The sequence below is a fragment of the Sphaerotilus montanus genome (genome assembly GCF_013410775.1).
Taxonomy (GTDB): domain Bacteria; phylum Pseudomonadota; class Gammaproteobacteria; order Burkholderiales; family Burkholderiaceae_C; genus Sphaerotilus; species Sphaerotilus montanus.
In genome coordinates this window covers 114,156-170,974 of record NZ_JACCFH010000001.1, presented here as the reverse complement: position 1 = coordinate 170,974, position 56,819 = coordinate 114,156, and the positions used below count along the sequence as shown (strand labels likewise).

Below are 56,819 nucleotides of genomic sequence, written 5' to 3'. Positions count from 1 at the left end.
ATACCACCTCGGCGGCGACTTGATCAAGACATGAAAAAAGGCCTGATCGGTGAAGATTCAGGCCTTTTGCTGGATGTCTTGGCTCCCCGACCTGGACTCGAACCAGGGACCTGCGGATTAACAGTCCGTCGCTCTACCAACTGAGCTATCAGGGAATCGTTCTGCGTTTTGTCTTCAACTGACAAGACGTATATTGTAGGACAAGAATTAGTGCGAGCGCAATGGTTTCAGCCAACTTTATTGACGGAGACTGCGCTGGGCGTTCGATCGATGGCGGGCAGGACCACGTGACAGACGCTGCCGCCGTTCGGATGGTTCTTGCAATGCACGTCTCCATCCAGTCCGCGCAGGATCTGCCGGCAGATCGCCAGTTCCAGGCCACTGCTGTCGCTGGGGGCGTCGGTGGCCCGGCGCGGCTGGAAGAAGGCAGAGAACATCGTCTCGCACTCGGTTTCTGGCAGGCCCTGGCCGGCGTCATGGATCCACCAGTGCAGCACGCCCTCGCTGTCGCGCGAGGCGTGCACCTCGATGTGGCTGCCCGGTGGAGACACGTGCACTGCTCGCTCGATCAGGGTGCGTGCCGCCTGCTGGAACCGCAGGGCATCGACACAGGCCGTTCCGTCCGCGCAAGGCTTCACGGTGATGTCGATCTGTCGCGTCCTGGCGTCGATGCGTGCATGCCGGATCACTTCTCCGATCAGATCGCAGGTGTCGACACGCACCCGGTGCAGCGTCCCGGAGGTGCTGTTCACCCTTGACAGGTCCAGCAGGTCGTTGACCACCAGCAGCATGCGCTGGCCGCCACTCTGGATGTGGGTGAACAGTTCATGTTGCGCGCTGTCGTGGCGACTGCGCATGACGCCCAGTTCCGAGAAACCGATGATCGACTGCAGCGGCGTGCGCAGCGCATGGCTGAGATTGCCGATGAACTCGGACTCGGCGCGGTGGGCCGCCTCCGAGGCGCTCACCGCGTCCGCTGCCCGCTGCTCGGCTTCCCGGAAGCTGGTCACATCGGTGATGCTGCCGATCACGCCACCGGGGCGGCCGTCCGGGCGTGTCAGCGCCACCTTGGCGACCAGCGCCTGTCGCCTGGCGCCATTGCGCAGGATGATGTTCTCCATGTAGCTGCTCTGGCCGGCGCCAGCCCAGAGTGCCACATCGCGTACCGGGTGGTAGGCGAGATGGCTCAGGGTCGGATCGGTGTCGGCGCGTTGCCCGATCAGGTCCTCGCGGCGCACGCCCAGGAAGTCCTCGAAGGCCTGGTTCACCAGCACGTAGCGCCCCAGTGGATCCAGCACGAACATCGGTGCCGGCGCCGCCTCGATCACGGCCCGCAGATGGCGTTCGCTTTCCTCCAGCCGGTGGCGTGTGCGGTCCAGTACCGCGGCCATGCGCTCGTGCGCGCGCAGGCTGCGCCAGCTGGCGACGGTTCCGGCCACGATCACCAGCATGCCGACGACATCCGCGACCAGCAGCCAGCCCAGTTTGCTGCGCCAGGTCGAACGCACCTCGGCCATGGGCTCCTCGACCACGACCAGCAGCGGATGCTTGCGGCTGGCCCGGAACGAGGTGACGACCACGGTCGCATCCAGCCCTGTGCCTTCGTAGCTGCCGTGTTCCTGATCCGGCAGGAATTCCTGCAGCGCGCGGTGGCCTGGCACGCTGGTGCCGGGCAGTCGCTGCACACCCTCGGTGCCCGCCAGCAGGCGTCCCTGGTAGTCCAGCAGCGCCGCGTTCAGCGTGTGCTCGCCGAGGATCTGCTGGAAATGGTTGGACAGGTAGTCCGGGTTCAGCGCAGCCACTGCCAGATAAGTGACGCCATCGGGCGTCCGGCTCTGGCGCACCAGGGTGATCAACCCGACCCCCGGCAGCGGTGGTGGTGTGCCGGCCGGGCGCCTGGTCACGTCCTGACGGGCGGCATCGATCAGATCGCGGCCCGGCAGCCAGGGACCCAGCCAGGCCTCGTCGGTGCTGACCGGTTGCCCGAGCAACTGCACATCGAAGGTGGCACCGATTGCGGTGGGGTTGGAACTCGTCAGGACCTTGCCGCTGGTGTCCAGCACCGAGAGGCTGCGCATGTACGGCAGGCCGCGCACGGCCTCGACCAGCCGCTCGGACAGGTTGCTGGCGGCTGGTTCGCCACTGTGCAGGCGCTCGCTGACCATGGCCAGCGCGAGTGCGGTTGCATCCAGCGTGCGGGTGGTCTCGTCTTCCAGCAGCCGGACCAGCAACTGGGTCCGCCGGGTTTCCTGCGCCAGCGTGTCCTGGTGCTGGTAGACCGCGAATGCGCCGGACAGCAGGACGAGCAGCAGCAGCAGACCCGATCCGACCCAGACCAGCTGCGTGCTGCTCAGCCAGGTCGTGCGCATGGAGGCCTCGCGGGAATTCATGGGTGGGTGGTGGTCACGGTCTGGTGGTTGGCCGGATCACGATTTCGGACAGCCGGTACCGGCGTGCCGCGCTTTCGAGGCGGCCGTCCTGGCGCATGTCGGTGACGAACCGGTTGACGCGCGCGAACCACTCGTCGTCACCCGGGCGGAGGGCATAGGCATAGGGCAGGACATGGAAGGGTTGCGGGGGACTGATCAGCCGGGCCCATTCTGCGTTGTCGAGCAGGCGCCGGCTGTAGGGGTAGTCCGTCATGAAGACATCGACCCGGCCCGCTTCCAGTTCCTGCTCCCGCGTGGCCGGTGGCCGGATCACCACGAGACTGGCCCGGTGCAGCGCAGCGCGCATCACCGGCTCCATGAAGGTACCGGCCTGCACGGCGACCTGCACACCGGGCTGGTCGATGTCTTCCCAGCGGCGCACTGCACGGCTGCTGCGGGTCGCGACGGCGTAGATGTCGCTTTGCAGATACGGCAGGCTGAAGCGAAGCACCTTCTCGCGCTGTGGCAGCACGCCCACGGCAAACATCGCGATGTCGCACCGGTCCTTCAGAAGATCGTCGACCAGCGAGGTGAAGGACGAATCGACGTGGTGGAGCCGTGCACCCAGTTCCCGGGCGAACTCGGCCGACAGGTCGATGTCGAGTCCGGTGAACTGGCGCGTCTTGGGGTTGCGGTAGCTGATGCCGTAGTAGTCCGGCCAGACACAGACCCGCAGTTCGCCGCTGCGGTGGATCCGGTCGAGCACCTCGCCGGCGCTGGCAGAGCAGGCCATCAGGCTGGCGAGCAGCGTCGAGCTCAGCCATGGCAGGCAGGCGTGCATCCGAGTTCTTCCAGGTTGGCCAGCGGCACGGTTCATGAGGCAGCTCGCAGAAATACGAATCTTGACATCCGGAAGTGTGATGCCGCCTAGGGAGATCTCTCGGTGTCCGGTGTGCTGGGGGCCGATTCGCGCTGACGCGTGTGCGGGAATGCGCACGGACGTTGTCGGGCCATGCCGACAGGTGTGCACCGGGCTCAGCCGGCGAGCCCGAGGCGGCGGTGCAGGAGCGGGCTGCTGGTCGTGTACAGGAGCGGTCCGCGCTCCTGTGGCCGCAGGCGGTCGTGTGCGGCATGGGCGGCGAGCGTCGCTTCGTGGAACCCGCAGACGATCAGCTTCTTCTTGCCGGGGTAGGTGTTGATGTCGCCGACGGCGTACACGCCCGGCTGTGCGGTCTCGAAGGTGGCGACATCGACCGGCAGCAGCTTGCGCTCCAGCGCGAGCCCCCAGTCGGCCAGCGGGCCAAGCCGCGGGCTGAGTCCCTGGCAGACGATCAGGACGTCGAGCGCTTGCTGCGTCTCCACGCCTTCGGCGTCCAGCACCGTCACGGAGGCCAGCCGATCCCCCTGGGTCTGCGCGGCGGTGATCTGGCCGATGCACACGCGCAGCCGCCCATCGGCACGCAGCGCGGCCACACGCGCCAGCAGCCCCGCCTCGGCGCTGAACTGGTCGCGCCGGTGCAGCAGGGTCACCTCGGTGGTCTGCGGCAGTTCGGCGAGCGTGGCGGCGCGCAGCAGGGCGGCCTCGTCGCCGCCGACCACGAGGACCCGCTGGCCGGCGAAGGGCGCCAGATCGTCCGGGTGGTGAAAGACCTGCCGTTGCTCGTGCGCTTCCAGGCCGGCCACCTTGATGCGGCGGGGCGTGAAGGCGCCCACGCCTGCCGCGATGAAGACGCTGCGTGCCAGAAACTGCGGTCCCGCACCAGTGCCGACCGCGAAGCGGCCGTCGTCCAGCGGGCGCAGCGTCTGCACCTCGTGGCCGACATGCAGGCCGTGCCGGAACGGGGCGATCTGCTGGAGCAGGCGCTCGGCCAGTTCCCGGCCGGTGCACACGGGCACACCGGGGATGTCGTAGATGGGCTTGTCGGCGTAGAGCGCGACACATTGGCCGCCGGCCTGCGGCAGCACGTCCACCACCTGCGCCGACAGCCCGAGCAGGCCGAGCTGGAAGGCCTGGAACAGACCGACCGGACCGGCGCCGATCACCAGGGCGTCGGTGTCGATCGGGGTGGCGGGCAGCACGGGCGTGGACACGTCCGGCCGCAGATCAGCGTTGCAGGAACTGGAGCTTGTCCTTGACGTCCTTCCACTGCTCGGCGTCGGGCAGCGGGGCCTTGCGCTTGGTGATGCTGGGCCACTTGGGCGTCAGATCGGCGTTGATCTTGATGAAGGCGAGCTGGTCGGCGGGCACGTCTTCCTCGGGGAGGATGGCGTTGACCGGGCACTCGGGGATGCAGACCGCGCAGTCGATGCACTCGTCCGGGTCGATGACCAGGAAATTGGGGCCTTCGCGGAAGCAGTCGACGGGACAGACGTCCACACAATCGGTGTACTTGCAGCGGATGCAGGCTTCGGTGACGACGTGGGTCATGACGCGGTTTTCACTCGGTAGTTGGTAGGAGACACGGCAAAGGCAAAACTGATCGATTTTAAGGGGTCGGCCCGATTCCCGTGGCTTGACCTTGCTCAAGCACAGGTCTGGCCCCGGCGCCGACCGTGACCAGCGTGGGTCGACCGCCGTGGCGCTCGCCCGCGTCCGCCAGGGTGGCGACGACGTGCTGGCTGATGTGCTGGTCCGGCCAGCCGGCGCGCGAGACCACCAGCACGGGGGTTTCTGGTGCCCAGCCGACCTCGCGCAGCCGCTCGGCCAGCGAGGCGAGCTGGCGGCCCGCCATGTAGAACACCTCGGTGTCGGCGCTGCGACGGGCCTGCAATTCGCCCGTCTGGGTCATGGCGGTGCTGAACGCGACGCTGCGCCCCACGCCACGCCGCGTGAGCGGACGCTGCGTTGCCGCGGCGGCCGCCAGCGCGGACGTGATGCCGGGCACCACCTCGCAGCCGATGCCCGCGGCGCGCAGCGCTTCGAGTTCTTCTTCGAGCCGGCCGAACACGCTCGGATCACCGCCCTTGAGCCGCACCACGCGCGACGAGCGCTGCGCGTGTTCGACCAGCAGGGCGTTGATGCGGGCCTGTCCCGTGCTGCTGGTGCTGAAGCCGCGCTTGCCGACATCGACCCAGTCGGCCGAGGGCGCCTCGTCGCGCAGGGCCGGATCGGTCAGCGCATCGAACAGCACGACCTCCGCCTCGCGCAGCCGGCGCAGACCCCGCAGCGTGATCAGATCCGCCGCACCCGGTCCGGCGCCGATGAACACGACGCGGACCTGCTCGTTCGGCTGGTGATCGAACAGAGGAGCCTGGGGCTGCAAGGTGCGCGACCTCAGGCCTGGACCAGCAGCGCGCCGCTGGTGCGGTTGGTGGTCGGATCGACCACGATCAGCGCACCACCGACGCGGTTGTCGGCATAGGCCTCGACCGGCAGCGCCTGCTGGGTCTGGAGTTGCACGCGGCCGATCTCGTTGACGCCCAGTTCGTGGGCATCGACTTCTTCGAGCGTGTTGATGTCCAGCCGGTGGTCGATCGCGGTGATGCGGGCCTGCACCCAGCGGTTGCCGTGGCGCACCCAGTACTTGCGGCCGAGGACTGCCGGCTCGGTGTCCAGCCAGGCCAGCGTGCCGCTGAAGGTCTGCTGCGTCGGGGCGCTGCCGGGCGTGAAGACCCAGTCGCCGCGCGAGACATCGACCTGGCGGTCCAGCACGATGCCGGCGGACTGCCCGGCGGTGCAGGCGTCCACGACGCTGCCGGCGTGGCGCACCGAGGCGACGATGGCGGTCTCGCCGCTCGGGAAGATCTGCACGGTGTCGCCGGCCTTCACCGAGCCGTGGGCGATGCGGCCCCACATGACGCGGTGCTGGTGGCCGGTGCCGTGGCCTTCGTCGCGGGCGACGTACTGGATGGGCACGAGCAGGTTGCCGTCGTGCGCCTCGTCCGCAACGGGCAGCGTCTCCAGCAGCTGCAGCAGCGTCGGGCCGGTGTACCAGTCCCAGTTCGCCGACGGCGTGGCCACGTTGTCGCCGCGCAGCGCGGAGACCGGCACGATGCCGCGCACGGTGATACCGGCTTCTTCGGCGAACTTCGTCAGCGCCTTCGACACGGCGTCGAAGGCGGCTTGCGTGCCGACCTCGATCGCGTCGAGCTTGTTGATCGCGAACACGATGCTCGGCACGCGCAGCAGGCGGGCCAGCAGGCTGTGGCGGCGCGTCTGCGGCAGCAGCACGACGTCGTCCACCGACGTGTCCAGCTTGGTGATGTCCACCAGCACGACGGCCGCGTCGGAGCCGGCAGCCGCCGTCACCATGTTGCGGGTGTACTGCTCATGGCCGGGGGCGTCGGCGATGATGAACTTGCGCGTCTTGGTCGCGAAGTACTGGTAGGCCACGTCGATCGTGATGCCTTGCTCGCGTTCGGCTTCGAGGCCATCGGTCAGCAGCGACAGGTCGATCGGCGCGCCCGCCGCACGCTTTTCCAGCGCGTCGAGCTTGTCGGCCAGGATGCCGCGGCTGTCGAACAGCAGGCGGCCGATCAGCGTGCTCTTGCCGTCGTCCACGCTGCCGGCGGTCAGGAAACGCAGCGCCTTGTGGGCCAGTTCTTCCCCGGCGTCGATGTGTTCCACGTTGTTCACGTCAGTCACGGTGCTCATCAGAAATACCCTTCCTTCTTGCGGCGCTCCATCGAGGCCTCGGAGGTGCGGTCGTCCATGCGGGTCGCGCCACGCTCGGAGACGGTCACCTGCAGCGTCTCGGCGACGATGTCGGCGGTGGTCGCGGCGTCAGACTCGACCGGGCAGGTGCAGGTCATGTCACCCACGGTGCGGAAGCGCACGTCCACCGTTTCCACCGTGTCGCTCGCGTCCGGCGGCGTCACGTCCGTCACCGGCACCAGCAGGCCCTTGCGGCGGTAGATCTCGCGCTTGTGCGTGTAGTAGATGTTCGGCAGCGGGATGTTCTCGCGGGCGATGTAGAGCCACACGTCGAGTTCGGTCCAGTTGCTGATCGGGAAGGCGCGGAAATGCTCGCCCGGCTTGATGCGGGTGTTGAACAGGTTCCAGAGTTCCGGGCGCTGCTCCTTGGGCTGCCACTGACCGAAGCTGTCGCGGTGCGAGAAGATGCGCTCCTTGGCGCGGGCCTTCTCCTCGTCGCGGCGGGCGCCACCGATCATGCAGTCGAAGCGGTGCTCCTCGATCGTTTCCAGCAGCGTCACCGTCTGGTGGCCGTTGCGCGACTCCAGCGGGTGCGCCAGGCGGATCGTGCCCTTCTTCATCGAGTCTTCGAGGTGTCCGACGATCAGCCGCTCGCCCATCTCGGCAACGCGCGCGTCACGGAACTCGATGACCTCGGGGAAGTTGTGGCCGGTGTCCACGTGGACCAGCGGGAAGGGCAGCTTGCCGGCGAACACCGGGCGCTCGCCGGGCTTCGACAGCTTCTGCTTGAAGGCTTTTTCCGCGAGGTGCAGCACCACGCAGGAGTCCTTGCCGCTGGAGAACAGCAGGCCGGGGCGCTCGAAGGCGCCGGCGACTTCGCGCAGGATGAAGATGGCTTCTTCTTCCAGCGCGTCGAGGTGGCGGTGGTCCACGTCGGGGAGCAGGTGGGTCATGGTCGTCGGGGCGTTCATGGGTCTTGTCGGTCGTGTCGCTTCAGGCGGCGGGCTGCTTGACGTGCAGGCCACATTCCTTGGCCGACTCGTCTTCCCACCACCAGCGGCCGGCGCGGAACTCCTGTCCGACCGCGATGGCGCGGGTGCAGGGGGCGCAGCCGATGCTGGGCATGAACTGGTCGTGCAGCGGGTTGTACGGCACCTCGTTGGTCGCGATGTAGTGCCACACGTCGTTCCAGCTCCAGTCCACCAGAGGGCTGATTTTCGCACGACCGGCATCGTCGCTCTCCACGGCCTGTGCTTCGCCGCGGGCGGTGGACTGGTCGCGGCGCAGGCCGGTCACCCAGGCGGTGCGTCCGGTGAGCATCCGGCCGAGCGGCTCCATCTTGCGGATGCCGCAGCACGCCTTGCGCAGCGCCAGGCTCTCGTACATGGCTTTCTCGCCGTTCGTGCGCACGAACTGGACCACCGACTCTTCCACCGGCCGGTAGACCTCGACGGCCAGCCCGTAGCGCTCGGTGATGCGCGGGATCAGCGCGACGGTCTCGGGGTGCAGCGCGCCGGTTTCCAGCGTCGCCAGCGTGATCGGCAGGCCCAGCTTGGCGATCAGGTCGGTGACGACCATGTCCTCGGCGCCGAGGCTGGTGGACTGCAGGATCGTGCCGGGATGGGCCGCGGCGGCGTCCTTCAGGATCTGGACCGTGGCGGCCAGGCGTTCGTCGAAGCCGGCGGTCTTGCGGCCGTACAGGGCGATGGCGCTCATATCGCGGCTCCTGCGTTCAGGTACTCGGGCGTGCCCGTGGTGGCCGGGCGGGCGAAGACGGGACGCGGCTCCTGCACATCGCCCTGGTAGTGGCCGGGGAAGAAGGTCAGCGCCCGGTCGGCAGCTTCCAGCGACTGGTCGCGGCGCAGCACGGCGGCGTTGAAGCCGGTGCGCTGCAGCAGCAGCACCATGTCGACCAGCACATCGCCGGTGGCGCGGATCTCGCCCGCGAAGCGGTAACGCGAACGCAGCAGGCGGGCTTGCGTGTAGGCGCGGCCGTCGACCCACTTGGGGAACTGCAGCACGACCAGCGACAGGCGCGGCAGGTCGGCTTCCAGCGTCTCGATGTCCACGTTGTTGGGCACGATCACGCCGGTCAGCAGGCCAGCCGGCCAGGTCTCGCGCACGGCGTGCCACTGCGCCAGGGTCAGCAGCTGGTGGTCGCGGGCGACGGGGTGGGGGGACGGGCCGTCTTCGCCGCCGACGGTGTGCCAGGCGTCGTGGGGGGTGTCGATGAACTTCATGGTGGGCTCTCTCGCGTCTCGGGCTCAGGCGGCGGCGGTGTGGTCGCGGGCGGTGGCGATGCGCTGGGCGTTGGCAGCGACCTTGAATGGCTCCAGCCCCAGGCGGTGCAGCGTGTCGATGAACTTCTCGCCGGCCGCGCGCTCGCTGCGGTAGGTCTCCAGGATGGCTTCCACCGCATCGGTGATCTCGCTGGCCGCGAACGACGGGCCGATCACCTTGCCGGGCACGGCGGTGGGCGCGTGCGCCGAGCCGTCCGAGCCGCCCAGCGTCACCTGGTACCACTCGCTGCCGTCCTTGTCGACGCCGAGGATGCCGATGTGGCCGCTGTGGTGGTGACCGCAGGAGTTGATGCAGCCGCTGATGTGCAGGTCGATCTCGCCCAGGTCGAACACCTCGTCCAGATCGGCGAAACGCTCGGTCAGCTCGGCCGCCACCGGGATGGAGCGGGCGTTGGCCAGGTCGCAGAAGTCGCCGCCGGGGCAGGCGATCATGTCGGTGACGAGGCCGATGTTGGGCGTGGCGTAGCCGGCGGCCTTGGCGGCGGCATAGACCTCGGGCAGGTCACTGGCCTTGATCCACGGCAGCAGCAGGTTCTGGTCGTGCGTCACGCGCAACTCGCCGAAGGAGTAGCGGTCGGCCAGATCGGCGGCCTGGTCCATCTGCACGTCGGTCACGTCGCCAGGGGCTTGTCCTGCACGCTTGACCGACAGCGTCACCGCGCGCCAGCCCGGCACCTGGTGGGCGTGCACGTTGCGCTGGATCCAGCGCTGGTAGGCCAGCGGCAGGTCAGCGGGCAGGCCGACTTCCGGCAGCGGCACCACCTCGGCCGGCCGGGTGAAGCAGGCGGCTACGCGGTCGAACTCGGCCTGCGTGATCAGGTGGGCGGCGCCGTCGAGGTCACGGCTCAGGATGTTGGCGAACTCGGCGTTGACGGCGTCGAAATACTTCTGGCCTTCCGCCTTCACCAGGATCTTGATGCGCGCCTTGTAGGCGTTGTCGCGCCGGCCGTAGCGGTTGTAGACCCGGATGATGGCTTCGAGGTAGACGAGGATCTGCTGCCAGGGCACGAACTCGCTGATGACCGAGCCGATGATCGGCGTGCGGCCCATGCCCCCGCCGACCTGGACGCGGAAACCGATCTCGCCGGCCTCGTTCTTCTTCAGTTGCAGGCCGACGTCATGCCAGCCGATCGCGGCGCGGTCTTCCACGGCGCCCGACACGGCGATCTTGAACTTGCGCGGCAGGAAGGCGAACTCGGGGTGCAGCGTGCTCCACTGGCGCAGCAGCTCGCAGTAGGGGCGCGGGTCGACGATCTCGTCGGCGGCGACACCGGCCAGCCCGTCGGTGGTGGTGTTGCGGATGCAGTTGCCGCTGGTCTGGATGCCGTGCATGTCCGCGGCGGCCAGCTTGTCCATCACGTCGGCGGCCTGCGTCAGCGGGATCCAGTTGAACTGGACGTTCTGGCGCGTCGTGAAGTGGGTGTAGCCGCGGTCGTGCACGCGGGCGATCTCGGCCAGCGCGCGGATCTGGCGGCTGCTGATCGCGCCGTAGGGCACGGCCACGCGCAGCATCGGCGCATGGCGCTGGATGTACCAGCCGTTCTGCAGGCGCAGGGCCTTGAAGTCGTCGCCGTCGAGCTGGCCGGCGAAGTGGCGGTCGAGCTGGTCGCGGAACTGGGCCGCGCGGGCGTGGACGAACTGGCGGTCGAAGTCGGTGTACTGGTACATGGAGGGCAGCCGTTCAGGCAGTCAGCAGAATTTTCTTGGCGGCGAGCAGCAGCGAGGCGCACAGCGCGAGGCGTGTCCACACGTCCGGCAGCATCTTGGTCAGGCGCGCGCCGATCCAGATGGCGGGCACCGAACCGACGAGCAGCTCGATCAGCAGCGCCCAGTGGACGTTGCCGAGCGTGGCATGGCCGATGCCGGCCACGATGGTCAGCGGCACCGCGTGCGCGATGTCGGTGCCCACCAGCCGGGTGGTCGGCAGGCGGGGGTAGAGCAGCAGGATCATCGTGGCGCCCAGCGCTCCGGCGCCGATGGAACTCAGCGACACCAGCACGCCCAGGACCAGGCCGCACACCAGTGTCAGCGTGGTCTGGCGCTGCGGCGTGATGAAGCGCTCCAGCCACAGGCCGATGCGGTGCCACACCGGGCGGAAGATGATGGTCACGGCCGTCAGCACCAGCGCGATGCCCAGCGCGACGCTCAGCATGCTGTCGGCGCGCTTGGTGATGCCGACCATGTGCATGTAGGCGGTGGTGGCGATCGACGCCGGGATGCTGCCGGCGAGCAGCCAGCCGGTGATGCGGTAGTCGACGTGGCCGTGGCGGTGGTGGGCGATCGAGCCGGAGACCTTGGTCAGCCCGGCGAACCACAGGTCGGTGCCGATGGCGACCGCCTTCTCCAGGCTGAACACCGAGATCAGCAGCGGTGTCATCAGCGAGCCACCGCCCACGCCGGTCACCCCCACGATCAGCCCGATGCCGAACCCGGCGGCGATGGCCAGCCAGTCGATCGTGAAACCCAGGGTGTCGAGCATGTAGGGGTACCTTGCAGTGCAGCAAAATCAGGATGTGCGACTCTAGTGGCTGTAGTCATGCCGACAAACAACATTTTAAGATGATGCTTATATGAATTCAGACATTAGAACTGGGCGCCGCCGCCTGCTGACGGTGCTCGGGACCGTGGCCGTGCTGGGGCTGGCGGGCTGCGGGACGACCGGGTCGATGCAGACCGGCGCGCCCGCCGTGACCGAACCGGCCATGGCCGCGCGTCCGGCGCCGCGGCTGCCACGCATCGGTCTGGCGCTGGGCGGTGGTGCTGCGCGCGGCTTCGCGCACATCGGCGTGATCCAGGTGCTGGAGGAGAACGGCATCCGCCCGGACCTGGTCGTCGGCACCTCTGCGGGCAGCGTGGTCGCCGCGCTCTACGCCGCGGGCTACTCGGGCGCGCAGCTGGCGACGCTGGCCGACGGCATGGACGAGTCGTCGATCACCGACTGGGCCTTTCCGCTGCGCGGCGCGATCCGCGGCGAGGCGCTGGCGGCCTACATCCGCAAGAACACCAGCGGCAAGAACATCGAGCAGCTGAAGATGCCGCTGGGCATCGTCGCCACCGATCTGGCGGACGGGCAGCCCATCCTGTTCCAGCGCGGCGACACCGGCACGGCGGTGCGGGCGTCGAGTTCGGTGCCGGCCGTGTTCCAGCCGGTGAAGATCGGCGAGCGCGAGTACGTGGACGGCGGGCTGGTCGCGCCGGTGCCGGTGCGCTATGCCAAGCAGATGGGCGCCGAGTTCGTCATCGCGGTGGACATCTCTTCGCCGCCGGACGGTGCGGCGACGGGCGACGCGATGCGCATGCTGCTGCAGACGTTTTCCATCATGGGCCGCAGCATCAACAACTTCGAGCTGAAGGAGGCGGACATCGTGCTGCGCCCCCGGCTCACCGGCATCTCCAGTGCCGACTTCGCGGCCCGCAAGCGCTCGATCGCGGCGGGGCGGGAGATGGGGCTGGCGATGCTGGCGGAGATGAAGGGCAAGATTGCTGCAAAGACACGCTGAGTCGGGTGGCCCTCCGGGTGCTCAGGCGGCCTCGGCAGCGCGCGGGCGCCGCCACATCCACACCAGCGCCCCCGCCGTCAGCGCCACCGGCACCAGCGACCCTATATTGAGCAACGCCCACCCCTGCGTCGTCACCAGCAGCCCCGACGCGAACGACGTCACCGCCAGCACCGCGAACACGCAGAAGTTCAGCGCCCCCTGCGCCCGGTCCTTCTCCTCCGGTGCATAGGTCTGCAGCGACAGCGTCGTCGCACCCGTGAACAGGAAGTTCCAGCCCACGCCGAGCAGGAACAGCGCGATCAGGAAGCGGTGCAGGTCCACGCCGGTCAGCGCGACGGCGATGCACAGCGCGTTCAGCGCCACGCCGACCGCCATGATCTGCAGCACGCCGAAGCGCTTGATGAGCTGCCCGGTGAAGAATCCCGGCGCGAACATGCCGATGACGTGCCACTCCAGCACCAGCGCGGTGTCGGAGAAGGGCAGGCCGCACTGGTCCATCGCGATCGGGGTCGAGGCCATCAGCAGGTTCATGACGCCGTAGCCGAGCGAACTGCACAACGCGGCGATGATGAACACCGGCTGGCGCACGATCTCGGACAGTGGTCGGCCTCCGATCGCCGCCTTCTTCGCGGGCGGCGGCGGGAAGTCGATCGCGGCCAGCACCAGCATCGACAGCAGCGCCACCCCGGCCAGCGCGAGGTAGGCACCGACGAAGGGGACTGCGGTCAGCGTGCGGGTCTGCGCGGCGAGGTTCGGGCCGGCGATGGCGCCGATCAGGCCGCCCGCCATCACCATCGAGACGGCTTTTTCCGTGCCGGTGCGGCCCGCCAGTTCGGCGGCGGCGAAGCGGTAGAGCTGGGCGTTGGCGTTGAAATAGCCCGCCACCACCGTGGCCAGGCACAGCAGTTCGAAATGCCGACCCACCGCCGCCCACGCGCACGCCAGCGACGACAGCAGCGCGACCGCGGCGCCCATCTGGAACGAGGTCTTGCGCCCGAAGCGGGCCTGCGTGCGCGCCACCAGCGACGTGGACATCGCCCCGCCGAGCACATAGCCCATCACCGGCAGCGTCGCCATCCAGCCCAGCGGCGCCAGGGCGAGCCCGACCAGCCCGTTGATCGCGATGAAGGCGACGTTGTTGGTGAGGAACAGGCCCTGTGCGGCGGCCAGCAGCCAGAGGTTGCGGTTCACGCGGCGGGCCGGTTCACCGGGCCGCCGCCGGCTTGAACACCGCGCCGCCGATCACGCTGCCGGCCTTCAGCCCGCGCTTGTCGAACCAGCCCTTGTTCATTTCCAGCACGAACCGCACCGGCTTCTTCGAGCAGTGCGAATCATCCGACTGCGGCTTCATGTCCTCGATGTTGACGATGGTGCCGCTGTCGTCGATGAAGGCCGCCGACAGCGGGATCAGCGTGTTGCGCATCCAGAAGCACTGCACGCCAGGCTGTTCGAACACGAAGACCATGCCGTCGCTGGCGCCCATGCTCGGGCGGTGCATCAGGCCGATCTGGCGCTCGCCATCGTCATCGGCGACCTCGGCACGGATCAGGTGCATGCCGGCGGTGAGCTGGGTGGTCGGCAGCTTCTGCGGGCCGGTCTGGGCGTTGGCGCCAGGCGACACCATGGCCATGGCGACCAGCGTGGCGAGTGCGAAACGGCGGCTCAGCGGGCAGAACTTGATATGGATCATGTTGGGTAGCGTGTTGAACTTCAAGAATAGCGCAATCCATGTTTTCCCCTGCCTCGGCCACTCCCTCGCCCATCGCGGCTCCGGCGCTCAGCCCCACACAGGCCGCCGCCGTCAACGACCACCAGCAGCAGACCGCCTTCACCCAGTGGATCGACGACGGGCAGGGCGGCGAGCTGGGGCAGTCGCGTCTGCTGCTGAGCGGCATGCACTGTACTGCCTGCGCCGGTCTGATCGAAGACGCGCTCTGCCGTGTCGAGGGTGTGCGGGCCGCCGAGGTCAGTGGTGCGGCCCAGCGCGCGGTGGTCACCTGGGATCCGAAGCGCACGCAGGTATCGACGCTGATCGAGGCGGTGCGCCGCGCTGGCTACGGGGCCTTCCCCGACACCGGGGCGCAGGCCGTGGCGCTGGCGACCAGGGAGACGCGCCAGTCGATCTGGCGGCTGTTCGTGGCGGCCTTCTGCATGATGCAGGTGATGATGTACGCGACGCCTGCGTACGTGGCCGATCCGGGCGACATCACGCCGGACATGGTGCAGCTGCTGCGCTGGGCGAGCTGGGTGCTGAGCATCCCGGTGATGGTGTTCGCGGCGGGACCATTTTTCCGCGGTGCGTGGCGGGGCCTGCGCGAGCGGCGCATCAGCATGGACCTGCCGGTGGCGCTGGGCATCGCGGTGACCTTCGTCGCCAGTTCGGCGGCCACCTTCGATGCCGGCGGGCCGTTCGGCTCCGAGGTGTATTTCGATTCGCTGACCATGTTCGTCAGTTTCCTCTTCGGTGCCCGGGTGCTGGAGGCACGTGCCCGGCAGCGGGCGGCGCAGTCGCTCGACGGCGTGATGCGGCGTCTGCCGGACGCGGTCGAACGGCTGGACGCCCAGGGGCAGGGGACGCTGGTACCCGCGTCGTCGCTGGTCGTGGGCGATCGTGTGCGGGTGCACGCCGGACAGGCCTTCGCCGCGGACGGGCGCGTGGTCGAGGGCCGCACCCTGGTCGACGAGGCGATGCTGTCGGGTGAATCGCGGCCGGTGGACCGGGCGGTGGGCGACGAGGTGTCGGCCGGCTGCATCAACCTGAGTGCGCCGGTGGTGATGCAGGTGCTGCAACTGGGCGCGCAGACGCGCTACCAGCGCATCGTGTCGCTGGTCGAGCGCGCGTTGACCGAGCGGCCGGCGTTCATCCTGGCGACCGACCGGATTGCCGGACCGTTCCTGTGGGCGGTGCTGGTGCTGGCGGCACTCGCCTGGGGTGTCTGGATGTTCATCGACCCGAGCCGTGCGCTCTGGGTCGCCGTGTCGGTGCTGATCGTGACGTGTCCGTGTGCCTTGTCGCTGGGGGCGCCGGTGGCGTTGCTGGCATCGGCGGGCGAGCTGGCGCGGCGCGGCATCCTGGTGCAGCGGCTGGATGCGCTGGAGGTGCTGACCCGCGTGCAGGACGTGGTCTTCGACAAGACTGGCACCGTCACCGAAGACCGGCTGGCACTGGCGCAGGCCGCCGTGCTGCGGTCGGTGCCAGGCCTGACGGACGAGCGCCTGCAAGGGCTGGCCGCCGTGCTGGCGCGGCAGTCGCTGCACCCGCTGTCCCGCGCGCTGGCGCTGACTGGCGCGCAGGAGGACGACACGGCGGTGGCGCTGGACGCCGTGCGCGAGCAGCCCGGCCAGGGGCTGGAGGCCACGGCGCAGATCGACGGTCAGCGGCGCGGTGTCCGGCTGGGCGGGCCCGGCTGGTGCGGGTTGGCCGAGGCCGATGTGCTGCCGGCCCGACCCGCCGTCTGGCTCGCGCTGGAACAGGGTGGGGCCTGGCTGCCGGTATGCCGGTTCGAGTTCGACGAGGTCCTGCGCCCGGATGCCGTGAGTGGCGCCGCCGGTCTGGCCCGTGCGGGGCTGGCGCTGCACCTGTTCTCCGGTGACCAGACCGCCAGTGTCGAGGCCATGGCCCGCCGTCTCGGCATCGCCGACGCCCGCGCCCGCTGCACGCCCCAGGACAAGCTGGCCGGCGTCGAGGCACTGCAGGCCGCCGGCCGCGTGGTGGCGATGGTCGGCGACGGCATCAACGATGCGCCAGTGCTCGCCCGTGCGGACGTCTCGATCGCGCTGGGCACCGCCGCGGCGCTGGCCCAGGCCCGCGCTGACGTGATCGTGCTGTCCGACCGCATCGAGGACCTGCCGGTCCTGCTCGACACCGCGCGCCGGACTGTTGCCATCGTGCGACAGAATCTGCGCTGGGCACTGTTCTACAACGCGGCCTCGGTCCCGCTGGCCCTGGTGGGCTGGCTGCCGCCCTGGCTGGCGGGCATCGGCATGGCGCTCAGCTCGCTGGTGGTCGTTCTCAATGCCCTGCGGCTGACCCGCCGGCGGGGCCCCGCCCCTCTGGGCAAGGCCTGAACCATGGACATCCTGTTCCTGCTGATCCCGTTGTCGGTGGTCCTCGTTTTCCTGATCATCGTGGTCTTCGCGTGGGCCCTGAAAAGCGGCCAGTTCGACGACATCGAGCGCGAGGGCGAGCGCATCCTGCGTGCGGACCGAGACGAGCTTGATGCCGATCAATCCAGTGCGATCCCGGCTACCAAAGAATCCCAGCCGAGGATCGAGAGAGTTTCCTAGGAGCAACCAATGGCAATCAACACAAAGACGGCTGGCCCCGTCTTCACCGATGCGGTCGTGAGGCAATTTGCCCTCGCCGCGGTGTTATGGGGCATTGTGGGGATGCTGGTCGGGGTCGTGATCGCGGCCCAGCTGGCATTCCCTGAACTGACCAACGGCATCTCGTGGCTCAGCTACGGGCGCCTGCGACCACTGCACACCAATGCGGTGATTTTTGCGTTCGGTGGCTGCGCGCTGTTCGCGACCAGCTACCACGTGGTGCAACGCACCTGCCAGACGCGCCTGTTCGCGCCGGCGCTGGCCCAGTTCACCTTCTGGGGCTGGCAACTCGTCATCCTGGCCGCCGCGATCTCGCTGCCGCTGGGCTTCACGCAAGGCAAGGAATACGCCGAGCTGGAGTGGCCGATCGACCTGCTGATCGCCGTCGTGTGGGTCAGCTACGCGGTGGTGTTCTTCGGCACCGTCGGCATCCGCAAGGTCAGCCACATCTACGTGGGCAACTGGTTCTTCGGCGCCTTCATCCTCGCCGTGGCCCTGCTGCACATCGTCAACAGCGCCGCCATTCCGGTCAGCCTGACGAAGTCGTACTCGGCTTACGCGGGCGTGCAGGACGCGATGGTGCAGTGGTGGTACGGCCACAACGCGGTGGGCTTCTTCCTGACCGCGGGCTTCCTGGGGATGATGTATTACTACATCCCGAAGCAGGCGGGCCGTCCGGTCTACTCGTACCGCCTGTCGATCGTCCACTTCTGGGCGCTGATCTTCACGTACATGTGGGCGGGTCCGCACCACCTGCACTACACCGCGCTGCCGGACTGGACGCAGTCGGTCGGCATGATCTTCTCGCTGGTCCTGCTCGCACCGAGCTGGGGCGGCATGATCAACGGCATCATGACCCTGTCGGGCGCCTGGCACAAACTGCGTGACGACCCGATCCTGAAGTTCCTGATCGTCTCGCTGTCGTTCTACGGCATGTCGACCTTCGAAGGTCCGATGATGTCCATCAAGACCGTCAACGCCCTGTCGCACTACACCGACTGGACCGTCGGCCACGTGCACTCCGGCGCCCTGGGCTGGGTGGGTCTGGTGTCGATCGGCTCGCTGTACCACCTGATCCCGCGCATGTTCGGCCGCAAGCAGATGTACAGCATCCGCGCGATGGAGCTGCACTTCTGGATCGCCACCATCGGCATCGTGCTGTACATCGCCGCGATGTGGATCGCCGGCGTGATGCAGGGCCTGATGTGGCGTGCGACGAACCCGGACGGCACGCTGGTCTACAGCTTCGTCGAGAGCGTCAAGGCCACCTATCCGTTCTACGTCATCCGCCTCGGCGGCGGCGTGATGTACCTGTCGGGCATGTTGATCATGGCCTGGAACGTGGTGAAGACGGTGCAGGTCGGCAAGGCCGAACCCGTCGCCATCCCGGCTGTCGTTGCCCACGCCTGAACCGGAGCACTAGAACACCATGGCTCAAGCTAATCGCCCCGTGTCTGGTCACGAGAAGATCGAGACCAGCAATTTCCTGATGATCGTCCTGACCCTGGTCACCATCCTGTTCGGTGGCCTGACGGAGATCGTCCCCCTGTTCTTCCAGACGTCGACGACCCAGCCGGTCGAGGGCCTCAAGCCCTACACCGCGCTGCAGCTCGCCGGACGGGACGTCTACTTGCGCGAGGGCTGCTACAACTGCCACTCGCAGATGATCCGCCCCTTCCGTGCCGAGACGCTGCGCTACGGCGAGGTTTCCAAGGCCGGGGAGTTCGTCTATGACCACCCCTTCCAGTGGGGCTCCAAGCGCACCGGTCCTGACCTGCACCGCGTCGGCGGCAAGTACAGCGACCAGTGGCACCGCGTGCACATGAACAATCCGCGTGACGTGGTGCCCGAGTCCAACATGCCGGCCTATCCGTGGCTGGAGGGCGCGCAGGCCAACGCAGGCATCGGCACCAACATGGCCGCGCTGCGCAAGGTCGGTGTGCCGTACACCGACGACGAGATCGCCAAGGCGGCAGACGAGGTCAAGGGCAAGACTGAACTGGATGCCGTCATCGCCTACCTGCAAGTGCTGGGCACCGCAGGCAAGTCTTCGGCCGCACTGGTCAAGTGAGCGAGGTGCCGCATGGACATCGTCAATGACCTGCGCAGTTTCACGACTGTAGGCTTCTTCATCCTGTTCCTGGGCATCGCTGCCTGGGCCTACTCCAGCCGCAATCGTTCCGCGTTCGACGAAGCCGCCGCGCTTCCGTTCCTGGACGAAGACAACAAGACTTCCAACGGAGGCACCCATGAGTGACTTCACTTCCAGCTTCTGGTCGTGGTATGTGATCGCGATCACCGTGGGCGGTCTCGCCTTCTGCGTCTTCATCCTCGCGGTGGCCAGCAAGCGCACCGTGATGGCCGACGACAACTCGACGGGCCACACCTGGGACGTCGACCTGCGCGAGATGAACAACCCGCTGCCACGCTGGTGGATGGGCCTGTTCATCCTGACCGTGGTGTTCGCGGTGATCTATCTGGCGCTCTATCCGGGCCTGGGCATCAACAAGGGCACGCTGAACTGGAGTTCCGCCGGTCAGCTGGAGGCAGAACATGCCAAGGCACGCCAGACCATGGCGCCGCTGTACGAGCGCTTCATGGCCATGGGCCCGGAGGCGCTGGCACAGGACAAGCAGGCCATGGGCATCGGCGAGCGGCTGTTCGTCAACAACTGCGCCGGCTGCCACGGCTCGGACGGGCGCGGCAGCAAGAGCTTCCCCAACCTGACGGACAACGACTGGCTGGGTGGCTCGGGTGTGGACTACATCGCGAAGACCATCGCCGAAGGTCGCCAGGGCATGATGCCCCCGATGGGCGCCGCGGTCGGAACGCCCGAGGACGTCAAGAACGTCGCCAACTACGTGCTGAGCCTGTCTGGCAGCGCCCACAACGCGATTGCCGCACAGCTCGGCAAGAGCAAGTTCGGTGCGTGCGCGGCTTGTCACGGTGCCGATGGCAAGGGTCTGCAAGCGATGGGAGCGCCGAACCTGACCGACAAGGTCTGGTTGCATGGGTGGGGTGAGGCTGCCGTGATCGCGATGATCAACGGCGGCAAGACCAACGTCATGCCGCAGCACGCCTCGCGCCTGTCGCCCGAGCAGACCAAGGTCTTGGCGGCCTATGTCTGGAGCCTGTCGCACAAGGGCGACCCGAAGACGGCCCTGGCTGCGCCGCAGTGATGCTGATCAAGGTCCAGTGCCTGCATCAGTACGAAAATTAACCATGGACAGCCGCACAGATACATCGACGACCGTGCAGGGGGCAGTGAAGACTGTTTCCCTGTATCAGAAGAGCAAGAAGATCTATCCCCGTGCGGTGCATGGCTTCTTTTCCAACTGGCGCTGGGCGCTGGTCTGGATCACCCAGATCGTGTTCTACGGCATGCCCTGGCTGCAGTGGAACGACCGCCAGGCCGTGCTGTTCGACCTGCTCACCCGCCGGTTCTACATCGGCGGGCTGGTGCTCTACCCGCAGGACTTCATCTACCTGACGGGTCTGCTGATCATCTCGGCCTACGCGTTGTTCCTGTTCACCGCGGTGGCCGGGCGTCTGTGGTGCGGCTATGCCTGCCCGCAGACGGTCTACACCGAGATCTTCCTGTGGTTCGAACACCGTTTCGAAGGGGATCGTGCCCAGCGCATGCGCCTGGATGCAGCCCCCTGGAACGGCGAGAAGATCCTCCGCAAGGGCGGCAAGCAGCTTGCCTGGATCCTGTTCGCACTCTGGACGGGCTTCACCTTCGTCGGCTATTTCACCCCGATCCGCTCGCTCGGTGCCTCGGTGCTCTCGCTGGGCCTGGGGCCGTGGGAGTGGTTCTGGGTGCTGTTCTACGCGTTCGCCACCTATGGCAACGCCGGTTTCATGCGCGAGCAGGTGTGCAAGTACATGTGCCCCTACGCGCGCTTCCAGAGCGCGATGTTCGACAAGGACACGCTCATCATCAGCTACGACGCCGAACGCGGTGACCCGCGCGGCGCACGTGGCAAGAAGGTCGATCCCAAGTCCAAGGGCCTGGGCGACTGCGTCGATTGCGGCGTGTGCGTGCAGGTCTGCCCGACGGGCATCGACATCCGCAACGGCCTGCAATACGAGTGCATCGGCTGCTCGGCCTGCATTGACGCCTGTGACGGCATCATGGACAAGATGGGCTACGAGCCCGGCCTGATCCGCTATGCCACGCAGCACAGCCTGCAGCAGCACCTCACGCGTGCCCAGATGTGGCGCCGCGCCTTCCGGCCGCGGGTGCTGATCTACACGGCCATCCTCGTGCTGATCGTCGGGGCCGTGGGCACCAGCCTGTGGCTGCGCTCGCCGTTCCGCGTGGACGTGGTGCGCGACCGGGCAACGCTGGCCCGCATCGTCGATGAAGGGCGCATCGAGAACGTCTATCGTCTGCAGATCATGAACGCGACCGAGCAGACGCAGCGTTTCCGCATCGCTGCCAGCGGCCTGCCGGACCTGAAGGTGGACCAGACCAGCGACATCGAGGTCGGGCCTGCCGAGGCGCAATGGGTGACGGTGTCGGTGCAGGCCGGGTTCGAGGCGGCAACCCAGGCAGGCCCGGGCTCGCACGAGATCCACTTCGATGTCGAGCGGGTGGATGCCAAGGGTGCGCCCGCGGTGGTCCGCGAGAAGTCGACCTTCATCGTGCCTCGCTGAACGGCGTGCACACTGTCTGCGACCGTATTTATCCAGGAGTTCCTGCATGACGACAAGCTACACGACCCCCTCCGGCAAGGACACGATGCCTTGGTGGAAGTACAAGATGGTGTGGCTGGTGATCGGCGGCCCGCTGGTCGTGGTCGTGGCCAGTTTCGTCACGCTCGGTCTGGCGATCCGCTATCCGGATCCGGTGCTGGAGAGCGTGGTGGTCGCCACACCCGACGCCGCGCACCAGCCAGCCATGCAGGCGCGCAACCATGCCGCCACAGGGGGCGTCAAATGACCGTGGCCGATCCGCTTCTCTCGTCCGACGAAGAGGTCGAGCGGTTCGAGGCGGCCGAACCAGCGGACATGGTGCCCCCGATGTCGTCGCCCACCCGGCGGCTGGCGGCCGTGGCGTGGCCGGCGTTCCTGATGGCTGGCGTGCTGGAGATGCTGGTGTTCTCGCTGGTCGATCCCGGCGATCTGCACTGGCTGGGCGGCGCCTCCGTGGAGATCGACCGCAAGGCGGTCTACACCGTGGCCTTCTTCGTGTTCTGGGTGGTGGTCGGCTTGGGCAGTGCGCTGACGCAGCTGATCCTGGTCGAGCCGAACGTCCTCAACAAGCCTTACCGCAACCACCTCTGAGGGGCTGCGGCCGGGTCATCAGGCGAGCGGTTCAGCAGTTGGCTGCGTTGACGACCTGTTGCAGTGCTGCCTGGTCGAGGATGCGGATGTCGCGCTGCTTGACTTCGAGCAGACCGTCGTCCTGGAATTTCGAGAAGGTGCGGCTGACCGTTTCCAGCTTCAGGCCCAGGTAGCTGCCAATCTCCTCGCGTGTCATGCGCAGCACCAGCGCCGACGGGGAAAAGCCGCGTGCCTGCAGGCGCTGCGTCAGGTTGAGCAGGAAGGCGGCCAGACGCTCTTCCGCCCGCATGCTCCCGAGCAGCAGCATCACGCCGTGGTCGCGCACGATCTCGCGGCTCATGATCTTGTGGAACTGGTGCTGCAGCAGCGTGAACTCGCGCGACAGCGTCTCCAGCTGGCCATAGGGAATCATGCAGACCTGCGAGTCCTCCAGCGCGATGGCATCGCAGGAGTGGCGGTCGGTGCTGATGCCGTCCAGGCCGAGCAGCTCGCCGGCCATCTGGAAACCCGTGACCTGCTCGCGGCCATCCGATGCGGAGACGATGGTCTTGAAGAAGCCGGTGCGGACCGCGTACAGCGCCGCGAAGGTCTCGCCGGCGTGGAACAGGCTCTCGCCGCGGCGCACGGCGCGGCGGGTGCCGATCATGTTGTCCAGCGAAGTCAGCTCCTCGTCCGACAGACCCACGGGCAGGCACAGCTCGCGCAGGTTGCAGGCCGAGCAGGCGACCTTGAGGGCGTCCAGGCGTGGGGTGGTAGACGTTTCGTGCATGTTGCAAACCCTGTTGATCAAGCTTGTCTGATTCTTGTGCATCCGCCGTGCAGCACACTTGAGCTGCGTCAAGGCTGGCGGGCGCGGGGACGGCACAGTGCGTGCCATGGAACATACGACACTTTCCCGTGGCCGCACTGACACATCGGCCGAATCTGGTGCGCCGAGTCTGGCAGTGGCTGCGCCGGAACTGACCGATGCGCTGCTGGCGCGGATGGATGTGCCGGGGCCACGCTACACCTCCTACCCGACGGCCGACCGGTTTGTCGAGGCCTTCACCGCTGGCCACAGTGCGCAGGCGCTGGCGCAGCGCGGGGATCTGGGGGGCGTGGGCGGCGCGGGGGTGCCGATGTCGATCTACGTGCACATCCCGTTCTGCGAGTCGGTCTGCTACTACTGCGCCTGCAACAAGATCGTCACGCGCGACCACAGCCGGGTGGCGGCCTACCTGAAGGCGCTGGAGCATGAGCTGGACCTGGTCTGCCAGGCGCTCGGCGAAGCGCCCCAGGTGTCCCAGCTGCACTTTGGCGGCGGCACGCCCACCTATCTGGACGACGACGAGCTCCGCCATGTGGTGGGCATGATCGCCGCCCGGGTGCGCTTGCTGCCCCAGGGCGAGCATTCCATCGAGATCGATCCGCGCACCGTCACCCGTGACCGGCTGGCACTGCTGAAAGAGCTCGGCTTCAACCGGGTCTCCTTCGGCGTGCAGGACTTCGACCCGGCGGTGCAGCAGGCGGTCCACCGGGTGCAGCCGCATGCGCAGGTCGAGGCGCTGATGCGCGACGCGCGGGAACTGGGCTTCGAGTCGATCAACGTCGACCTGATCTACGGCCTGCCGCGCCAGACGCCCGAGAGTTTCGAGCGCACGGTGCGCCAGGTCGCGCTGCTGCGGCCGGACCGCATCGCGATGTACGGCTACGCCCACCTGCCGACGCGCTTCAAGCCGCAGCGGCGCATCGTGCCGGCCGAACTGCCCAGCGGCGCGGACCGGGTCGGCATGCTGGCGCAGGCGCTGGCCGGCTTCGTCAGCCATGGTTACCAGTACATCGGCATGGACCATTTCGCGCTGCCCGAGGACGGACTGGCGCAGGCCAAGCGCCAAGGTCGCCTGCACCGCAATTTCCAGGGCTACAGCACCCAGCCGGACTGCGACCTGATCGGCCTGGGCGTGTCGGCCATCTCCCGCATCGGGGCCACGTATAGCCAGAACGCCAAGACGCTGGACGAGTACTACGACCTGCTCAAGGGCGATGCGCTGCCGGTGGTGCGCGGGCTGGCGCTGACGCGCGATGATCTGGTGCGGCGGGCGGTGATCATGTCCATCATGTGCCACGGGCGGCTGAGCTACGAGTCGGTGGCGCTGGCGCACCTGATCGATGTGCGACAGTACTTCGCGCAGGAACTGGAGGCGCTGCAGGACCTGGCGCACGACGGCCTCGTCACGCTCCACGAGGACGGGCTGGAGGTCACGCCGCTGGGCTGGTACTTCGTGCGCTCGGTGGCGATGGTCTTCGACCGGCACCTGCGGGCCGACCGCAGCCGGGAGCGGTTTTCCAAGGTGATCTGAGGCAGATCGAGGGCGTCGAGGTGATCGGATGACGGGTGCGTTGCTGCTGACAGCAGCCTTGATGGGGCTGGCCGGTACCCCGCATTGCGCGGCGATGTGCGGGGCTGGCTGTGCGGCGATTGCCCGGCGCTGCAAACCCGAGCAGCCGTCTGGCGCCGTGGCCGGCATGCTGGTGGGGCGTCTGGTGGCGTATGCCGTGGCGGGTGCGCTGGCGGCTTCGCTGGTGGGGGGGCTGCGCTGGCTGGCCGCGTCGGCGGGCTGGCTGCGGCCGGTCTGGACCGGGCTGCAGGTCTTCCTGCTGCTGCTGGGGTTGTGGATGCTCCTGAAGGGTGCGCTGCCCGAGAGCCTGGCGGCCTGGCTGGAGCGGCGCGGACGTCCCGCCCTGCCGGACGGCGCGGCCCGCATCCGCATGCCGGGCGAGGTGAAAGCCGCCGCCTGGGGTCTGCTGTGGCCGGCCTTGCCCTGCGGTCTGCTGCATGCGGCGCTGCTGATGGCGTCGGTCGCCTCCACCCCTGTCGAGGGGGCCACCGTCATGGCCGTCTTCGCCAGCACCAGTGTGCTGGGGCTGCTCGCGGGGCCGGCGCTCTGGCTGCGCTGGGTACCGGCTGCCTTGCGTTCCGCGGGCGTTCGTGGCGAGGTGTCGCCGGCGTCGCTGTCGCTGCGGATGGCGGGCGCGACCATCGTGGTGCTGGTGGGCTGGTCGTTCGGACACGCGCTCTGGACCGATACCCTGGCGGCCTGGTGTGCCTGACATAGAATCATTTTCGACCCCGAACAGAACAAGTTCACCCACCGCATCACGGAGCCGGAACCATGTACGAGCACATCACGGTGCCTGCCGACGGGCAGAAGATCACCGTCAACGCGGACTTCTCGCTGAATGTCCCGAACCACCCGATCATCCCGTTCATCGAGGGTGACGGCACCGGCCTCGACATCACGCCCGTGATGATCAAGGTGGTGGATGCCGCGGTCGCCAAGGCCTATGGCGGCGAGCGCCAGATCCACTGGATGGAAATCTACGCCGGCGAGAAGGCCACCCGGGTCTATGGCCCGGACGTGTGGCTGCCGGCGGAGACGCTGGAGGTGCTGCGCGAGTACGTGGTGTCGATCAAGGGTCCGCTGACCACGCCGGTCGGTGGCGGCATCCGTTCGCTGAACGTCGCGCTGCGCCAGGAACTCGACCTCTACGTCTGCCTGCGTCCGGTGCAGTATTTCAAGGGGGTGCCTTCGCCGGTGAAGGAGCCGCACAAGATCGACATGGTCATCTTCCGCGAGAACTCGGAAGACATCTATGCCGGCATCGAGTACGCGGCCGAGTCGGACAAGGCGAAGAAGCTGATCAAGTTCCTGCAGGACGAGATGGGCGTCACCAAGATCCGCTTCCCCGACACCTCGGGCATCGGCATCAAGCCGGTCTCCCGCGAAGGCACCGAGCGCCTGATGCGCAAGGCGCTGCAGTACGCGGTCGACAACGACAAGCCCAGCGTCACCATCGTGCACAAGGGCAACATCATGAAGTACACCGAAGGTGGCTTCCGTGACTGGGCCTACGCGCTGGCGCAGAAGGAATTCGGCGCCGAACTGGTCGATGGTGGCCCGTGGTGCAAGTTCCGCAATCCGAAGACCGGCCGCGACATCACCGTCAAGGACTCGATCGCCGACGCCTTCCTGCAGCAGATCCTGCTGCGCCCGTCCGAGTACTCGGTGATCGCCACGCTGAACCTCAACGGCGACTACATCTCCGACGCGCTGGCCGCGCAGGTCGGCGGCATCGGCATCGCCCCGGGTGCCAACCTGTCGGACTCGGTGGCCTGTTTCGAGGCGACCCACGGCACCGCGCCGAAGTACGCCGGCAAGGACTACGTCAACCCGGGCTCCGAGATCCTGTCGGCCGAGATGATGCTGCGCCACATGGGCTGGGTCGAGGCGGCCGACCTGATCCTGGCGTCGATGGAGCGCGCGATCGCGTCGAAGAAGGTCACCTATGACTTCGCGCGTCTGATGGACGGGGCGACGCAGGTGTCGTGCTCGGGCTTCGGTCAGGTGATGATCGACCACCTGTGATGTGCAGGGTGTGCGTGGCGTCCAGCCTTCCGCGACACCGCGGAAGGCCCGTCAGGCGGTCGGTCGAGGTCCGGTCAAGGCCACCGGAACCTCCAGTCCCAGTGCGGCGCTGACCGCGTCGTCCACCGTCTCCAGCCCGACGAAGCGGATCGCGTTGCGCGTGCTCTCGGGCACGTCGCGCAGGTCCTTCAGGTTGCGCTGCGGCAGCAGCACGACGCTGATCCCGGCCCGCTGCGCGGCGAGCACCTTCTCCTTGATGCCCCCGACGGGCAGCACCAGACCACGCAGGCTGATCTCGCCCGTCATCGCGACGTCGTGCCGCACCGGCCGGTCGGTGAACAGCGAGGCCAGCGCGACGAACATCGCCACACCCGCACTGGGGCCGTCCTTGGGGATCGCGCCTGCGGGGATGTGCAGGTGCAGGTCGATCTCGTCGAATGCCGCGGTGGCGATGCCCAGACCGGCGGCCCGGCTCTTCACGAGGGTGGTCGCCGCCTGGGCGCTTTCCTTCATGACATCGCCCAGCTGACCGGTCAGGACCAGCTGGCCCGTGCCGTGGACCCGTGTCGCCTCGATGAAGAGGATGTCGCCCCCGATCGGTGTCCAGGCCAGCCCGGTCGCGACGCCGGTCACGCTCTGCCGCAGCGCGGTGTCGCGTTCGAAGCGTGCAGGCCCCAGGATGCGGTCCAGATCCGTGGCCTCGATGCGCACCTGCCCGGCCAGTCCCTCGGCGATCTGCATCGCGGCATGCCGCATCGTGCGGCCGATCTCGCGTTCGAGCTGCCGCACGCCGGCCTCATGTGTGTAGTCGGCGATGATGCCCTGCAGTGCTCCACGCGCAAGGTGGCACTGGTCCTCGCGCAGGCCGTTGGCCTCGCGCTGGCGGCCGACGAGGTAGGACTCGGCGATCTGCAGCTTCTCCTCCTGCGTGTAGCCGGGCAGATCGATCACCTCCATGCGGTCCCGCACCGGCGGCGGCACCTGGTCCATCACGTTGGCGGTGGCGATGAACACGACGCGGCTCAGGTCGAAGGGCACGCCGAGGTAGTTGTCCCGGAAGGTGTTGTTCTGCTCGGGGTCGAGCACTTCCAGCAGCGCGGCCGACGGGTCGCCACGCGCGCTGGCTGTCAGCTTGTCCAGTTCGTCCAGCATCATCACGCAGTCCCGCGCGCCGGCCTTGCGCAGGCCCTGGATGATGTTGCCCGGCAGGGCGCCGATGTAGGTGCGCCGGTGGCCGCGGATCTCGGCCTCGTCGTGCACCCCGCCGAGCGACACGCGCACGAACGGCCGCTGCAGCGCCTTCGCGATGCTCTGCCCCAGCGAGGTCTTGCCCACGCCCGGCGGACCGGCGAAGCAGAGGATGGGCGCCCGTCCGCCCGGATTCAGCTTGCGCACGGCCAGGAATTCGAGGATGCGCTGCTTCACGCGCTCCAGGCCGAAGTGGTCTGCGGCCAGGGTCTGGCGTGCGGCGGCCAGGTCGATCGGGTGCTCGGCCGGTGTCGACCAGGGCAGCTCCACCATCCACTCCAGGTAGGTGCGCAGCATCGGGTATTCGCCCGAGGTGTCGGACATCGACTGCAGCCGCCGCAACTCCTTGCGCGCATGGGCTTCGGTGTCCGCGGGCATGCCGGACCGGGCGATCGACTCTTCGAGCCGGGCTATTTCGGCGTCTTCTCCGCCGTTCTCGCCCAGTTCGTGCTGGATGGTCTTCAACTGTTCGCGCAGCAGGAACTTGCGCTGCCGGTCGTCGAGCTGTTCCTTGGTCCGCTCCCCGATCTCCTTGGACAGGCGCAGCACCTCGATGCGGTGCGCCAGCAGCGGCAGCAGCTTGCGCAGGCGCTCCTCGGTCGAGACCGCTTCCAGCAGCGCCTGCTTCTCGTTCAGCTCGATCTCGACGAGGCTGGCGGTGATGTCGGCCAGTGTGGACGCGCCACGGGTCGACTGGAGCGCGGCCACCAGCTCGGCCGGGACACTTGGCAGCAGCGAAATCAGCGCCAGGCTACGCTCCCGCAACTGCAGGGTCAGCGCCTCCAGCTCGGCCGACGCGTCCGCCGGTTCCTCGATCTGCTGGATGCGCGCCGCCAGGAAGGGATGCCCCTCGACCGCCTCCACGATCCGGAAACGCTGCGTACCTTGACAGAGGGTGTGGTGCAGGCCCTCCCGAGGTTCCAGGTGGTGCACGATCCGCGCAAGCGTGCCGACCGCGAACAGGTCGCCCGGCGCCGGATCATCCTGCCGGGTGTCCTTCTGCAGCACGATGCCCACCGGGGTGTCGGTGGCCAGCGCGTGCAGCAGGGCGGCGACCGACCGCTCGCGCCCGACGCTCACCGTCACCAGCGCGTGCGGCAGCAGCACGAGATTGCGCATCGGTATCAGCGGGACCACGTCCGCAGGCAGGCGGGCAGTTTCGGTGGACGGCATGGGCGGCTCCTGTTGTGCTGCATGCTGCCGCGGTGGCTGCGGGCCCGGCTTGCGTGCACTCAATCGGAGACAGCTTGCGTACGCGCAACCCGCCCGGAAGACCGCATGGCGATGCTGCAGGCGTTACAGCAAAGTGAATGGCCATGACGCCGCTTGCAGTGGAGATCGGTGCCCGGCATCTGCCCGGGGATCTGGCGCTGGTGACCGATGCGGTGGGCATCGTGCTGTTTGCCCATGGCAGCGGCAGCAGCCGCCACAGTCCGCGCAACCGGTTCGTCGCGGAGTGCCTGCAGCGCCGCGGGCTGGCCACGCTCCTGTTCGATCTGCTGGACCCACGCGAGGCGGTCGATCGATCCCGGGTGTTCGACATCGACCTGCTGGCCGGGCGGGTCGCCGATGCGGTGGCCTGGACACGCTGCCGTGGGGATGTGGGGCATCTGGACATCGGACTGTTCGGTGCGAGCACAGGCGCTGCGGCCGCGCTGCGTGTGGCTGCTGCGCAACCGGAGGCGGTGGCTGCGGTGGTCTCGCGGGGTGGCCGCCCCGACCTGGCGGGCGACGCGCTTGCGCAGATCAGGTCGCCGACGCTGCTGATCGTCGGCAGCGAGGACACGCTCCTGATCGAGCCGCACCGCGAAGCACTGCGGCGACTGCGTGGCGAAAAGCGTCTGGAGGTCGTGGCGGGAGCGTCCCACCTGTTCGAGGAGCCGGGTGCGCTGGAGGCGGTGGCCCGTCTGGCCGGTGACTGGTTTGCCGGGCATCTGGGCGTCGGTCCCCGGGCGCAGCGGTAGCGAACGTCGTTCAGCAAAAAGCCCGCTTTCGCGGGCTGCTGTTCGGTGCGGGTCTGCGGGTGTCAGGCGTCGGCGCTGTCGGCTTGAGCCAGGGGTGCCGTCCGTGGTGGCGTGGGCTGCACGGCGCAGATGTTCTGTGCGAGCTTGCCCTTGGGGCCGTCGACCAGTTCGTAGCTCACCTGCGAGCCTTGCTTGAGCGTGCGGAATCCCTCCATCTGGATGGCCGAGAAATGCGCGAACACATCCTCTCCACCCCCGTCCGGTTCGATGAAGCCGAAACCTTTCACATCATTGAACCATTTCACCATGCCAATAGCCATCGTTTTGTTCTCCAGTTTCCCAACGAAAATCCCAATAATTTTGTCAAGATTCTGGGGATCGTGAGAAAAGCTGTCAAGAATCAGAAGACGATGTCACGGTCATTGTCGTGACGCTGTTGGGGGAGTGCGTGGCAACTTGGAACCCTGGCGACCCACTTCGTCTTGCCCCGGGCCACGCGGGGAATCCGAGCGACCGATAGAATGCATCCATGGCCAGCAATACGCCGGAAATACCGAAATCCCCCAACCCGCCTGCCGACGGGCAGGGTGCCGCCGTCGAAGAGCGGCAGCAACAGCGGGTTGAACCACCACGTGCCTATCAAGTCGTGATGCTCAACGACGATTACACACCGATGGAGTTCGTGGTCATGGTGCTGCAAGAGCACTTCCATCACGGCATCGACGCCGCCACCTTGATCATGCTGAAGATCCATCATGAGGGCAGGGCGGTCTGCGGGGTGTATACCCGGGATGTCGCAGCGACAAAGGTCGAACTGGTTCTGGCAGCGGCACGACGAGCGGCACACCCGCTCCAGTGCATTATGGAGGTCGCATGATTGCGCAAGAGTTGGAAGTCAGTCTGCACATGGCGTTTGTCGAGGCGCGCCAGCAGCGGCACGAGTTCATCACGGTCGAGCACCTGCTGCTGGCCCTGCTGGACAACCCTTCGGCGTCCGAAGTCCTGCGCGCCTGTGCAGCCAACCTCGAAGATCTGCGCAAGAGCCTGACGCAGTTCATCAAGGAGAACACGCCCACGGTGGGCGGCTCCGACGAGGTGGACACGCAGCCCACGCTCGGGTTCCAGCGCGTGATCCAGCGGGCGATCATGCATGTGCAGTCCACCGGCAACGGCAAGAAGGAAGTCACCGGCGCCAACGTGCTGGTGGCGATCTTCGGCGAGAAGGACTCGCACGCGGTCTACTACCTGCACCAGCAGGGCGTGACCCGTCTGGACGTGGTGAACTTCATCGCGCACGGCATCCGCAAGTCCGATCCGCCCGAGCCGACCAAGGCGCCGGGCGAGTCCGGCCCTTCGGCATCCGACGGTGAAAAGGACGAGGGCGACGGGGGCAAGGGCTCGCCGCTGGAGCAGTACACCCAGAACCTGAACCAGGCGGCCCGTGACGGCCGCATCGATCCGCTGATCGGCCGCGAGCACGAGGTCGAGCGCGTCATCCAGATCCTGTGCCGCCGGCGCAAGAACAACCCGCTGCTGGTCGGCGAGGCCGGCGTGGGCAAGACGGCGATCGCCGAAGGTCTGGCCTGGCGCATCACGCAAGGCGAAGTGCCGGACGTGCTGGCCGAATCGACCGTCTACTCGCTCGACATGGGCGCGCTGCTGGCCGGCACCAAGTACCGTGGCGACTTCGAGCAGCGCCTGAAGGGCGTGCTCAAGCAGCTCAAGGAACACCCGCACGCGGTGCTGTTCATCGACGAGATCCACACGCTGATCGGTGCCGGCGCAGCGTCGGGCGGCACGCTGGACGCCAGCAACCTGCTCAAGCCGGCGCTGAGTTCCGGCCAGATCAAGTGCATCGGTGCCACGACGTTCACCGAGTACCGCGGCATCTTCGAGAAGGATGCTGCGCTGTCCCGCCGCTTCCAGAAGGTGGACGTGGCCGAGCCGACCGTCGAGCAGACGGTGGAGATCCTCAAGGGCCTGAAGTCGCGCTTCGAGGAGCACCATGGCGTCAAGTACGACGTGGGCGCGCTGCAGGCCGCGGCCGAGCTGTCCGCCAAGTACATCAACGACCGCCACCTGCCCGACAAGGCGATCGACGTGATCGACGAGGTCGGTGCGGCGCAGCGCATCCTGCCCAAGAACAAGCAGAAGAAGCGCATCACCCGCAGCGAGGTCGAGGACATCGTCGCCAAGATCGCGCGCATCCCGCCCGCCAGCGTCACCAGCGACGACCGCAGCAAGCTCAAGACGCTCGACCGTGACCTGAAGAGCGTCGTGTTCGGCCAGGATGCCGCGATCGACGCGCTGGCCGGCGCGATCAAGATGGCGCGCTCGGGTCTGGGCAAGCCGGACAAGCCGATCGGTGCCTTCCTGTTCAGCGGCCCGACCGGTGTCGGCAAGACCGAGGTGGCCAAGCAGATGGCCTACATCCTCGGCATCGACCTGCTGCGCTTCGACATGTCCGAGTACATGGAGCGCCACGCTGTCAGCCGCCTGATCGGTGCGCCTCCGGGCTATGTCGGCTTCGACCAGGGTGGTCTGCTCACCGAGGCCGTCACGAAGAAGCCGCACTGCGTGCTGCTGCTGGATGAAATCGAGAAGGCCCACCCGGACGTCTTCAACGTGCTGCTGCAGGTCATGGACCACGGCACGCTGACCGACAACAACGGCCGCAAGGCCGACTTCCGCAACGTCATCATCATCATGACGACGAATGCGGGCGCCGAGACCATGCAGAAGGCCACCATCGGCTTCACCAACGCCCGCGAGACCGGCGACGAGATGGGCGACCTGAAGCGCATGTTCACGCCGGAGTTCCGCAACCGGCTGGACTCGATCGTCAGCTTCCGGGCGCTGGACGAGGACATCATCCTGCGCGTGGTCGACAAGTTCCTGCTCCAGCTCGAAGGCCAGCTCAACGAGAAGAAGGTCGAGGTCACCTTCACCGACGCGCTGCGCAAGCACCTGGGCAAGAAGGGCTTCGATCCGCTGATGGGTGCGCGCCCGATGCAGCGCCTGATCCAGGACACGATCCGCCGTGCGCTGGCCGACGAGCTGCTGTTCGGCAGCCTGACGGACGGTGGTCGTCTGACGGTCGATGTGAACGAAGCCGGCGAAGTGCAGCTCGACATCGAGCCGCGCAACAAGAGCGACAAACCGAAGGCGGAGCCGGCAACGGCGTGATGACCGAAAGGGCCTGCGGGCCCTTTTTTCATGGGCCGACCCATGCCGCTCAGCGCTGGAAGCGGACCGGATCCTGTCCGAAGTAGGCCCGCAGCAGCGCGTAGACCTCCGGGAATTCGGCCTGCAGCCCTTCCGGCGCCACGAAGAAGGCCTCGGCCGTGACGGGAAAGAATTCCTCCGGGCCCTGCGCGGCGTAGGGGTCCAGCCACGTCGGCAACGCGGCGTCCACCTCGGCGGTGTGCTGGGCCAGCGCACGGGCCATCACGTCCTGCCACTGCGTCAGCATCGTCCGGTCCGGCAGGGTGGGTACGCCATCAACCCCGCCGTTGCGCATGTCCAGCACGTGGACGAACTCGTGGATGACGACGTTGTAGCCATCCTCGGTCCGGTCCGGCGCGCCGGCCATCTGCACGTCCTGCCATGACAGCATGACCGGGCCACCCTCCATCGCCTCGCCGGCCAGCACTTCGTCGCCGCTGTGCACCACGCCAGCCTCGTCGCTCCATTGGCGCTGCACGACGACTTCCTGCGGGTGCAGCACGATGCCGACGAAACCGTCGTACAGCGACAGCCCGCCCGGCAGGTGCAGCACCGGCACGCAGGCCTGTGCCGCCACGGCGACGGCCATCGCGTCGGTGAGTTCCAGATCCCCGGCGGTGCTGAACTCCTTCTCGCTCAGGAACAAGGTCGCCAGTTCGCGCAGGTGCAGCAGGTCCGGAAGCGGGCGCCGTTTCAGGAAGGGATAGGCATGCAAGGTCTCCAGCCACAGATCATCGGGAATCGCCCGGGTGTTCAGCACCCGCTGCGTGCGACGTGCGTGCCAAGCGTCGAACCAGCGTTTCAGCATGGCAGCGGCCGGCGCTGCACACCCTCTGCGGAGAGGCGCAGGACCTCTGCGCGCGGCGCAGCAGGATCGTGGTCCAGATCCCAGTCGGTCAGCACATGCCGGACCAGCCCGTCGCCCAGCACTTCGTCGCCAGGGCGGTGGGTGTGGCCGTGGACCAGCGTTGTTGCCTGGTGCTGGTGCAGCAGGGCGTGCATGGCGCCGGGGTCCAGATCAGGATAGGCGGCCATGCCCAGCGTGCGCTTGCGGTGTTCGCTGCTGTCGCGCAGGCCGCGGGCGAACGCACGGCGGCGGTCCAGTGGCTGGGCAAGGAATTGCTGTTGCCAGGCCGGATCACGGGCCTGGAGGCGAAAGCGCTGGTAGTCCACGTCGGCGAGGCACTGCGCGTCACCGTGGACCAGCACGGTGCGGCGCCCGAAGGCCTCCAGCACGCAGACCTCGTCCAGCACCTGCCAGCCGGCCATCGCGGCAGCGCGCGGGCCGAGCAGGAAATCGCGGTTGCCGACCAGCATCGCCACCGTGCGGTGGCGGGCGCAGTCGGCGAACTGGCGCAGCACGCGGGCCTCGAAGCTGCCCGCGTCGTCCAGCACATCGTCACCGACCCAGACCTCGAACAGGTCGCCGAGCACCAAGACGGCGTCGGCGTCGGTGTGGTGCAGGTAGTCGGCCAGCGCCGCGGCGGTGCGCGGCGTGGCCGGGCTGAGGTGCAGGTCGGAGATGCACTCCACGCAGCGCCACTGCGGCGCAGCCCGGAGCACACGGACCGGCACCGTCAGGCTCACTCCACGACCACGGCGCGGGTGATGACCACGTCCTCGACCGGCACGTCGTCGTGGAAACCACGCTTGCCGGTGCGGACCTTCTCGATCTGGTCGACCACGGCGGTGCCATCGACCACGCGGCCGAACACGGCGTAGCCCCAGCCGGAGGCGTTCTCGGCGGTGAAGTTCAGGAAGTCGTTCTTCGCGACGTTGATGAAGAACTGCGACGTGGCCGAGTGCGGCGCGTTGGTGCGCGCCATGGCCAGCGTGTACTTCTCGTTCTTCAGGCCGTTGTTGGCCTCGTTCTTGATCTCGGCTTGCGTGGGCTTCTGCTTCAGGCCGGCTTCCATGCCGCCACCCTGGACCATGAAGCCCTTGATGACGCGGTGGAAGACGGTGCCGTCGTAGTGGCCGCTCTTGACGTAGCTGAGGAAGTTGGCGGCCGACAGGGGCGCCTTCTCGGCATCGAGCTCGATGCGGATGGTGCCGAGGGTGGTCTGCAGATCGACTTGGGGGGCTGCCATGGTTATTTCTCCAGAGAGGCTTTCTTGATGAGGACCGGCTCGACGGGCACGTTCTGGTGACGTCCGGCGTTGCCGGTCGGCACGCCGCGGATCTTGTCCACGACCTCCATGCCTTCGATCACGCGCCCGAACACCGCATAGCCGTTGCCGTCCTGCGAGTTGGGCTGGTCGAGGAAGGGATTGTCCTTCACGTTGATGAAGAACTGCGAGGTGGCCGAATCCGGCACCATCGTGCGGGCCATCGCCAGCGTGCCGCGGGTGTTGCTCAGGCCATTGCGGCTTTCCAGCGGAATTGGGGCGCGCACCGGCTTTTCCTTCATCGCCGGGTCCATGCCGCCGCCCTGGACCATGAAGTTGCTGATCACGCGGTGGAACACGGTGCCGTCGTAGTGGCCGGCCTTGACGTACTCGATGAAGTTGGCCACCGACTTCGGGGCCTTGGCGGCATCCAGGTCGACGACGATGTCGCCCATCGAGGTGACCAGCCGCACCTTCTCGGCGCTGGCGCCCCCGCTGAGGGCCAGACCGAGGGCCAGGGCCGCCGCAGCGCGCACGAGCTGAGATGAACTCATTCCAACACTCCTTCTGAAAAGATCTTCCATTGTCCACGCTCCCGGGCCCAGTACTGGCGGCGCAGCGGTCCGTGGACGCTGCCCCGCAGCACTTCGCGGAAGGTGATGAACAGGGCGTCGCCACCACGCTGGGCGTCGAGCACCATCAGGTCGGTCAGCTGGCGCTCCTTCGCGCCGTGTTCGGCGGCGTCTTTCGCGAGTTGCCTGCGCCATTCCGCCAGGCCTTGCACGCCGTTGTCGAAGGCGCGGTCATACAGCGCCAGCAGCCGCTCCGGATCCGGCTGCATGCGGGCCATCCGCCAGGACTCGACCAGCGCGATGGCCGCGGAGCGGCGCTCAGCCAGCACCTTGGGGCTGACCCATTCCAGGTGCTCGGCGATGACGACCGGCGTGCGGCGTGGCACGAGGTCGCGCAGCAGCCGTTCCATGTCGGGGTTGGACAGCACGATGCAGCCGTTGCTGGAGAAGGGCGCGTCGGCGTGCCGCTCGGCGCGGGTGCCGTGCAGCCAGATGTTGGCGCCGGTGCGGCGCAGGCGCCGGTCGTGTTCGTTCGGATAGCTCAGCGGCAGGGCGCCCGCACCGTAGAAGTCGCCGACCTGCCGGCTGTCGAGCTTGCCGGTGATGTCGTAGACACCCAGCGGCGTGCGCAGGTCGCCCTCGTCCTGCTTGCCCACGCCGAGGCGGCCGATGGCGGCGTAGAGGCTGGCGGTCGGCACGAGCTGCCCGGCACGGTGCTCCAGCACGAACAGCCGCGAGCGCAGCCCGTCGACCACCACCACCTGACGCACCGAGGTCGGCAGCAGCAGCAGTTCGCGGGGCACGGTGCCGGGCGGCGGTGGCTGTTGCCAGGCGCCGAGGCGCTGGCGCGCTTCCAGCTGCAGCGGGGCGATCTGGCGCTCCTGACCGCCGGGGACCTGCGTGGTGCCGCGTCCGAAGCCGCGCAGCACGCCGCTGTGGGCCAGCAGCAGGTCGCCGTAGACGAGTTGCGCCAGCGTGAAGCGCGGCTGGTCCCGCACCAGCGATTCGGCCGCTTCCAGCGCGCGCGCCAGGTGTCCTTGCCCGATGAGCCGGTAGACCTGGATCAGGCGTTCTTCCGGAACAGCCCGCTCGTGCTCCGGAACGGCCTGCGTGACGGGGGGTGACGTCGTGGCCGCGGGCGGATCGACCGGTGTCTCGACCGGCGGACGTCTGTTCAGCGCCCAGGCGGTGGCACCCAGGGCCAGCAGGGCCAGCGAGGCCAGCAGCGGTCGCAGCCAGGCCGAGGCATCGGCTTTCGGCGCAGCGATCCATGCGGGTGCGGCGGAGGCCGGCACGGACGCCACGGGCGGGAGCACAGCCGGTGCTGGAGCAGGTGCTGGTGTTGGTGCGGGGCTCCACTGGAGGCCGGTGTCTGCGCTTGGTGGTGTCTCGCCGGACTGGAGTGCGGCGGCATAGGCGTGGCGTGCCATGTTGAGTTGGAGTTGCACCAGGTTGTCGTGTGCCAGCGCATGGGGGCTGCTGGTGCGCAGGGCCTCGTCGAAGCGCTGGCGTGCCTCGGTCAGGCGTCCCAGCCGGGCCAGGGCCACCCCCAGGTCGATCAATGCCTGCGGCTGGCCGGGCTGGCGCTGCACGCGCTCCTCGAAGAGGGGCAGCGCCTGTGCATCCTGCTGCTGCGCGACCATCGCCATCGCCTGCTCGCGCAGGGCATCAGGGGTTGGCGCTGCAGGCTCGCCGGCCCCGGCCGATGGCATCAGGCCTGCGGTCAGCAAGGCCGCCAGCAGCCAGCGGGTGCGGTGCACCTGGAATTTCATCATGGCCGGATTGTGCATATATTGAACAAGTGCCGGCCCTCGGGACTCGGTCGAACCAGCCGCAACCGTGCTGGTACCGGGGCTATACTGCCCCGCCGTACCTGAGCTTCCGCGCCCCAAGCGACCCGATCGATGACCCTGCGTATCCACAACAGCCTCACGCGTTCGCTCGAAGACTTCCAGTCCATCGACCCCGGCCACGTGCGCATGTACGTGTGCGGTATGACCATCTATGACTTCTGCCACATCGGCCATGCCCGCATGATGATGGCGTTCGATGTCGTGCAGCGCTGGCTGCGCGCGAGCGGCTGGCAGGTCACCTATGTGCGCAACATCACGGACATCGACGACAAGATCATCCGCCGCGCGGTCGAGCGCGGCATCACCATCCGCCAGCTCACCGACGAGATGACGGCCGCCATGCACGCCGACATCGGTGCGCTGGGCATCGAGCGCCCGACCCACGAGCCGCGCGCCACCGAGTACGTGCCGCAGATGCTGTCGATGATCGGTCTGCTGCAGGAGAAGGGCCTGGCCTACCAGGCCGGCAATGGCGACGTGAACTACGCGGTGCGCCGCTTCCCCGGCTACGGCAAGCTCTCTGGCAAGTCGCTCGACGACCTGCGCGCGGGCGAGCGCGTTGCCGTGGCCGATGGCAAGGACGATCCGCTCGACTTCGTGCTCTGGAAATCCGCCAAGCCTGAAGAGCCGGCGGACGCCAAGTACCCCTCGGCCTACGGTCCAGGCCGTCCCGGCTGGCACATCGAGTGCTCGGCGATGAGCTGCGCGCTGCTCGGCGAGACCTTCGACATCCACGGCGGCGGGCTGGATCTGCAGTTCCCGCACCACGAGAACGAGATCGCCCAGAGCGAAGGCGCCACCGGCAAGCCCTTCGTGCGGACATGGATGCACAACGGCTTCCTGAACGTCGACAACGAGAAGATGTCCAAGTCGCTGGGCAACTTCTTCACCATCCGCGACGTGCTGAAGTCCTACGACGGCGAGACGCTGCGCTTCTTCATGCTGCGCGTGCATTACCGCAGCCCGTTCAACTTCAGCGACGCCGGTCTCGACGACGCCCGCAGCGCGCTGCGCCGGCTCTACACCGCGCTGGACGCCGTGGCCCCCGACACGGCCCCGGCCGAGATCGACTGGACCCACCCCGCCGCCGCCCGGTTCAAGGCCGCGATGGACGACGACTTCAACACGCCGATCGCCGTGTCGGTGCTGTTCGATCTGGCCGGCGAGGTCAACCGCAGCCGCTCGGCCGAGACCGCCGCGCTGCTGTGGCGCCTGGGCGGTGTGCTGGGGGTGCTGCAGCAGCCGCCACGGCAGTTCCTGCAGGCCGGTGTCGGCACGGCCGCGGTTGACGAGACCCACATCCAGGCGCAGATCGCGGCCCGCGCCGCAGCCAAGGCGGCGCGCAATTTCGCCGAGGCGGACCGCATCCGTGCCGAACTGGCCGCGCAGGGCATCGTCCTCAAGGACAGTGCCCAGGGCACGACGTGGGTCCAGGCCTGACGTCCGCCATCGCCACCGAGTCTCCCTCCATGAGCAAAACTCCTGTGGACGAGGGCGGTGAGCCGCTGCTGGTCACGCCGCCCTACTGGGATGACGCCTGCGGTCACCTGTCGCGGCGCGATCGGGTGATGAACAAGCTCGTCGAGCGCTTCGGGGCCGTGCGGCTGCAGAGCCGTGGCGACGCCTTCACCACGCTGGCCCGCTCGATCGTCGGCCAGCAGATCTCGGTCAAGGCGGCGCAGTCGGTCTGGACGCGGTTCGTGGCACTCGGTGTCGGCTCGCGCTACCTGATCACGCCAGCGGCCGTGCTGGTGCTGCCGGAGCCGGTGCTGCGCAGCGCGGGTCTGTCGGCGCGCAAGGTCGAGTACCTGTGCGATCTGGCGCGCCATTTTGCCGAGGGCGGGCTGCAGCAGATCCAGTGGGATGCCATGGGTGACGAAGCCATCATCGACGAGCTGGTGGCGATCCGCGGCGTGGGCCGCTGGACGGCCGAGATGTTCCTGATCTTCTACCTGATGCGCCCGAATGTGTTGCCTCTGGACGATGTCGGCCTGATCAAGGGCATCAGCCTGAACTATTTCAGCGGCGAGCCAGTCTCACGCGCCGAGGCCCGCGAAGTGGCCGATGCGTGGGCGCCGTACCGGTCGGTGGCGACCTGGTATGTCTGGAGAAGTCTCGACCCGTTGCCCGTCACGTACTAAACTTAAGTACTGACCCAGAAGGATCAATGCATATGAGCAAGAAACATTTCCTCGAATTCGAGCAGCCGATCGCCGAACTCGAAACCAAGATCGAGGAACTGCGCTACGTGCAAAACGAGTCGGCCGTCGACATCTCCGAAGAGATCGACCGCCTGTCCAAGAAGAGCCAGCAGCTCGCCAAGGACATCTACTCCAGCCTGTCGCCGTGGCAGGTCACGCAGATCGCGCGCCATGCCCAGCGTCCCTACACGCTGGATTACGTCAACGAGATCTTCACCGAGTTCCAGGAACTGCACGGCGACCGCTCGTTCGCCGACGACCAGTCCATCGTCGGTGGTCTGGCACGCTTCAACGGCCGCGCCTGCATGGTGCTGGGCCACCAGAAGGGCCGCGACACCAAGGAGCGCGCTGCCCGCAACTTCGGCATGGCCCGCCCCGAGGGCTACCGCAAGGCCCTGCGCCTGATGAAGGTCGCCGAGAAGTTCGGTCTGCCGGTGTTCACCTTCGTCGACACGCCCGGTGCCTACCCCGGCATCGGTGCCGAGGAGCGCGGCCAGTCCGAAGCGATCGGCCGCAACATCTTCGAGATGGCGCAGCTCGAAGTGCCCATCATCACCACCATCATCGGTGAAGGCGGCTCCGGCGGCGCGCTCGCCATCAGCGTGGCCGACCAGGTGCTGATGCTGCAGTTCTCGGTCTATTCGGTCATCTCGCCGGAAGGCTGTGCCTCGATCCTGTGGAAGACGGCCGAGCGTGCCAGCGACGCCGCCGACGCGCTGGGCATCACGGCGCACCGCCTGAAGGCGCTCGGCCTGGTCGACAAGATCGTCAACGAGCCGGTCGGGGGCGCGCACCGCGACCACAAGCAGATGGCCGCCTATCTGAAGCGTGCGCTCAACGACGCGCTGCGCCAGGTCGTCGATCTGCCGACCAAGGAACTGCTGGACCACCGCTACAACCGCCTGCGCAGCTACGGCCGGTACACCGACACCAAGGCCTGATCTGTCCGTGACGCCCCGCCCGCTGGCTGTGGCCTGCAGCGGCGGGCGCGACTCGATTGCCCTGCTGCATGCGACCTGGCGTGCAGCGCGGGCGCTGGCCGATGCCACCGGCCAGCTCCATCCGATCCACGCCTTCCATGTCCACCACGGACTGAGCCGCCACGCCGACGACTGGCTGGCGCATTGCGCCGAGCAATGTGTGCAGTGGCGAGCGCAGGGCGCTGATCTTCAATTCCATGCGCGCCATCTGGATCTGTTGCCGAGCCCCGGCGGCAGCATCGAGGCGCTGGCGCGCAGCGGGCGCTACGCCGCGCTGGCGGACATGGCCCGGGCGACGGGCTGCGACACCGTGCTGCTCGCCCACCACCGGGAAGACCAGGCGGAGACTTTCCTGCTGCAGGCCCTGCGCGGCGCCGGCGCGGCAGGACTGGCGTCGATGCCGGCATCCATCTGGCGTGAGGGCATCTGCTGGCGGCGCCCGTGGCTGCAGCATCCGCGGGCGGCCATCGAAGCCTACGTGGCGCAGCACGGCCTGCGGCACATCGAGGACGACAGCAACACCGATTCCCGCTACGCCCGCAACCGCCTGCGCCTGCACCTGTGGCCGGCACTGACACAGGCCTTCCCGCAGGCGCCCCAGGTGCTGGGCGACGCCGCCCGCCATGCGCAGGATGCGGCCGAGTGTCTGCAGGCGCTGGCCGAGATCGACCTGGGTGCAGTGGCGGCCGAGGACGGCCTGGACGCGGCGGCAGCCGTGGCGCTGGGCGGCGCGCGGCTGCGCAACCTGCTGCACCTGTGGCTGCAGCGCACGGTGGGTGAGCCACCACGGGCGAGCTGGCTGGACCGCCTGTCGCGGGAACTGCCGACCTGCACCGACGCCCGCTGGCCGATGGCCGGAATGGGTGAACTGCGCCTGTGGCGCGGCGTGCTCCGCTGGATTCCCGGCATGCCGGTGCTGCCGGCAGCCGAACGGGTGGCCCCGGTGGCCTTGCCGGATCTGCGCGCCGAGCGGTGCTTTCCGCTGCCGACCTTTGGCGGCGTGCTGCACATCGAGCCGGTCGCGCAGGGCGGTGTCGCGCTCGATGGTCTGGCGACGTTGACGGCACGACCGCGGTCGGGCGGCGAGCAGTTCCAGCGTGCCGCCGGCACGCCGCCCCGGGCGCTGAAGAAGCAGTACCAGCTGGCTGGCGTGCCGGCGCAAGGGCGTGGCGGGCCGCTGCTGTTCTGCGGCGAACAGCTCGTGTTCGTCCCGGGACTCGGCATGGATGCGCGCGTGGTGGCGCCCGATGGGCGGCCCCAGGTCGCGCTGCACTGGCATGCGCACCACACTGGGCATTCCACCACGCAGGGAACCGGCTAAAATCGTGAGCTTTTCGACTCCCCAGCGAGCCACAACCCCATGGCTTTGATCGTTCACAAGTATGGCGGCACGTCGATGGGCTCGCCCGAGCGCATCCGCAACGTTGCCAAGCGCGTGGCCAAGTGGGCCCGCGCCGGCCACCAGTTGGTGGTCGTGCCCTCCGCCATGAGCGGCGAGACCAACCGCCTGCTCGGCCTGGCCCGCGAAGTGTCCCCGTCGGTCCAGACGGCGGCCGTCACCCGCGAACTCGACATGATCGCCTGCACTGGCGAGCAGGTGTCGGTCGGTCTGCTGTCCCTGGCCCTGCAGGCCGAGGGCATGGACGCCGTCAGCTACTCCGGCTGGCAGGTGCCCATCCGCACCGACTCGGCCTACACCAAGGCGCGCATCCAGAGCATCGACGACGCCCGCGTGCGCGCCGACCTGGACGCCGGCCGCGTGGTCGTGATCACCGGCTTCCAGGGCGTCGACGAGGACATGAACATCACCACGCTCGGCCGTGGCGGTTCGGACACCTCGGCGGTGGCCGTGGCTGCGGCGATGAAGGCCGACGAGTGCCTGATCTACACCGACGTGGACGGTGTCTACACCACCGACCCGCGGGTCGTGCCGGAAGCCCGCCGCCTGGCCACCGTCTCCTTCGAGGAGATGCTGGAGATGGCCTCGCTGGGCTCCAAGATCCTGCAGATCCGCTCGGTCGAGTTTGCCGGCAAGTACCGTGTGCCGCTGCGTGTGCTGTCGAGCTTCACCCCGTGGGACATCGCCATCGAGGAAGAAGCCAAGTCGGGCACCCTGATCACTTTCGAGGAAGACGAGAAGATGGAACAAGCCGTTGTGTCGGGCATCGCGTTCAACCGCGACGAAGCCAAGCTGACCGTGTTGGGCGTGCCGGACAAGCCCGGCATCGCCTATGGCATCCTGGGCCGCGTGGCCGAGGCCAACATCGATGTGGACGTCATCATCCAGAACGTCTCGCACGACGGCAAGACCGACTTCTCGTTCACCGTCCACCGCAACGACTACCAGCGCGCGTTCGAGCTGCTGAAGTCCGAAGTGGTGCCGGCGCTGGGCGCGGCGGCCGTGGTGGGCGACACCAAGATCTGCAAGGTCTCGATCGTCGGCATCGGCATGCGCTCGCACGCCGGCGTGGCGTCGACGATGTTCCGTGCGCTCAGCGACGAGAGTATCAACATCCAGATGATCACCACCAGCGAGATCAAGACCTCGGTCGTGATCGACGAGAAGTACATGGAACTGGCCGTGCGCGCCCTGCACAAGGCCTTCGGTCTGGACGGCGAACCCGCCTGATCCTGCCGACCTGACGGACACGCCCGGTGCATCCGGGCAGCCCCTGAAAACGGAGCGCCTCACCAGCGCTCCGTTTTCGCTTTTCAGGCGCGACGCGGGCCGCGACGTCATCAGGGTTGAGGAGCCGGCGTGTTCCGGGGAGTCGATCCGGATCTAACCTTTCTGCATTTCGGCAGGAGGTCACCATGTCCAGTCAGGTCCGTGCGCTGTTGGTCGGCATCAACGCTTATCCGCCGGGCGTCGGCGCCCTGTCCGGTTGCGTGAACGATGTGGACCACTTCCGCGACTACCTTGTCCGGAACTTCGACCCATCCCGCCTCGGCATCGAAGTCCTGAAGGACGCCGACGCGACCCGCGACAACCTCATCCGCGCATTCCGCCAGCACCTGGGCAAGGTGGGGCCGGGCGACGTGGCGGTGTTCCACTATTGCGGCCACGGTGCGCGCTGGGCTTCGGCCGCGGCGTTCCATGACTTTTACCCCGATGGCAAGGACGAAGGCCTGGTCTGCGTGGACAGCCGCCGGCCGGGTGGCTACGACCTGGCGGACAAGGAACTCGCCGTCCTGATCGCCGAAGTGTCGGGGCGGGGCGCGCACGTCGCCGTCATCCTCGACTGCTGCCACTCTGGCTCCGGCACCCGAGGCGCCGATGCCTTTCGGGGCCTGCGCCCACGGGTCACCCACGAAGTCACGCGGGAGCGGCCGCTGGAGAGCTATCTCGACGGCCACTATGCCCAGCTTGCAACGTCCGGCACACCGCTCTGGATTCCCACCAGCCCGCACATCCTGCTGGCCGCCTGCGAGCGCACGCAGCTCGCGCAGGAGTCGCCCGACAACAGCGGGGTCTTCACCAGCACGCTGATCGAGGTGCTGGACAAGTCCGGCAGCGACCTGACCTACGCGGACCTGTTCGTGCGTTGCCGCGCGGCCGTGCGCAGCCGGGCGGATGACCAGGATCCGCAGTTCGAGACGGCCGGCGGCTTCAGCGCGGCGACCGGGTTCCTCGGCCGGCGTGCTTCGACGACCGGCCGCCGCTACAGCGTTTACGCCGATCAGGGACGCTGGAGGATGGACGCCGGCGCGATCCAGGGTGTGCCGACCGATCCGGACAAGCCCGTCACGCTGCGCCTCTACCCCGAGGACGACCAGGCCCGGGTCGCGGGCAGCGCTACCACGGTGCAGGTCGGGCCGCAGAAGAGCGAGATCACGCTCGGGTTCGAGAGCCCGTCCTCGGTCCGCTACCGGGCCGAAATCACCAGCCTGCCGGTGGCGCCGCTGCTGGTGGCCTTCGAAGGGAAGGTCGACCAGCGCAGCGCACTCGAGAAGGCCCTGGATGCCGATGCTTCGGTGGGTGTCGCGCTCACGGAGGTCGCCCATGCGGGGGCCTATCTGCTGCGCGAGGGAGCGGGGCAGCTGCTTCTGCTGCAGCGCGAGACGGATCTGCTCATCCAGGGTGCCGGACTGGGCGGCGGTGCCGACCAAGCTGCCCAAGCCTTGCTGCCCGCACTTCGGCAGGTGGCGCAATGGGAGCGCACGCTGGGCCTGCGCAATCCGGCCACGGCGATGGATCTGTCCAAGGTGGACCTCCACTTCGCCGAGCAACTCGCGGGCGGCAGCGAGCATGTCTGGCCCAGCAGCGACATCGTGCTGGACCTGGTGCAGTCCGGCGGAGTCTGGGAGGCATTGCGTGGCGAAATCCGGGTCCGCAACCGGACTGACCAGCCCCTGCACTTCACGCTGATGTACTTTTCCACGGCGTTCGAGATACGCATCCTGTCGAATGACCCGGTCCCTCCTGGCGAGCAATGGGTGACGCTCTGGGGGCGTGACCCCGACCAGACGTTCTTTCTGGAGGATGGCCAGAACGAATCGATCGAGCAGATCAAGCTGGTCGTCAGCACCGAGCGGATCGACGACTTCTTGCTGGGGCAGGGCGCGCTCGTTCTGGGGCACATCGAGTCGCCCACCCGAAGCATTCAGCCCGAAGCCTTGGTCCGCGGCATGGGTCGAAGCCGCCCGAAGCTGGTGCACCAGAACGAATGGTTCACCCGTGAGCTGAGGATTCGCGTCGTGCGCCGGCTTGATGCGGTGGGGCCGCAGGATCTGTCGATCGCAGGCGGTCAGATCGTCGTGAAGGCCCACCCCAAGGTGACGGCGCAGGTGAGTCTGGCGTCTGCGCAGGCCGCGTCCCGCGGCATCGGCGCTTCGTCGGATTTCTGCCAGGCCTTCGCGCGGCAGGGCCTGTCGCTGCTCAACTTTTCCACCACCCGCGGCGAGCCGCAGAACATCCTCGAACTGACGGACATCCAGCAGGGCTCCGCACTCGCGGACGAGCCGCTGGACATCGTGCTGAAGGTGCCGCTGCAGCCGGACGAGGGCCTGCTGGCGCTGGTCAGCGATGGTCGGCATGTCTTTCTCGGCGGCGATTCGGCGCAGGACGACGAGGGCTGCACCCACGTCACCGTCGATCATCTGCCGGACATCGGTGACCAGCGGCGCAGCCTGGGCGGTTCGCTCAAGCTGTATTTCTTCAAGACATGGCTGCGGCAGCGCAGCGTCAACCAGCTGCGTCGACTCGAGTTCGATCCGGACGGCACCTTCCGCTACCAGCAGGGCGACCTGGCGGAGCGGGTTGCCACGGCACGGAACATCCTGCTGCTGGTCCACGGCATCATCGGCGACACCGAGGGCATGGCCACGGGCGTGCAGGCCTGCGGGCTGGACCGGACCTTCGATCTGGTGCTGACCTACGACTACGAGAACCTCAGCACGCCGATCGCCGATACCGCGCGGCAGCTCCAGGCCGATCTGGCGGCTGTCGGTCTGCAGGCGGGGGACGGCAAGCGCCTGACCTTGCTGGTGCATTCGATGGGCGGGCTGGTGTCGCGCTGGTTCATCGAGCGCGAAGGCGGGAACCAGGTCGTGGACCACCTCGTCCTCTGCGGAACCCCCAACCACGGCTCACCCTTCGGCCAGTTCGATGGCGCACGCAAGATCCTGAGCCTGCTGACGGGGCTGTCGCTGAACTACGTGCCGGTGCTGGTGCCCTTCAGCAGCGCGGTGATGCTGCTGCTGAACCGCTCGAAGCGGGTCACGCCCACGCTGGAGCAGATGGACCCGGACTCCGACTTCATCCGCACCCTGAACGCGAGTCCCGACCCCGGCATTCCCTACACGATCCTGGCGGGTGACGTGGACGCCTACCAGGAACCCTCCGACGCCTTCTTTGCCCGCATGCTGGCCAAGGCCGGCAAGGGGCCGCTCTTCGATGCGCTGTTCGCGCACCAGCGCAATGACATCGCGGTCGCCGTCCCGAGCATTCTCGGGGTAGGGTCTGGCCGTGCGGTGGCGCCGGTGGTCCGGAACGTCGCCTGCCACCACCTGAACTACTTCGTGTCGGCGCCGGGGCAGGCGGCGCTGCGGTCGGTGCGCTGGCTGGGTGGCCCGCCATGAGCGGTGGCCGTGTGGCGTGTGCCCACTGATTGTTCGGCTGACTGGTTTACAGACAGTCCGAATTTGCGCTATAGTCTCATCTCTTCGCCGGAGACGTGACCGAGTGGCCGAAGGTGCTCCCCTGCTAAGGGAGTATGTACCAAAAGTGCATCGAGGGTTCGAATCCCTCCGTCTCCGCCAGAACGGGTAAGCCCTGAAATTGCAAGTGCATGCTTGTGGTTTCAGGGCTTTTTCCGTTGTGGCGTGGGTGTCTGGCGACGTCGGCTATTGTCCTGGTCTCAGCCTGACCTGACTGGAGTGCCGACATGGAACGCCTCACCGCCCGCGATTTCGATCCCGCTGTCCTGAAGCTGTTCGACCAGTACGTGCACGGGCAGCTCAGCCGGCGCGGCTTCCTGGACGGCGCTGCCCGCTACACCACCGTCGGCACGACCGCCGCCGGCTTGCTGGCCGCCCTCAGTCCCGCTTTCGCTGCGGCACAGCAGGTCTCGCCCACGGACGCCCGCATCCGCACCAGCCACATCGAGGTGCCGTCTCCCCTGGGCAACGGTGTCGTCAAGGGTCTGCTGGCCCAACCGGCGCAGGCCCGCGAGAAGGTGCAGGCCGTGCTGGTGGTCCACGAGAACCGTGGCTTGAACCCGCACATCGAGGATGTGGCACGCCGCTTCGCCGTCGAGGGTTTCACAGCCTTCGCCCCGGACGCCCTGGCCCCGCTCGGTGGCTACCCGGGTGACGAGGACAAGGCGCGGGATCTGTTCGCCAGGCTCGACCAGACCCGCGCCCGCGAGGACTTCGTGGCCGCCCACGCGCACTTGAAGACGCTGGCCGGCAGTGCCACGCGGGTCGGTGCGGTGGGCTTCTGCTACGGCGGCACCATCGTCAGCCATCTGGCGACCCGGCTGCCGGATCTGGCGGGTGGGGTGCCGTTCTACGGTGGAGCGCCCGCGGCGGCTGAAGTGGCGCGCATCCGTTCCCCGCTGCTGCTGCATTACGCCGGCGACGACGAGCGCATCAACGCGGGCTGGCCGGCCTACGAAGCGGCATTGAAGACGGCAGGCGTGGCCTACGAGGCGCACGTCTACCCAGGGGTGCAGCACGGCTTCCACAACGACACCACCCCGCGCTACGACGACGCTTCGGCGAAGCTGGCGTGGCAGCGCACGCTGGCGTTCTTCCGGCGCACGCTGGCGGCTTGAGTTGGCTTCAGCCTTCGCGCTGAACGAAGGCTGGCTCGTCGATTGCCGACCGCCGGCCTGGCCACGTTCGGGCAAGATGGCGCTCCCATGCGCTTCGACCTCGTCACGCTCAACCTTGTCCTCGCGATCGCCGAGACGGCGAGCATCACGCGCGGCGCCGAGCGCGAGCACCTGGCGCTGGCGGCGGCGAGCAAGCGGCTGAGCGATCTGGAATCCCGCCTCGGCGTGCAGCTGTTCGACCGCCGCGCCCGCGGCGTGGAGTTGACCGCCGCCGGCCACGCGCTGGTGCGCCACATCCGCAGCCTGCACGCTTCGCTGCACGCGATGGAAGACGAGGTCGCCGAATACTCCCGTGGCATCCGCGGCCACCTGCGTGTCGTCGCCAATGCATCCGCGATTGCCGAATGCCTGCCGCCCGACCTCGCCGCCTTCTCGCGTGCGCACCCCGACATCCGCATCACGCTCGAAGACCAGACCAGCGCCGAACTGCAGCGGTCGGTGGCCGAGGGGCGGGCGGACGTGGGCATCTTCGTGCCGCCGCTGCTGGAGTCGCGCCTGCAGACCTGGCACTACCGCGAAGGCACGCTGGTGCTGATCACGCCGGCCGGCCACGCGCTGGCGGGCCGGACGCAGGTGCGCTTTGCCGAACTGCTCGACTTCGATTTCGTCGGCCAGCACACGGGCGCGGCGCTGCAGCAGATGATCCTGGCCCAGGCCACCGAGCAGGGCCGGGCGCTGCGCACGCGGATGCAGGTGCGCGGTTTTGATGCCATCGCCCAGCTCGTCGAGGCGGGGCTGGGGATCGCGCTGATGCCGTCGGCCGTGGCCGAGCGGCTGGCGCGGCTGTTCCGCCTGAACCGGATCGCGCTGGACGAGCCCTGGGCGCAGCGCGAATACCTCGTCGGCGTGCGCGAGCAGGATGTCCTGCCCGCGGTCGTGCGCCGCTTTGTCGAATTTCTCTGTCCTCCCCGTTGTCCTCCTTTTTGCCCTCCACCTACCGAGAACGTGAGCCCCCCATGACCGGACGCACCCTCTACGACAAGCTCTGGGACGAGCACGTCGTCCACACCGAAGAAGACGGCACCTCGGTGCTCTACATCGACCGCCACCTGGTGCATGAAGTCACCAGCCCGCAGGCGTTCGAGGGCCTGCGCCTGGCCAACCGCCCGGTCTGGCGCACCAGCTCCATCGTCGCCACCGCCGACCACAACACGCCCACCACCGGCTGGGAACTCGGCTACGACGGCATCAAGGACCCGATCTCGCGCCAGCAGATCACCACGCTCGACACCAACATCAAGGCGGTCGGCGCGGCGGCCTACTTCCCGTTCATGGACGGCCGCCAGGGCATCGTCCATGTCATCGGCCCGGAGCAGGGCGCCACGCTGCCCGGCATGACCGTCGTCTGCGGCGACAGCCACACGTCGACGCACGGCGCGTTCGGCGCACTCGCGCACGGCATCGGCACCAGCGAAGTCGAGCACGTGCTGGCCACGCAGACGCTGCTGGCCAAGAAGGCGAAGAACATGCTGGTGCGCGTCGACGGCCAGCTGCCGCTGGGCTGCGGCGCCAAGGACGTCGTGCTGGCCATCATCGGCAAGATCGGCACGGCGGGCGGCACCGGCTACACCATCGAGTTCGGCGGCGCGGCGATCCGCGCGCTGAGCATGGAAGGCCGCATGACGGTGTGCAACATGGCGATCGAGGCAGGGGCACGCGCCGGTCTGGTCGCCGTGGACGACAAGACGATCGCCTACGTCAAGGGCCGCCCGTTCACGCCGACCGGCGTCGAGTGGGAGCAGGCGGTGGCTTACTGGTCGACGCTGCAGTCCGACGCGGATGCGGTGTTCGACGCCGTGGTCGAGCTGGACGCGGCGCAGATCATCCCGCAGGTCACCTGGGGCACCTCGCCCGAGATGGTGCTGCCGATCGACCAGCGCGTGCCGGATCCCGACAAGGAACGCGACCCGGTCAAGCGCGACGCGATCGAGCGGGCGCTGAAGTACATGGGCCTGGAGCCGAACAAGCTGCTGGCCGACATCCACGTCGACAAGGTCTTCATCGGCTCCTGCACCAACAGCCGCATCGAGGACATGCGCGAGGCCGCGGCCGTCGTGCGCCGGCTGGGCAAGCGGGTGGCGGCGAACGTCAAGGTGGCGATGGTCGTGCCGGGCTCGGGTCTGGTGAAGGCGCAGGCCGAGCGCGAGGGGCTGGACAAGGTGTTCAAGGCGGCGGGCTTCGAATGGCGCGAGCCGGGCTGCTCGATGTGCCTGGCGATGAACGCGGACCGGCTGGAGCCGGGCGAGCGCTGCGCCTCGACCAGCAACCGCAACTTCGAAGGACGCCAGGGCGCCGGTGGCCGCACCCACCTCGTCAGCCCGGCGATGGCCGCGGCGGCCGCGCTGGAAGGCCACTTCGTCGACGTGCGCCACCTCGCCTGAACGGCGGACTCACCGGATTCAAGGAACACCACCATGCAAGCCTTCACCGTCCACAAGGGTCTGGTCGCGCCGATGGACCGCGACAACGTCGACACCGACGCCATCATCCCCAAGCAGTTCCTCAAGTCGATCCAGCGCAGCGGCTTCGGCCCGAACCTGTTCGACGAGTGGCGCTACCTCGACGTGGGCCAGCCCGGCCAGGAACACGTCGTGCGCAAGCCCAACCCGGACTTCGTGCTGAACCAGCCGCGCTACCAGGGCGCCTCGGTGCTGCTGGCGCGCAAGAATTTCGGCTGCGGCTCCAGCCGCGAGCACGCACCGTGGGCGCTCGACCAGTACGGCTTCCGCGCCATCCTCGCCCCCAGCTTCGCTGACATCTTCTTCAACAACTGTTTCAAGAACGGGCTGTTGCCGATCGTGCTGCCGGAAAGCGTCATCGCGAAACTGTTCGACGAGGTCCACGCCTTCCCCGGCTACCAGCTCACGATCGACCTGCCGCGGCAGGTGGTGGTCAAGGGCGACGGCGAGGAAATTCCGTTCGAGGTGCAGGCCTTCCGCAAGTTCTGCCTGACCAACGGCTTTGACGACATCGGCCTGACGCTGCGCCACGCCGACAAGATCCGCGCCTTCGAGGCCGAGCGCCTGGCCGCCAAGCCGTGGCTCAACCACCGTCTGGTGGGCTGAGCTGCGCTGAACCTGATCAAGAAAGACTGTCCCATGACCATGAAAATCGCAGTTCTCCCCGGTGACGGCATCGGCACCGAAATCGTCGCCGAAGCGGTCCGCGTGCTGAACGTGCTCGACCTGCCCTTCGAGATGGAAGAGGCCAAGGTCGGCGGCGCCGCCTATGAGGCCCACGGCCACCCGCTGCCGGAGTCGACGCTGAACCTCGCCAAGGCCTCCGACGCGATCCTGTTTGGCGCCGTCGGCGACTGGAAGTACGACACGCTGGAGCGCTCGCTGCGCCCGGAGCAGGCAATCCTGGGTCTGCGCAAGCACCTGGGCCTGTTCGCCAACTTCCGCCCGGCGATCTGCTACGAGCAACTCGTCGGCGCCTCCAGCCTGAAGCCCGAGCTGATCGCGGGGCTGGACATCCTGATCATCCGCGAGCTGACCGGCGACATCTACTTCGGCCAGCCGCGCGGCCGCCGCATCGCTACCGACGGGCACTTCCCCGGCGCCGAGGAAGCCTTCGACACGATGCGCTACAGCCGTCCGGAGATCGAACGCATCGCCCACGTCGCCTTCCAGGCTGCCCGCAAGCGCAGCAAGCGTGTGACGAGCGTGGACAAGGCGAACGTGCTGGAGACCTTCCAGTTCTGGAAGGACGTGGTCACCGAGGTGCACAAGGAGTACCCGGACGTCGCGCTCGACCACATGTACGTGGACAACGCGGCCATGCAGCTCGTCAAGGCGCCGAAGAAGTTCGACGTGCTCTTCACCGGCAACATGTTCGGCGACATCCTCTCGGACGAGGCGGCGATGCTGACCGGCTCGATCGGGATGCTGCCTTCAGCTTCGCTTAACGCGAAGGGCCAGGGCCTGTACGAACCCAGCCACGGCAGCGCGCCGGACATCGCCGGCAAGGGCGTGGCCAATCCACTGGCTACAATCCTGTCCGCTGCCATGATGCTCCGTTATTCACTCCAACAGCCCGAGGCCGCCGACCGCATCGAGTCGGCTGTCCGCGCTGTGCTGGCCGAGGGCTATCGCACGCCCGACATCTGGTCGGAGGGGACGACGCGAGTGGGCACGCGCGAGATGGGGGACGCGGTCGTGGCTGCTGTCACCCAGGGCATTAAAGGCATTACCAAGAGCTGATCGGCTCCGCCTCGTCTCGCCCAGACCTCTCAACCCCGGCGATGCGAGTCGGCGGGGCAGGTCGAATACCGGAAAGGGCATCACATGAAACTCGTAGGATTGGTCGGATGGCGCGGCATGGTCGGCTCCGTCCTGATGGACCGCATGCAGGCCGAGGGCGATTTCGGCCTGATCGAGCCGCTGTTCTTCTCGACGTCCAACGCCGGCGGCGCGGCCCCGGCGATGGCGAAGAACGAGACGAAACTCCAGAACGCGTATGACATCGAGGCGCTCAAGCGCTGCGAGATCATCATCACCGCGCAGGGTGGCGACTACACCTCCGAGGTGTTCCCCAAGCTGCGCGCGGCGGGCTGGAACGGCCACTGGATCGATGCGGCCTCGACGCTGCGCATGGAATCCGACGCCGTCATCATCCTCGACCCGGTCAACATGCCGGTGATCAAGGACGCGATGGCCAAGGGCGGCAAGAACTGGGTGGGCGGCAACTGCACCGTGAGCTGCATGCTGATGGGCGTGGGCGCGCTCTACAAGGCCGGTCTGGTCGAGTGGATGAGCACCCAGACCTACCAGGCAGCGTCCGGTGGCGGCGCGCAGCACATGCGCGAGCTGCTGACGCAGTACGGCACGCTGAACGCCGAAGTGCGCGCGCTGCTGGACGACCCGAAGAGCGCGATCCTGGAGATCGACCGCAAGGTCATCGCCAAGCAGCGTGCCCTGACCTCGGCCGAGACCGCGAACTTCGGCGTGCCGCTGGGCGGCTCGCTGATCCCGTGGATCGACAAGGACCTGGGCAACGGCCAGTCCAAGGAAGAGTGGAAGGGCATGGCCGAGACCAACAAGATCCTGGGTCTGGGCGAGGGTTTCGACTCTGCGCCGATCCCGGTCGATGGTTTCTGCGTGCGCGTCGGCGCGATGCGCTGCCACAGCCAGGCGCTGACCTTCAAGCTGAAGAAGGATGTGCCGGTCGCCGATCTGGAGGCCATGATCGCGGCCGACAACCAGTGGGTGAAGGTGGTGCCGAATACCCGTGAGGCCACGATTCGTGATCTGACGCCGGTGGCGGTGACGGGCACGATGACGATTCCGGTCGGCCGCATCCGCAAGCTGGCGATGGGTCCGGAGTATGTTGGCGCCTTCACCATCGGTGACCAGTTGCTCTGGGGCGCGGCCGAACCGCTGCGCCGCATGCTGCGCATCCTGCTGGACGCGTAAGCGTTGCCGGGATATGCACGTTGCCGGGTGGCAACGTGCATATTTTCAGAGACGGTAATCGTGCGAGATGCTCAGAATGTCAGGCAGAGCATGAGCTTGTCTTTGTATCTGCTTGATGCTATTGTCTTTTCGGACATTTTGAGCGCTTATTGCTCGTATTGACTGGTGCGAAAAAACGGAATGGTTCCATGATTCGCAGCTTGGGAGACGCCTTGAATACCCAGACGAAGCGCACGGGGCGTTTGGCTCTGAGAGAAGTGGCGGCCGTGGTCGCGGTGGTCGCAGCACTTGGTGCCGCGCCATCCGCCTGGTCCTTGAGTCTCGGCCGCTTGAGCGTTCAATCCGCCTTGGGCGAATCGCTGCGGGCCGAGATCGACGTCACCAGCCTCACGCCGGACGAATCCGCCAATCTGCGGGTGCGGGTCGCACCGCCGGATGCCTACCGGATTGCCGGTGTGGATTACAACGCCGTTCTGCCGTCCACCGCGGTGTCGTTGCAGCGCCGTGCCGATGGCACACCCTATTTGAGAATCACCAGCGACCGTTCCGTCCAGGAGCCGTTTGTCGATGTGATCCTGGAGTTGTCCTGGTCGAGCGGCCGACTGCTGCGCGAATACACGCTGCTGTTCGATCCGCCGTCCGTGGCGCGTGCGCCAGCGGCTCCGGCGACGCCGGCCGTGGTGGCCGCCGCACCCGCGCGGCCGACGAAGGCCGAACTGGCTGCGTCTGCTGCCGCCGAGGCTGCTGCACGCGCCGAAGCGATGAAGCGCCTGGCACCAGCGCCGGCGGCTGCCGAATCGGCCGAGCCGGCTGCGCTCGCCAAGGCGCCTGTCCGTCGACCTGCTGCACCGTCTCCTGTGCCAGCCCCGGCAGCCAATGCCGCCGCGGGCAGCGGGACTGAGTACCAGGTCAAGTCGGGCGACACCCTGTCGAACGTTGCCAGCAAGCTGCAGGTCGAAGGCATTTCCCTGGACCAGATGCTGGTCGGCCTGTACCAGGGCAATACACAAGCCTTCATCGGCAACAACATGAACCGGCTGCGCTCCGGCGCGGTGCTGACCGTTCCGTCGGCCCAGCAGCTCGGCAGCGTCGATGCGCGCGAGGCCCGGCGCCTCGTCCAGGTGCAGAGCGCCAATTTCAATGCCTATCGCCAGCGACTGGCGGGTGCCGTGCCCGAGCAGGTCAAGCCTGTCGAGCCGACCCGCAAGTCTGGCGGGCAGGTGCGCACGGAAGTGGTCGAAAGCGGTGCTGCGGGCGTGGCCAAGCCGGATCGGCTGCAACTCGACAAGCCGAAGACGGCGGGCAAGGGCCAGACGACGACTCCGGAAGAGACCGTCGTCAAGCAACGAGCCGAAAAGGAAGCCAGTTCGCGTGTCAACGAGCTTGCCCGCAATCTGGATGAGCTGAAGAAGCTGCAGGCGGCCTCTGGCGCTGCAGCGGCTGGCACCGGCAAGGCGGCCGCTGCGGCTTCCGGCCCGGCTGTCGTGGCAAAGGCGCCCGAAAAGCCTGCTGAGCTGGCCTCCGCCCCGGTGGTTGCGGCTTCGGCGCCGATGGTGGTCGCTGCGGCGTCGGCCAAGGAGCCGCTGCCGATCGTGGCCTCTGCACCGGCTCCTGCGGTCGTGGCGAGTGCGCCGGCCGTGGTGCCGGTGGTGCCCGCTGCGTCGCGTCCGGCCATGCCGATGGACACCACGCCGGCCGAAGAGCCGTCGCTGATCGACTCGCTGTCCGAGAATCCGATGCTGTTGCCGGGTGCCGGTCTGATCCTGGCCATCCTGGCCGGACTGGGCTACTACCGTCTGCGTGGCAAGAACAAGGATGAAGCCGGCGTCACATCCTTCCTGGAAAGCCGCCTCCAGCCGGATTCGTTCTTTGGCGCCAGTGGTGGCCAGCGCGTCGATACCCGTGATGCCGCGGGAACACCGTCGTCGATGAGCTATTCGCTGAGCCAGATCGATGCGATCGGCGATGTCGATCCGGTCGCCGAGGCCGATGTGTACCTGGCCTACGGCCGCGACCTGCAAGCCGAGGAAATCCTCAAGGAAGCGATGCGGGCCAATCCGGAGCGCCTCGCCATTCGTACCAAGCTGCTGGAGGTCTATGCCAAGCGCCGCGACACCAAGGGCTACGAACTGCTGGCGGGTGAACTGTACGGCTTGACCGGCGGCCAGGGCGAAGACTGGTTGCGCGCGCAGGAACTGGGTCGCTCGATCGATCCGGACAACCCGCTGTACGAGCAGGGTGGTCAGCCGCACTCCGGCTATGCGTCGGAATCCGGTGGTGGCGAGATGCTGGGGGCCAGCACCATGCCGCAATCGGTGGTGCCGTCGCCCTCCCGGTTCGAGAACAGCGCCATCCCCGATTTCGATCTGGGGGCTGATACGCCGTCGGGCAGTTCGGCCTCCATCGACCTCGACATCTCGGTTCCGGGTCCGATGGACTCGCTGCCACCGGTGTCGAGTCCCCTGTCGACCGGGCATGGTGCGTTCGGTGCCACCGCTGCCGCCACGGCTGCCAGCGCGTTTGGTGTCGCAGGCATGTCCAGTTCGCTGGATGTGCCGGCCGATTCGGGTCACAGCAGTCTGGATTTCGAACTGCACGATCTGCCCGAGATCAGCGAGCCGATCACGGAAGCCGGTGATCTGCAGAAGATCGACATGGGCGGACTGTCGCTCGACTTCGATCTGCAGCCGACGACCTCGTCTGGGGCCATGGATGCCTATCCGATGCTGGTCGATGGCGAGGACGCTGATCCGCTGTCGCGCAAGATCGAACTGGCCAAGGAGTTCCTCGATTTCGGCGATGCCGAATCTGCGCGCGACATGCTGCAGGAAGTGATCGAGAAGTCCGATGGGGATCTGCGCGCCAAGGCGCAGGCCATGCTGGACAAGCTGGCGTGATGCGCCGGCTGGTGGGTGTCCGGGCAGGTGCGACGCCTTGCGCCTCGCGCTAGGCGTCGCCTACCGCGGCACCGCCTACCACGGCTGGCAGAGCCAGCCTGACGGATGCACGGTTCAGGACCATCTGGAAAAGGCGCTGTCGCGGTTCGCGGTGGCGCCCATCCAGACCCTCTGTGCCGGTCGCACCGACACGGGCGTGCACGGTCTCAACCAGGTGGTCCACTTCGATACCGACC

At 67.7% G+C, this 56,819-nt stretch carries 52 protein-coding genes and 2 tRNA genes (2 of these 54 cut by a window edge); 32 read left to right on the top strand and 22 right to left on the bottom strand.

Features of this window, described 5'->3' with window-relative positions; all coding sequences use genetic code 11:
- On the top strand, positions 1-23 hold the final stretch of the coding sequence (locus BDD16_RS00795; protein ID WP_179632135.1) for an H-NS histone family protein. 307 nt of this gene lie to the left of the window's left edge; 23 of the gene's 330 nt are visible here — the last part of the coding sequence; the start codon falls outside the window, past its left edge; the stop codon is at positions 21-23.
- 56 nt (positions 24-79) lie between these two features.
- Here BDD16_RS00795 and BDD16_RS00790 read toward each other — a convergent pair.
- The 12 genes from BDD16_RS00790 to BDD16_RS00735 all read right to left on the bottom strand — a co-directional run bounded on the left by BDD16_RS00790 (position 80) and on the right by BDD16_RS00735 (position 11,742).
- A tRNA-Asn gene (locus tag BDD16_RS00790) sits at positions 80-155 on the bottom strand.
- Between the two features lie 72 nt (positions 156-227).
- Complete coding sequence (locus tag BDD16_RS00785; RefSeq protein WP_218897644.1) at positions 228-2,390, bottom strand: PAS domain S-box protein; 2,163 nt, start codon at positions 2,388-2,390, stop codon at positions 228-230.
- 13 nt (positions 2,391-2,403) lie between these two features.
- A complete protein-coding gene (locus BDD16_RS00780) occupies positions 2,404-3,210 on the bottom strand; it encodes an ABC transporter substrate-binding protein (protein ID WP_179632132.1) in 807 nt (268 codons plus the stop codon).
- A gap of 194 nt (positions 3,211-3,404) precedes the next feature.
- Positions 3,405-4,460 (bottom strand): NAD(P)/FAD-dependent oxidoreductase, encoded by a 1,056-nt coding sequence (locus BDD16_RS00775; protein ID WP_310732761.1) that lies wholly within the window; start codon positions 4,458-4,460, stop codon positions 3,405-3,407.
- Between the two features lie 13 nt (positions 4,461-4,473).
- A complete protein-coding gene (gene fdxA / locus BDD16_RS00770; RefSeq protein WP_179632130.1) occupies positions 4,474-4,797 on the bottom strand; it encodes a ferredoxin FdxA in 324 nt (107 codons plus the stop codon).
- A gap of 58 nt (positions 4,798-4,855) precedes the next feature.
- A complete protein-coding gene (gene cobA, locus BDD16_RS00765; RefSeq protein WP_246332435.1) occupies positions 4,856-5,632 on the bottom strand; it encodes a uroporphyrinogen-III C-methyltransferase in 777 nt (258 codons plus the stop codon).
- A gap of 11 nt (positions 5,633-5,643) precedes the next feature.
- On the bottom strand, positions 5,644-6,963 hold the full coding sequence (locus BDD16_RS00760; RefSeq protein WP_179632128.1) for a sulfate adenylyltransferase subunit 1: 1,320 nt from the start codon (positions 6,961-6,963) through the stop codon (positions 5,644-5,646).
- Positions 6,963-7,934 (bottom strand): sulfate adenylyltransferase subunit CysD, encoded by a 972-nt coding sequence (gene cysD / locus BDD16_RS00755; RefSeq protein WP_179632126.1) that lies wholly within the window; start codon positions 7,932-7,934, stop codon positions 6,963-6,965. The genes BDD16_RS00760 and cysD overlap by 1 nt, the downstream gene beginning before the upstream one ends.
- 22 nt (positions 7,935-7,956) lie before the next feature.
- The gene (locus tag BDD16_RS00750; RefSeq protein ID WP_179632124.1) at positions 7,957-8,679 is read right to left on the bottom strand and encodes a phosphoadenylyl-sulfate reductase; all 723 of its coding nucleotides are present in this window, start codon (positions 8,677-8,679) and stop codon (positions 7,957-7,959) included.
- Entirely contained in the window at positions 8,676-9,203 is a 528-nt protein-coding gene (locus BDD16_RS00745) for a DUF934 domain-containing protein (protein ID WP_179632123.1), read from the bottom strand. Before BDD16_RS00745 ends, BDD16_RS00750 begins: the two co-directional genes overlap by 4 nt.
- A 24-nt stretch (positions 9,204-9,227) precedes the next feature.
- Complete coding sequence (locus BDD16_RS00740; RefSeq protein WP_179632121.1) at positions 9,228-10,931, bottom strand: nitrite/sulfite reductase; 1,704 nt, start codon at positions 10,929-10,931, stop codon at positions 9,228-9,230.
- 13 nt (positions 10,932-10,944) lie between these two features.
- The gene (locus BDD16_RS00735) at positions 10,945-11,742 is read right to left on the bottom strand and encodes a sulfite exporter TauE/SafE family protein (RefSeq protein WP_218897643.1); all 798 of its coding nucleotides are present in this window, start codon (positions 11,740-11,742) and stop codon (positions 10,945-10,947) included.
- Positions 11,743-11,833: 91 nt separating this feature from the next.
- Between BDD16_RS00735 and BDD16_RS00730 the strand changes: the two genes are divergently transcribed.
- Entirely contained in the window at positions 11,834-12,763 is a 930-nt protein-coding gene (locus tag BDD16_RS00730; protein WP_246332434.1) for a patatin-like phospholipase family protein, read from the top strand.
- Positions 12,764-12,784: 21 nt separating this feature from the next.
- On the opposite strand, the gene BDD16_RS00725 is transcribed toward BDD16_RS00730, so the two are convergent.
- Both BDD16_RS00725 and BDD16_RS00720 read right to left on the bottom strand, forming a co-directional pair.
- Complete coding sequence (locus BDD16_RS00725; RefSeq protein ID WP_179632119.1) at positions 12,785-13,954, bottom strand: MFS transporter; 1,170 nt, start codon at positions 13,952-13,954, stop codon at positions 12,785-12,787.
- 13 nt (positions 13,955-13,967) lie between these two features.
- Positions 13,968-14,453: a DUF192 domain-containing protein gene (locus tag BDD16_RS00720; RefSeq protein WP_179632117.1), complete on the bottom strand. Its 486-nt coding sequence runs from the start codon at positions 14,451-14,453 to the stop codon at positions 13,968-13,970.
- Between the two features lie 38 nt (positions 14,454-14,491).
- Here BDD16_RS00720 and BDD16_RS00715 point away from each other — a divergent pair, with 38 nt between their 5' ends.
- Genes BDD16_RS00715 through BDD16_RS00675 form a run of 9 tightly spaced genes read left to right on the top strand, consistent with a single transcriptional unit; the run spans position 14,492 to position 22,378 of the window.
- Positions 14,492-16,831, top strand: a complete 2,340-nt coding sequence (locus BDD16_RS00715; RefSeq protein ID WP_179632116.1) for a heavy metal translocating P-type ATPase — start codon at positions 14,492-14,494, stop codon at positions 16,829-16,831.
- 3 nt (positions 16,832-16,834) lie between these two features.
- The gene (gene ccoS, locus BDD16_RS00710; protein ID WP_179632114.1) at positions 16,835-17,050 is read left to right on the top strand and encodes a cbb3-type cytochrome oxidase assembly protein CcoS; all 216 of its coding nucleotides are present in this window, start codon (positions 16,835-16,837) and stop codon (positions 17,048-17,050) included.
- Between the two features lie 9 nt (positions 17,051-17,059).
- Positions 17,060-18,499 (top strand): cytochrome-c oxidase, cbb3-type subunit I, encoded by a 1,440-nt coding sequence (ccoN, locus tag BDD16_RS00705; protein WP_179632113.1) that lies wholly within the window; start codon positions 17,060-17,062, stop codon positions 18,497-18,499.
- 19 nt (positions 18,500-18,518) lie between these two features.
- Positions 18,519-19,160, top strand: coding sequence for a cytochrome-c oxidase, cbb3-type subunit II (ccoO, locus tag BDD16_RS00700; protein ID WP_179632111.1), 642 nt, complete (start codon positions 18,519-18,521; stop codon positions 19,158-19,160).
- Between the two features lie 12 nt (positions 19,161-19,172).
- On the top strand, positions 19,173-19,346 hold the full coding sequence (locus tag BDD16_RS00695) for a cbb3-type cytochrome oxidase subunit 3 (protein WP_179632109.1): 174 nt from the start codon (positions 19,173-19,175) through the stop codon (positions 19,344-19,346).
- Entirely contained in the window at positions 19,339-20,268 is a 930-nt protein-coding gene (gene ccoP / locus BDD16_RS00690) for a cytochrome-c oxidase, cbb3-type subunit III (protein ID WP_179632107.1), read from the top strand. Before BDD16_RS00695 ends, ccoP begins: the two co-directional genes overlap by 8 nt.
- A gap of 43 nt (positions 20,269-20,311) precedes the next feature.
- Positions 20,312-21,748, top strand: a complete 1,437-nt coding sequence (gene ccoG, locus BDD16_RS00685; RefSeq protein WP_179632104.1) for a cytochrome c oxidase accessory protein CcoG — start codon at positions 20,312-20,314, stop codon at positions 21,746-21,748.
- 46 nt (positions 21,749-21,794) lie between these two features.
- Positions 21,795-22,034, top strand: a complete 240-nt coding sequence (locus tag BDD16_RS00680) for a hypothetical protein (protein WP_179632103.1) — start codon at positions 21,795-21,797, stop codon at positions 22,032-22,034.
- A 2-nt stretch (positions 22,035-22,036) separates the two neighbouring features.
- Positions 22,037-22,378: a hypothetical protein gene (locus BDD16_RS00675; protein ID WP_310732759.1), complete on the top strand. Its 342-nt coding sequence runs from the start codon at positions 22,037-22,039 to the stop codon at positions 22,376-22,378.
- A gap of 31 nt (positions 22,379-22,409) precedes the next feature.
- Here the strand turns inward: BDD16_RS00675 and fnr are convergent, their stop codons facing one another.
- On the bottom strand, positions 22,410-23,147 hold the full coding sequence (gene fnr, locus BDD16_RS00670) for a fumarate/nitrate reduction transcriptional regulator Fnr (protein WP_179632101.1): 738 nt from the start codon (positions 23,145-23,147) through the stop codon (positions 22,410-22,412).
- Between the two features lie 106 nt (positions 23,148-23,253).
- Between fnr and hemN the strand changes: the two genes are divergently transcribed.
- From hemN to icd, 3 genes are all read left to right on the top strand, one after another.
- Entirely contained in the window at positions 23,254-24,717 is a 1,464-nt protein-coding gene (gene hemN / locus BDD16_RS00665) for an oxygen-independent coproporphyrinogen III oxidase (protein WP_179632099.1), read from the top strand.
- A gap of 28 nt (positions 24,718-24,745) precedes the next feature.
- Complete coding sequence (locus BDD16_RS00660) at positions 24,746-25,468, top strand: urease accessory protein UreH domain-containing protein (protein ID WP_179632097.1); 723 nt, start codon at positions 24,746-24,748, stop codon at positions 25,466-25,468.
- 62 nt (positions 25,469-25,530) lie between these two features.
- The gene (icd, locus tag BDD16_RS00655) at positions 25,531-26,784 is read left to right on the top strand and encodes an NADP-dependent isocitrate dehydrogenase (protein WP_179632096.1); all 1,254 of its coding nucleotides are present in this window, start codon (positions 25,531-25,533) and stop codon (positions 26,782-26,784) included.
- Positions 26,785-26,835: 51 nt separating this feature from the next.
- Here icd and lon read toward each other — a convergent pair whose 3' ends face one another.
- On the bottom strand, positions 26,836-29,205 hold the full coding sequence (lon, locus tag BDD16_RS00650) for an endopeptidase La (protein WP_179632094.1): 2,370 nt from the start codon (positions 29,203-29,205) through the stop codon (positions 26,836-26,838).
- A gap of 137 nt (positions 29,206-29,342) precedes the next feature.
- Here lon and BDD16_RS00645 point away from each other — a divergent pair, with 137 nt between their 5' ends.
- On the top strand, positions 29,343-29,996 hold the full coding sequence (locus BDD16_RS00645) for a dienelactone hydrolase family protein (RefSeq protein ID WP_179632092.1): 654 nt from the start codon (positions 29,343-29,345) through the stop codon (positions 29,994-29,996).
- A gap of 62 nt (positions 29,997-30,058) precedes the next feature.
- Here the strand turns inward: BDD16_RS00645 and BDD16_RS00640 are convergent, their stop codons facing one another.
- Complete coding sequence (locus BDD16_RS00640) at positions 30,059-30,316, bottom strand: cold-shock protein (protein ID WP_179632090.1); 258 nt, start codon at positions 30,314-30,316, stop codon at positions 30,059-30,061.
- A gap of 209 nt (positions 30,317-30,525) precedes the next feature.
- Between BDD16_RS00640 and clpS the strand changes: the two genes are divergently transcribed.
- Positions 30,526-30,873 (top strand): ATP-dependent Clp protease adapter ClpS, encoded by a 348-nt coding sequence (gene clpS / locus BDD16_RS00635; RefSeq protein ID WP_179632088.1) that lies wholly within the window; start codon positions 30,526-30,528, stop codon positions 30,871-30,873.
- Entirely contained in the window at positions 30,870-33,182 is a 2,313-nt protein-coding gene (gene clpA / locus BDD16_RS00630; protein ID WP_179632086.1) for an ATP-dependent Clp protease ATP-binding subunit ClpA, read from the top strand. Before clpS ends, clpA begins: the two co-directional genes overlap by 4 nt.
- Before the next feature lie 49 nt (positions 33,183-33,231).
- On the opposite strand, the gene BDD16_RS00625 is transcribed toward clpA, so the two are convergent.
- From BDD16_RS00625 to BDD16_RS00605, 5 genes are read right to left on the bottom strand one after another with little or no spacing between them, the layout of a single operon-like run.
- A complete protein-coding gene (locus BDD16_RS00625; protein WP_179632084.1) occupies positions 33,232-34,029 on the bottom strand; it encodes a M90 family metallopeptidase in 798 nt (265 codons plus the stop codon).
- Complete coding sequence (locus BDD16_RS00620; RefSeq protein ID WP_310732758.1) at positions 34,023-34,796, bottom strand: UDP-2,3-diacylglucosamine diphosphatase; 774 nt, start codon at positions 34,794-34,796, stop codon at positions 34,023-34,025. The genes BDD16_RS00625 and BDD16_RS00620 overlap by 7 nt, the downstream gene beginning before the upstream one ends.
- Before the next feature lie 8 nt (positions 34,797-34,804).
- The gene (locus tag BDD16_RS00615; protein WP_179632080.1) at positions 34,805-35,311 is read right to left on the bottom strand and encodes a peptidylprolyl isomerase; all 507 of its coding nucleotides are present in this window, start codon (positions 35,309-35,311) and stop codon (positions 34,805-34,807) included.
- 2 nt (positions 35,312-35,313) lie between these two features.
- Positions 35,314-35,883: a peptidylprolyl isomerase gene (locus BDD16_RS00610; RefSeq protein ID WP_179632078.1), complete on the bottom strand. Its 570-nt coding sequence runs from the start codon at positions 35,881-35,883 to the stop codon at positions 35,314-35,316.
- Entirely contained in the window at positions 35,880-37,676 is a 1,797-nt protein-coding gene (locus tag BDD16_RS00605) for a L,D-transpeptidase family protein (protein ID WP_179632076.1), read from the bottom strand. The genes BDD16_RS00610 and BDD16_RS00605 overlap by 4 nt, the downstream gene beginning before the upstream one ends.
- Positions 37,677-37,805: 129 nt before the next feature.
- On the opposite strand from BDD16_RS00605, the gene cysS reads away from it, so the two are divergent.
- The 15 genes from cysS to truA all read left to right on the top strand — a co-directional run.
- Positions 37,806-39,194 carry a cysteine--tRNA ligase gene (cysS, locus tag BDD16_RS00600; protein ID WP_179632074.1) on the top strand — a complete coding sequence of 463 codons (1,389 nt, stop codon included), beginning with the start codon at positions 37,806-37,808 and terminating at the stop codon, positions 39,192-39,194.
- Positions 39,195-39,223: 29 nt separating this feature from the next.
- Positions 39,224-39,895: a DNA-3-methyladenine glycosylase family protein gene (locus BDD16_RS00595; RefSeq protein WP_179632072.1), complete on the top strand. Its 672-nt coding sequence runs from the start codon at positions 39,224-39,226 to the stop codon at positions 39,893-39,895.
- A 32-nt stretch (positions 39,896-39,927) separates the two neighbouring features.
- Positions 39,928-40,896, top strand: coding sequence for an acetyl-CoA carboxylase carboxyltransferase subunit alpha (locus BDD16_RS00590; RefSeq protein WP_179632070.1), 969 nt, complete (start codon positions 39,928-39,930; stop codon positions 40,894-40,896).
- 7 nt (positions 40,897-40,903) lie between these two features.
- The gene (tilS, locus tag BDD16_RS00585) at positions 40,904-42,256 is read left to right on the top strand and encodes a tRNA lysidine(34) synthetase TilS (protein WP_310732757.1); all 1,353 of its coding nucleotides are present in this window, start codon (positions 40,904-40,906) and stop codon (positions 42,254-42,256) included.
- 39 nt (positions 42,257-42,295) lie between these two features.
- Positions 42,296-43,564 (top strand): aspartate kinase, encoded by a 1,269-nt coding sequence (locus BDD16_RS00580; protein ID WP_179632068.1) that lies wholly within the window; start codon positions 42,296-42,298, stop codon positions 43,562-43,564.
- Between the two features lie 185 nt (positions 43,565-43,749).
- Positions 43,750-47,016, top strand: a complete 3,267-nt coding sequence (locus BDD16_RS00575; protein ID WP_179632066.1) for a caspase family protein — start codon at positions 43,750-43,752, stop codon at positions 47,014-47,016.
- 89 nt (positions 47,017-47,105) lie between these two features.
- A tRNA-Ser gene (locus tag BDD16_RS00570) sits at positions 47,106-47,196 on the top strand.
- A gap of 125 nt (positions 47,197-47,321) precedes the next feature.
- Entirely contained in the window at positions 47,322-48,212 is an 891-nt protein-coding gene (locus BDD16_RS00565; RefSeq protein ID WP_179632064.1) for a dienelactone hydrolase family protein, read from the top strand.
- A gap of 87 nt (positions 48,213-48,299) precedes the next feature.
- A complete protein-coding gene (locus BDD16_RS00560) occupies positions 48,300-49,232 on the top strand; it encodes a LysR substrate-binding domain-containing protein (RefSeq protein WP_179632062.1) in 933 nt (310 codons plus the stop codon).
- On the top strand, positions 49,229-50,653 hold the full coding sequence (gene leuC / locus BDD16_RS00555; protein WP_179632060.1) for a 3-isopropylmalate dehydratase large subunit: 1,425 nt from the start codon (positions 49,229-49,231) through the stop codon (positions 50,651-50,653). Before BDD16_RS00560 ends, leuC begins: the two co-directional genes overlap by 4 nt.
- A 33-nt stretch (positions 50,654-50,686) precedes the next feature.
- The gene (leuD, locus tag BDD16_RS00550) at positions 50,687-51,337 is read left to right on the top strand and encodes a 3-isopropylmalate dehydratase small subunit (protein ID WP_179632058.1); all 651 of its coding nucleotides are present in this window, start codon (positions 50,687-50,689) and stop codon (positions 51,335-51,337) included.
- A gap of 39 nt (positions 51,338-51,376) precedes the next feature.
- Positions 51,377-52,474: a 3-isopropylmalate dehydrogenase gene (gene leuB, locus BDD16_RS00545; RefSeq protein WP_179635928.1), complete on the top strand. Its 1,098-nt coding sequence runs from the start codon at positions 51,377-51,379 to the stop codon at positions 52,472-52,474.
- Positions 52,475-52,558: 84 nt separating this feature from the next.
- A complete protein-coding gene (asd, locus tag BDD16_RS00540; RefSeq protein ID WP_179632056.1) occupies positions 52,559-53,686 on the top strand; it encodes an aspartate-semialdehyde dehydrogenase in 1,128 nt (375 codons plus the stop codon).
- Between the two features lie 188 nt (positions 53,687-53,874).
- The gene (locus BDD16_RS00535; RefSeq protein ID WP_445683266.1) at positions 53,875-56,583 is read left to right on the top strand and encodes a motility hub landmark protein FimV; all 2,709 of its coding nucleotides are present in this window, start codon (positions 53,875-53,877) and stop codon (positions 56,581-56,583) included.
- A 37-nt stretch (positions 56,584-56,620) separates the two neighbouring features.
- On the top strand, positions 56,621-56,819 hold the beginning of the coding sequence (gene truA, locus BDD16_RS00530) for a tRNA pseudouridine(38-40) synthase TruA (RefSeq protein ID WP_179632054.1). 599 nt of this gene lie beyond the right edge of the window; only the first 199 of its 798 coding nucleotides appear in the window; it begins with the start codon at positions 56,621-56,623; its stop codon lies beyond the right edge, outside the window.

Excerpts from the sequence above, each read along its gene's own strand:
- BDD16_RS00590 (WP_179632070.1), top strand. The coding sequence starts at position 39,928 with ATGAGCAAGAAACATTTCCTCGAATTCGAGCAGCCGATCGCCGAACTC.
- leuD (WP_179632058.1), top strand. The coding sequence starts at position 50,687 with ATGCAAGCCTTCACCGTCCACAAGGGTCTGGTCGCGCCGATGGACCGC.
- BDD16_RS00565 (WP_179632064.1), top strand. The coding sequence starts at position 47,322 with ATGGAACGCCTCACCGCCCGCGATTTCGATCCCGCTGTCCTGAAGCTG.
- BDD16_RS00715 (WP_179632116.1), top strand. The coding sequence starts at position 14,492 with ATGTTTTCCCCTGCCTCGGCCACTCCCTCGCCCATCGCGGCTCCGGCG.
- BDD16_RS00780 (WP_179632132.1), bottom strand. The coding sequence starts at position 3,210 with ATGCACGCCTGCCTGCCATGGCTGAGCTCGACGCTGCTCGCCAGCCTG.
- BDD16_RS00730 (WP_246332434.1), top strand. The coding sequence starts at position 11,834 with ATGAATTCAGACATTAGAACTGGGCGCCGCCGCCTGCTGACGGTGCTC.
- icd (WP_179632096.1), top strand. The coding sequence starts at position 25,531 with ATGTACGAGCACATCACGGTGCCTGCCGACGGGCAGAAGATCACCGTC.
- BDD16_RS00735 (WP_218897643.1), bottom strand. The coding sequence starts at position 11,742 with ATGCTCGACACCCTGGGTTTCACGATCGACTGGCTGGCCATCGCCGCC.
- BDD16_RS00615 (WP_179632080.1), bottom strand. The coding sequence starts at position 35,311 with ATGGCAGCCCCCCAAGTCGATCTGCAGACCACCCTCGGCACCATCCGC.
- cysS (WP_179632074.1), top strand. The coding sequence starts at position 37,806 with ATGACCCTGCGTATCCACAACAGCCTCACGCGTTCGCTCGAAGACTTC.
- clpS (WP_179632088.1), top strand. The coding sequence starts at position 30,526 with ATGGCCAGCAATACGCCGGAAATACCGAAATCCCCCAACCCGCCTGCC.
- ccoS (WP_179632114.1), top strand. The coding sequence starts at position 16,835 with ATGGACATCCTGTTCCTGCTGATCCCGTTGTCGGTGGTCCTCGTTTTC.
- leuB (WP_179635928.1), top strand. The coding sequence starts at position 51,377 with ATGAAAATCGCAGTTCTCCCCGGTGACGGCATCGGCACCGAAATCGTC.
- BDD16_RS00695 (WP_179632109.1), top strand. The coding sequence starts at position 19,173 with ATGGACATCGTCAATGACCTGCGCAGTTTCACGACTGTAGGCTTCTTC.
- BDD16_RS00740 (WP_179632121.1), bottom strand. The coding sequence starts at position 10,931 with ATGTACCAGTACACCGACTTCGACCGCCAGTTCGTCCACGCCCGCGCG.
- fdxA (WP_179632130.1), bottom strand. The coding sequence starts at position 4,797 with ATGACCCACGTCGTCACCGAAGCCTGCATCCGCTGCAAGTACACCGAT.
- BDD16_RS00595 (WP_179632072.1), top strand. The coding sequence starts at position 39,224 with ATGAGCAAAACTCCTGTGGACGAGGGCGGTGAGCCGCTGCTGGTCACG.
- BDD16_RS00640 (WP_179632090.1), bottom strand. The coding sequence starts at position 30,316 with ATGGCTATTGGCATGGTGAAATGGTTCAATGATGTGAAAGGTTTCGGC.
- lon (WP_179632094.1), bottom strand. The coding sequence starts at position 29,205 with ATGCCGTCCACCGAAACTGCCCGCCTGCCTGCGGACGTGGTCCCGCTG.
- BDD16_RS00760 (WP_179632128.1), bottom strand. The coding sequence starts at position 6,963 with ATGAGCACCGTGACTGACGTGAACAACGTGGAACACATCGACGCCGGG.
- BDD16_RS00580 (WP_179632068.1), top strand. The coding sequence starts at position 42,296 with ATGGCTTTGATCGTTCACAAGTATGGCGGCACGTCGATGGGCTCGCCC.
- ccoG (WP_179632104.1), top strand. The coding sequence starts at position 20,312 with ATGGACAGCCGCACAGATACATCGACGACCGTGCAGGGGGCAGTGAAG.
- BDD16_RS00645 (WP_179632092.1), top strand. The coding sequence starts at position 29,343 with ATGGCCATGACGCCGCTTGCAGTGGAGATCGGTGCCCGGCATCTGCCC.
- BDD16_RS00605 (WP_179632076.1), bottom strand. The coding sequence starts at position 37,676 with ATGATGAAATTCCAGGTGCACCGCACCCGCTGGCTGCTGGCGGCCTTG.
- leuC (WP_179632060.1), top strand. The coding sequence starts at position 49,229 with ATGACCGGACGCACCCTCTACGACAAGCTCTGGGACGAGCACGTCGTC.
- BDD16_RS00720 (WP_179632117.1), bottom strand. The coding sequence starts at position 14,453 with ATGATCCATATCAAGTTCTGCCCGCTGAGCCGCCGTTTCGCACTCGCC.
- hemN (WP_179632099.1), top strand. The coding sequence starts at position 23,254 with ATGGAACATACGACACTTTCCCGTGGCCGCACTGACACATCGGCCGAA.
- BDD16_RS00575 (WP_179632066.1), top strand. The coding sequence starts at position 43,750 with ATGTCCAGTCAGGTCCGTGCGCTGTTGGTCGGCATCAACGCTTATCCG.
- BDD16_RS00610 (WP_179632078.1), bottom strand. The coding sequence starts at position 35,883 with ATGAGTTCATCTCAGCTCGTGCGCGCTGCGGCGGCCCTGGCCCTCGGT.
- BDD16_RS00680 (WP_179632103.1), top strand. The coding sequence starts at position 21,795 with ATGACGACAAGCTACACGACCCCCTCCGGCAAGGACACGATGCCTTGG.
- BDD16_RS00785 (WP_218897644.1), bottom strand. The coding sequence starts at position 2,390 with ATGAATTCCCGCGAGGCCTCCATGCGCACGACCTGGCTGAGCAGCACG.
- clpA (WP_179632086.1), top strand. The coding sequence starts at position 30,870 with ATGATTGCGCAAGAGTTGGAAGTCAGTCTGCACATGGCGTTTGTCGAG.
- BDD16_RS00560 (WP_179632062.1), top strand. The coding sequence starts at position 48,300 with ATGCGCTTCGACCTCGTCACGCTCAACCTTGTCCTCGCGATCGCCGAG.
- BDD16_RS00745 (WP_179632123.1), bottom strand. The coding sequence starts at position 9,203 with ATGAAGTTCATCGACACCCCCCACGACGCCTGGCACACCGTCGGCGGC.
- ccoO (WP_179632111.1), top strand. The coding sequence starts at position 18,519 with ATGGCTCAAGCTAATCGCCCCGTGTCTGGTCACGAGAAGATCGAGACC.
- fnr (WP_179632101.1), bottom strand. The coding sequence starts at position 23,147 with ATGCACGAAACGTCTACCACCCCACGCCTGGACGCCCTCAAGGTCGCC.
- asd (WP_179632056.1), top strand. The coding sequence starts at position 52,559 with ATGAAACTCGTAGGATTGGTCGGATGGCGCGGCATGGTCGGCTCCGTC.
- ccoP (WP_179632107.1), top strand. The coding sequence starts at position 19,339 with ATGAGTGACTTCACTTCCAGCTTCTGGTCGTGGTATGTGATCGCGATC.
- BDD16_RS00750 (WP_179632124.1), bottom strand. The coding sequence starts at position 8,679 with ATGAGCGCCATCGCCCTGTACGGCCGCAAGACCGCCGGCTTCGACGAA.
- BDD16_RS00625 (WP_179632084.1), bottom strand. The coding sequence starts at position 34,029 with ATGCTGAAACGCTGGTTCGACGCTTGGCACGCACGTCGCACGCAGCGG.
- BDD16_RS00660 (WP_179632097.1), top strand. The coding sequence starts at position 24,746 with ATGACGGGTGCGTTGCTGCTGACAGCAGCCTTGATGGGGCTGGCCGGT.
- ccoN (WP_179632113.1), top strand. The coding sequence starts at position 17,060 with ATGGCAATCAACACAAAGACGGCTGGCCCCGTCTTCACCGATGCGGTC.
- cysD (WP_179632126.1), bottom strand. The coding sequence starts at position 7,934 with ATGAACGCCCCGACGACCATGACCCACCTGCTCCCCGACGTGGACCAC.
- BDD16_RS00535 (WP_445683266.1), top strand. The coding sequence starts at position 53,875 with ATGATTCGCAGCTTGGGAGACGCCTTGAATACCCAGACGAAGCGCACG.